Source organism: Flavobacterium sp. W21_SRS_FM3 (assembly GCF_052113625.1).
Taxonomy (GTDB): domain Bacteria; phylum Bacteroidota; class Bacteroidia; order Flavobacteriales; family Flavobacteriaceae; genus Flavobacterium.
Map to the genome: position 1 here is coordinate 230,686 of NZ_JBGQOD010000003.1, position 57,671 is coordinate 288,356.

General features: G+C 34.4%; 56 protein-coding genes (2 of these 56 only partly in view). 46 read left to right on the forward strand and 10 right to left on the reverse strand.

The features are described from left to right. The 24 genes from ACEN2K_RS07235 to ACEN2K_RS07350 form a co-directional block, all read left to right on the forward strand. Positions 1-278, forward strand: the final stretch of a protein-coding gene (locus ACEN2K_RS07235; RefSeq protein ID WP_441758658.1) for a hypothetical protein. 757 nt of this gene lie to the left of the window's left edge; the window shows 278 of its 1,035 coding nt (coding positions 758-1,035); its start codon lies beyond the left edge, outside the window; its stop codon occupies positions 276-278. A 163-nt stretch (positions 279-441) separates the two neighbouring features. Next, positions 442-1,503 carry a ligand-binding sensor domain-containing protein gene (locus tag ACEN2K_RS07240; protein WP_441758659.1) on the forward strand — a complete coding sequence of 354 codons (1,062 nt, stop codon included), beginning with the start codon at positions 442-444 and terminating at the stop codon, positions 1,501-1,503. Positions 1,504-1,808: 305 nt separating this feature from the next. Next, positions 1,809-2,891, forward strand: a complete 1,083-nt coding sequence (locus tag ACEN2K_RS07245) for a DNA alkylation repair protein (protein ID WP_441758660.1) — start codon at positions 1,809-1,811, stop codon at positions 2,889-2,891. 59 nt (positions 2,892-2,950) lie between these two features. Further along, positions 2,951-3,490 carry a GNAT family N-acetyltransferase gene (locus ACEN2K_RS07250; protein WP_441758661.1) on the forward strand — a complete coding sequence of 180 codons (540 nt, stop codon included), beginning with the start codon at positions 2,951-2,953 and terminating at the stop codon, positions 3,488-3,490. Between the two features lie 175 nt (positions 3,491-3,665). Then, a complete protein-coding gene (locus tag ACEN2K_RS07255; RefSeq protein ID WP_441758662.1) occupies positions 3,666-5,945 on the forward strand; it encodes a GH92 family glycosyl hydrolase in 2,280 nt (759 codons plus the stop codon). Between the two features lie 281 nt (positions 5,946-6,226). Continuing rightward, positions 6,227-6,682 carry a MarR family winged helix-turn-helix transcriptional regulator gene (locus tag ACEN2K_RS07260; protein ID WP_441758663.1) on the forward strand — a complete coding sequence of 152 codons (456 nt, stop codon included), beginning with the start codon at positions 6,227-6,229 and terminating at the stop codon, positions 6,680-6,682. Between the two features lie 9 nt (positions 6,683-6,691). Continuing rightward, positions 6,692-7,324: an NAD(P)H-dependent oxidoreductase gene (locus tag ACEN2K_RS07265; RefSeq protein WP_441758664.1), complete on the forward strand. Its 633-nt coding sequence runs from the start codon at positions 6,692-6,694 to the stop codon at positions 7,322-7,324. 39 nt (positions 7,325-7,363) lie between these two features. Then, entirely contained in the window at positions 7,364-7,930 is a 567-nt protein-coding gene (locus ACEN2K_RS07270; RefSeq protein WP_441758665.1) for a YceI family protein, read from the forward strand. Positions 7,931-8,183: 253 nt separating this feature from the next. After that, positions 8,184-8,750, forward strand: a complete 567-nt coding sequence (locus ACEN2K_RS07275; RefSeq protein ID WP_441758666.1) for a YceI family protein — start codon at positions 8,184-8,186, stop codon at positions 8,748-8,750. 271 nt (positions 8,751-9,021) lie between these two features. Then, positions 9,022-10,422, forward strand: coding sequence for an anthranilate synthase component I family protein (locus ACEN2K_RS07280; protein WP_441758667.1), 1,401 nt, complete (start codon positions 9,022-9,024; stop codon positions 10,420-10,422). Between the two features lie 90 nt (positions 10,423-10,512). Then, positions 10,513-11,076, forward strand: coding sequence for an anthranilate synthase component II (locus tag ACEN2K_RS07285; protein WP_441758668.1), 564 nt, complete (start codon positions 10,513-10,515; stop codon positions 11,074-11,076). Positions 11,077-11,132: 56 nt separating this feature from the next. Next, positions 11,133-12,125: an anthranilate phosphoribosyltransferase gene (gene trpD / locus ACEN2K_RS07290; protein ID WP_441758669.1), complete on the forward strand. Its 993-nt coding sequence runs from the start codon at positions 11,133-11,135 to the stop codon at positions 12,123-12,125. 85 nt (positions 12,126-12,210) lie between these two features. Continuing rightward, complete coding sequence (trpC, locus tag ACEN2K_RS07295; protein ID WP_441758670.1) at positions 12,211-12,996, forward strand: indole-3-glycerol phosphate synthase TrpC; 786 nt, start codon at positions 12,211-12,213, stop codon at positions 12,994-12,996. Between the two features lie 184 nt (positions 12,997-13,180). Then, on the forward strand, positions 13,181-13,795 hold the full coding sequence (locus ACEN2K_RS07300) for a phosphoribosylanthranilate isomerase (protein WP_441758671.1): 615 nt from the start codon (positions 13,181-13,183) through the stop codon (positions 13,793-13,795). Positions 13,796-13,800: 5 nt separating this feature from the next. Beyond that, complete coding sequence (gene trpB / locus ACEN2K_RS07305; protein WP_441758672.1) at positions 13,801-14,982, forward strand: tryptophan synthase subunit beta; 1,182 nt, start codon at positions 13,801-13,803, stop codon at positions 14,980-14,982. A gap of 185 nt (positions 14,983-15,167) precedes the next feature. Further along, on the forward strand, positions 15,168-15,488 hold the full coding sequence (locus tag ACEN2K_RS07310; protein ID WP_441758673.1) for a gamma-glutamylcyclotransferase family protein: 321 nt from the start codon (positions 15,168-15,170) through the stop codon (positions 15,486-15,488). 52 nt (positions 15,489-15,540) lie between these two features. Beyond that, entirely contained in the window at positions 15,541-16,302 is a 762-nt protein-coding gene (gene trpA, locus ACEN2K_RS07315) for a tryptophan synthase subunit alpha (RefSeq protein WP_441758674.1), read from the forward strand. A 216-nt stretch (positions 16,303-16,518) separates the two neighbouring features. Further along, positions 16,519-16,878 (forward strand): hypothetical protein, encoded by a 360-nt coding sequence (locus tag ACEN2K_RS07320; protein WP_441758675.1) that lies wholly within the window; start codon positions 16,519-16,521, stop codon positions 16,876-16,878. Positions 16,879-17,329: 451 nt separating this feature from the next. Beyond that, entirely contained in the window at positions 17,330-17,803 is a 474-nt protein-coding gene (locus tag ACEN2K_RS07325; RefSeq protein ID WP_441758676.1) for an SRPBCC family protein, read from the forward strand. A gap of 264 nt (positions 17,804-18,067) precedes the next feature. After that, positions 18,068-18,745, forward strand: a complete 678-nt coding sequence (locus tag ACEN2K_RS07330) for a response regulator transcription factor (RefSeq protein WP_441758677.1) — start codon at positions 18,068-18,070, stop codon at positions 18,743-18,745. Then, positions 18,738-20,003 carry a sensor histidine kinase gene (locus tag ACEN2K_RS07335; RefSeq protein ID WP_441758678.1) on the forward strand — a complete coding sequence of 422 codons (1,266 nt, stop codon included), beginning with the start codon at positions 18,738-18,740 and terminating at the stop codon, positions 20,001-20,003. The genes ACEN2K_RS07330 and ACEN2K_RS07335 overlap by 8 nt, the downstream gene beginning before the upstream one ends. Before the next feature lie 117 nt (positions 20,004-20,120). Next, positions 20,121-20,549 carry a PepSY-like domain-containing protein gene (locus ACEN2K_RS07340; RefSeq protein ID WP_441758679.1) on the forward strand — a complete coding sequence of 143 codons (429 nt, stop codon included), beginning with the start codon at positions 20,121-20,123 and terminating at the stop codon, positions 20,547-20,549. A gap of 15 nt (positions 20,550-20,564) precedes the next feature. Then, positions 20,565-22,976 (forward strand): outer membrane beta-barrel protein, encoded by a 2,412-nt coding sequence (locus ACEN2K_RS07345; RefSeq protein ID WP_441758680.1) that lies wholly within the window; start codon positions 20,565-20,567, stop codon positions 22,974-22,976. Between the two features lie 151 nt (positions 22,977-23,127). Further along, positions 23,128-23,643 (forward strand): GNAT family N-acetyltransferase, encoded by a 516-nt coding sequence (locus ACEN2K_RS07350; protein WP_441758681.1) that lies wholly within the window; start codon positions 23,128-23,130, stop codon positions 23,641-23,643. A 105-nt stretch (positions 23,644-23,748) separates the two neighbouring features. Here the strand turns inward: ACEN2K_RS07350 and ACEN2K_RS07355 are convergent, their stop codons facing one another. From ACEN2K_RS07355 to ACEN2K_RS07375, 5 genes are all read right to left on the reverse strand, one after another. Further along, positions 23,749-24,312 carry a DUF4494 domain-containing protein gene (locus ACEN2K_RS07355; RefSeq protein WP_441758682.1) on the reverse strand — a complete coding sequence of 188 codons (564 nt, stop codon included), beginning with the start codon at positions 24,310-24,312 and terminating at the stop codon, positions 23,749-23,751. Between the two features lie 156 nt (positions 24,313-24,468). Further along, positions 24,469-24,921, reverse strand: coding sequence for a hypothetical protein (locus tag ACEN2K_RS07360; RefSeq protein ID WP_441758683.1), 453 nt, complete (start codon positions 24,919-24,921; stop codon positions 24,469-24,471). Positions 24,922-25,062: 141 nt separating this feature from the next. Continuing rightward, the gene (locus ACEN2K_RS07365; RefSeq protein ID WP_441758684.1) at positions 25,063-25,623 is read right to left on the reverse strand and encodes a C40 family peptidase; all 561 of its coding nucleotides are present in this window, start codon (positions 25,621-25,623) and stop codon (positions 25,063-25,065) included. 417 nt (positions 25,624-26,040) lie between these two features. Continuing rightward, on the reverse strand, positions 26,041-26,673 hold the full coding sequence (locus tag ACEN2K_RS07370; RefSeq protein WP_441758685.1) for a nitroreductase family protein: 633 nt from the start codon (positions 26,671-26,673) through the stop codon (positions 26,041-26,043). A gap of 137 nt (positions 26,674-26,810) precedes the next feature. Beyond that, positions 26,811-27,392: a TetR/AcrR family transcriptional regulator gene (locus ACEN2K_RS07375; RefSeq protein ID WP_441758686.1), complete on the reverse strand. Its 582-nt coding sequence runs from the start codon at positions 27,390-27,392 to the stop codon at positions 26,811-26,813. A gap of 281 nt (positions 27,393-27,673) precedes the next feature. Between ACEN2K_RS07375 and ACEN2K_RS07380 the strand changes: the two genes are divergently transcribed. From ACEN2K_RS07380 to ACEN2K_RS07395, 4 genes are read left to right on the forward strand one after another with little or no spacing between them, the layout of a single operon-like run. Continuing rightward, complete coding sequence (locus tag ACEN2K_RS07380; RefSeq protein WP_441758687.1) at positions 27,674-28,306, forward strand: TetR/AcrR family transcriptional regulator; 633 nt, start codon at positions 27,674-27,676, stop codon at positions 28,304-28,306. Next, entirely contained in the window at positions 28,296-29,627 is a 1,332-nt protein-coding gene (locus ACEN2K_RS07385; protein ID WP_441758688.1) for a TolC family protein, read from the forward strand. The genes ACEN2K_RS07380 and ACEN2K_RS07385 overlap by 11 nt, the downstream gene beginning before the upstream one ends. A gap of 12 nt (positions 29,628-29,639) precedes the next feature. Continuing rightward, positions 29,640-30,719: an HlyD family secretion protein gene (locus ACEN2K_RS07390; protein ID WP_441758689.1), complete on the forward strand. Its 1,080-nt coding sequence runs from the start codon at positions 29,640-29,642 to the stop codon at positions 30,717-30,719. A 2-nt stretch (positions 30,720-30,721) separates the two neighbouring features. After that, positions 30,722-32,302: an MDR family MFS transporter gene (locus ACEN2K_RS07395; protein WP_441758690.1), complete on the forward strand. Its 1,581-nt coding sequence runs from the start codon at positions 30,722-30,724 to the stop codon at positions 32,300-32,302. A 39-nt stretch (positions 32,303-32,341) separates the two neighbouring features. Here the strand turns inward: ACEN2K_RS07395 and yaaA are convergent, their stop codons facing one another. After that, positions 32,342-33,100, reverse strand: coding sequence for a peroxide stress protein YaaA (gene yaaA / locus ACEN2K_RS07400; RefSeq protein WP_441758691.1), 759 nt, complete (start codon positions 33,098-33,100; stop codon positions 32,342-32,344). A gap of 311 nt (positions 33,101-33,411) precedes the next feature. Here yaaA and ACEN2K_RS07405 point away from each other — a divergent pair, with 311 nt between their 5' ends. The 5 genes from ACEN2K_RS07405 to ACEN2K_RS07425 all read left to right on the forward strand — a co-directional run bounded on the left by ACEN2K_RS07405 (position 33,412) and on the right by ACEN2K_RS07425 (position 38,106). Continuing rightward, positions 33,412-34,425: an LLM class flavin-dependent oxidoreductase gene (locus ACEN2K_RS07405; RefSeq protein ID WP_441758692.1), complete on the forward strand. Its 1,014-nt coding sequence runs from the start codon at positions 33,412-33,414 to the stop codon at positions 34,423-34,425. A 282-nt stretch (positions 34,426-34,707) separates the two neighbouring features. After that, positions 34,708-35,883 (forward strand): Na+/H+ antiporter NhaA, encoded by a 1,176-nt coding sequence (gene nhaA, locus ACEN2K_RS07410; protein WP_441758693.1) that lies wholly within the window; start codon positions 34,708-34,710, stop codon positions 35,881-35,883. Beyond that, a complete protein-coding gene (locus ACEN2K_RS07415) occupies positions 35,867-37,219 on the forward strand; it encodes a TIGR00341 family protein (protein ID WP_441758694.1) in 1,353 nt (450 codons plus the stop codon). Before nhaA ends, ACEN2K_RS07415 begins: the two co-directional genes overlap by 17 nt. A 117-nt stretch (positions 37,220-37,336) precedes the next feature. Continuing rightward, positions 37,337-37,771 carry a DUF6146 family protein gene (locus tag ACEN2K_RS07420; protein ID WP_441758695.1) on the forward strand — a complete coding sequence of 145 codons (435 nt, stop codon included), beginning with the start codon at positions 37,337-37,339 and terminating at the stop codon, positions 37,769-37,771. Between the two features lie 32 nt (positions 37,772-37,803). After that, complete coding sequence (locus ACEN2K_RS07425; RefSeq protein WP_441758696.1) at positions 37,804-38,106, forward strand: DUF6787 family protein; 303 nt, start codon at positions 37,804-37,806, stop codon at positions 38,104-38,106. 1 nt (position 38,107) lies between these two features. Here ACEN2K_RS07425 and ACEN2K_RS07430 read toward each other — a convergent pair whose 3' ends face one another. Beyond that, entirely contained in the window at positions 38,108-38,398 is a 291-nt protein-coding gene (locus ACEN2K_RS07430) for a hypothetical protein (protein ID WP_441758697.1), read from the reverse strand. Between the two features lie 32 nt (positions 38,399-38,430). Then, positions 38,431-38,979, reverse strand: a complete 549-nt coding sequence (gene msrA / locus ACEN2K_RS07435; RefSeq protein WP_441758698.1) for a peptide-methionine (S)-S-oxide reductase MsrA — start codon at positions 38,977-38,979, stop codon at positions 38,431-38,433. A 188-nt stretch (positions 38,980-39,167) separates the two neighbouring features. On the opposite strand from msrA, the gene ACEN2K_RS07440 reads away from it, so the two are divergent. The 8 genes from ACEN2K_RS07440 (at position 39,168) to ACEN2K_RS07475 (ending at position 49,138) form a co-directional block, all read left to right on the forward strand. Next, entirely contained in the window at positions 39,168-39,830 is a 663-nt protein-coding gene (locus tag ACEN2K_RS07440; RefSeq protein WP_441758699.1) for an ABC transporter ATP-binding protein, read from the forward strand. Positions 39,831-39,877: 47 nt separating this feature from the next. After that, a complete protein-coding gene (locus ACEN2K_RS07445) occupies positions 39,878-40,642 on the forward strand; it encodes a TIGR02757 family protein (protein ID WP_441758700.1) in 765 nt (254 codons plus the stop codon). A gap of 374 nt (positions 40,643-41,016) precedes the next feature. Continuing rightward, positions 41,017-41,385 (forward strand): response regulator transcription factor, encoded by a 369-nt coding sequence (locus tag ACEN2K_RS07450; RefSeq protein ID WP_441758701.1) that lies wholly within the window; start codon positions 41,017-41,019, stop codon positions 41,383-41,385. Positions 41,386-41,416: 31 nt separating this feature from the next. Continuing rightward, positions 41,417-42,520 (forward strand): hypothetical protein, encoded by a 1,104-nt coding sequence (locus ACEN2K_RS07455; RefSeq protein ID WP_441758702.1) that lies wholly within the window; start codon positions 41,417-41,419, stop codon positions 42,518-42,520. A 7-nt stretch (positions 42,521-42,527) separates the two neighbouring features. Then, entirely contained in the window at positions 42,528-43,952 is a 1,425-nt protein-coding gene (locus ACEN2K_RS07460) for a glycosyltransferase family 2 protein (RefSeq protein ID WP_441758703.1), read from the forward strand. A 16-nt stretch (positions 43,953-43,968) separates the two neighbouring features. Next, positions 43,969-46,416: a sulfatase-like hydrolase/transferase gene (locus ACEN2K_RS07465; RefSeq protein WP_441758704.1), complete on the forward strand. Its 2,448-nt coding sequence runs from the start codon at positions 43,969-43,971 to the stop codon at positions 46,414-46,416. Then, the gene (locus tag ACEN2K_RS07470; protein WP_441758705.1) at positions 46,413-47,678 is read left to right on the forward strand and encodes a YaiO family outer membrane beta-barrel protein; all 1,266 of its coding nucleotides are present in this window, start codon (positions 46,413-46,415) and stop codon (positions 47,676-47,678) included. Before ACEN2K_RS07465 ends, ACEN2K_RS07470 begins: the two co-directional genes overlap by 4 nt. A gap of 107 nt (positions 47,679-47,785) precedes the next feature. After that, positions 47,786-49,138 carry a DEAD/DEAH box helicase gene (locus ACEN2K_RS07475; protein ID WP_441758706.1) on the forward strand — a complete coding sequence of 451 codons (1,353 nt, stop codon included), beginning with the start codon at positions 47,786-47,788 and terminating at the stop codon, positions 49,136-49,138. A gap of 76 nt (positions 49,139-49,214) precedes the next feature. On the opposite strand, the gene ACEN2K_RS07480 is transcribed toward ACEN2K_RS07475, so the two are convergent. Continuing rightward, entirely contained in the window at positions 49,215-50,327 is a 1,113-nt protein-coding gene (locus tag ACEN2K_RS07480; protein WP_441758707.1) for a lactonase family protein, read from the reverse strand. 178 nt (positions 50,328-50,505) lie between these two features. Between ACEN2K_RS07480 and ACEN2K_RS07485 the strand changes: the two genes are divergently transcribed. The 4 genes from ACEN2K_RS07485 to ACEN2K_RS07500 are packed head-to-tail and all read left to right on the forward strand — an operon-like array spanning position 50,506 to position 54,709. Further along, a complete protein-coding gene (locus ACEN2K_RS07485; protein ID WP_441758708.1) occupies positions 50,506-52,434 on the forward strand; it encodes a BatA domain-containing protein in 1,929 nt (642 codons plus the stop codon). Positions 52,435-52,475: 41 nt separating this feature from the next. Next, complete coding sequence (locus ACEN2K_RS07490; RefSeq protein ID WP_441758709.1) at positions 52,476-53,729, forward strand: dihydroorotase; 1,254 nt, start codon at positions 52,476-52,478, stop codon at positions 53,727-53,729. Positions 53,730-53,733: 4 nt separating this feature from the next. After that, positions 53,734-54,060: a hypothetical protein gene (locus ACEN2K_RS07495; RefSeq protein WP_441758710.1), complete on the forward strand. Its 327-nt coding sequence runs from the start codon at positions 53,734-53,736 to the stop codon at positions 54,058-54,060. 4 nt (positions 54,061-54,064) lie between these two features. Then, a complete protein-coding gene (locus ACEN2K_RS07500; RefSeq protein WP_441758711.1) occupies positions 54,065-54,709 on the forward strand; it encodes an alpha/beta hydrolase in 645 nt (214 codons plus the stop codon). Between the two features lie 73 nt (positions 54,710-54,782). On the opposite strand, the gene ACEN2K_RS07505 is transcribed toward ACEN2K_RS07500, so the two are convergent. After that, a complete protein-coding gene (locus tag ACEN2K_RS07505) occupies positions 54,783-57,272 on the reverse strand; it encodes a zinc-dependent metalloprotease (protein ID WP_441758712.1) in 2,490 nt (829 codons plus the stop codon). A gap of 256 nt (positions 57,273-57,528) precedes the next feature. Here ACEN2K_RS07505 and ACEN2K_RS07510 point away from each other — a divergent pair, with 256 nt between their 5' ends. Beyond that, positions 57,529-57,671 carry the start of a bifunctional helix-turn-helix domain-containing protein/methylated-DNA--[protein]-cysteine S-methyltransferase gene (locus ACEN2K_RS07510; RefSeq protein WP_441758713.1) on the forward strand. Its footprint extends 691 nt past the window's final position, so only the first 143 of its 834 coding nucleotides appear in the window; its start codon is at positions 57,529-57,531; its stop codon lies beyond the right edge, outside the window.

A 57,671-nucleotide genomic window follows, 5' to 3' on the forward strand; every position in this document is an offset into this window, starting at 1 on the left:
AAAACTCAAGGTTAATTTATACATACAAAGATTCAATAAATTATTTATCTTATTATTTCAAAAATAAAAAAGAAATTAGAGACTACTACAAAACAATTACCACACAAGAAAATATAATTTCAAAATGGAAAAACGAAGGATACGGAAATAATGAAGAACGAACTGAAATAATCAGAATAAATGTCATTTACGACAAATTTAAAAATTGGATAAGAAAAACTTATTCTAAAGAAAATCAGATAACAAGAATAATTGAAAGAGAAATTGAATATTATTGAAAATAAAAAAAACATCTGCCAACCGCCATTTTGAGCCAGCTGGAATTTAGTCGAATCACTGTTTTTTATCGTATTTTCGTTAAACCGAGTATAATCGTTTTCATAACTTGCAAACGTCCAGAAGCACGAGAACATTATGCGTCATATTAAAAAACCGACCTGTATGGACAAATTATTTAGAATGATATATCTGCTTATTTTATTATCTCTGAACTTTTCTTGTGTTGAAAAGAAAGCTAGCGAAAAAGAAATTAGTAAATCTGAAATTGTAAGTGCTTCACAAAGCGACAGCTTAAAATTCACTTCTGGAATCCGTGCGATTTTTCAAGACAGTAAAGGCAATTATTGGTTTGGAAGTCATAATGAAGGAGTGAGCTATTATGATGGTAAAACATTTCAATATTTCAACAACACTAATGGTTTACTAGACAATCAAATCCGTTCCATAGAAGAAGACAAGAACGGAACTATCTGGCTTGGAACTGCAAACGGGGTGAATAGTTATGATGGGAAAAAGTTTACAACTTATAAAACTCTAACAAATAACCCAACACTAGAATGGAACAAAACCAGTGGCGATTTATGGTTCAATGCAGGCGATAAAGACGGACTAAATCGTTTTGACGGAAAAACGATGAACTACTTAATTTTTCCAAAACCCAAAAATAGTAATGTTAGTAATTTATTCGGTGTAACCGATTTATCTAAAGATAAAAAAGGTAAACTTTGGATAGCCACTTATGGCGCGTTGTTTAGTTATGATGGCAAAATCACAACTATTTTTGACCATGAAAAACTAAAACTTAAAGCCAATGAGAATTTACACATTAGAAGTGTATTAGTCGATTCAAAGGGGCGCATTTGGATAGGGAATAATGGTATCGGAGTTCTACTATTGGAGCATAATAAAACAATACATTTTTCAGAAATAAACGGACTCATTCAAAAGAATGGTAGTAAAAATGGAAATCCATCACCAACTGGGACAATGGAACACGTTTTTGCCATTGAAGAAGATTCTGAAGGTAATATTTGGTTTGGTGATAGAGATACAGGAGCTTGGAAATATGATGGCAAAAATGTAATACACTACACTATCAATAACAAACTTTCGACCCCAATGATTTGGTCAATATATAAAGACAACAGCAACAATTTACTTTTTGGAATGGCAAAAGGTGGAGTTTATAAATTTAACGGAAAATCTTTTGATAAAACCTTTTGATAAGGAATACACACGCACAACAGCCGTTTGACAAGATTTCGAATTTTGTAGTAATCTCACGTTTACAGTTCGAGAGAAATTTACTCTTTTTTCAAAATTACAGAACGCAAACGCTCCTCATTATCATCACCCCAATGACCCAAAACTGAAATTACAGGAATTAGTGTTGTTCCTAAATCAATGAAAAACGTATTCCTTCATTGAAAATAACGGTTTAATTATTTTCTTAACAAAACGAGATAGACCTTAAAATAAAGAAAATGCTACCTTTGTTGGTGGCATTTTCTAATTAGTAAAAAAAAAATATGGCAGCAGAATTGAAGGAGATGTTCAATAAAAAATTCTATGAGCGTTTAGCAACAGCATTTAATAATGCAGATGAAAATTTTAATACTACAAAATTCATTGATGAGGTAACCGTTGGCTTAGAAAACAGGTCGTTAAATGAACGATTGCGTTTTACATCCATCACACTTAAAAATCACCTGCCATTAGATTTTAAAGAAGCCATACAACTATTAAACAAGGTAATTCCAAACAGTCCAACGGGTTATACGGCACTTGTTTTTCCTGATTATGTGGGGCAATTTGGTATTCATGATTTTGAAACTTCCATGGAAGCACTGGCTTATTACACCCAGTTTGGCTCTTCGGAATTTGCCATTCGGGAATTTTTGAAACACGATTTTGATAAAACCATTGAAGTGATGAAAGTATGGGCAAATTCTCCCAATCATCACATACGACGACTGGCTTCCGAAGGTTGCAGACCTCGCCTACCTTGGGCTATGGCTATCCCTGAACTTAAAAAAAATCCTTCTCCTATTCTCCCCTTATTGACCCATCTCAAATCAGATATCTCAGAATATGTTAGACGAAGCGTAGCAAACAATCTTAACGACATTGCGAAAGACAATCCAAAAATCGTTATTGAAATTGCCAGCAAATGGAAAGGACACAGCAAGGAGACCGATGCCATTTTAAAACACGGTTGTAGAACCTTGTTAAAGCAAGGAAACATTGAAATTTTAAAACATTTTGGACTTGATAGTTCAAATGTAGCCATCGCCAATTTTGAAATAAGTACTCCTAAAGTTGCTATTGGAAACCATTTGGAGTTTTCGTTTTCTGTCCAAAATAATAATGAACAACAGCAAACGGTACGACTTGAATATGCGGTTTATTACCTTCGACAAAATGGCCAACTTTCAAAGAAAGTATTTAAAATAAGTGAACGTATTTTTGAACCCAATCAATCTTCTGATATTAATCGAAAGCAAAGTTTCAAACTCATTAGCACTCGAAAATTTTACATCGGACAACAAAAACTTTCGATTATCATCAACGGAGAAGAAAAAGATAGTGCTGCATTTGAACTGATAGAGTAACAATCATCTCCCATTACCCAAATAGTACGTATATTCGTTAGCATCAAAACAAAACCCAAATGAATTTTTCCTCTTTTCCAGAAATAAAAACAGACCGTCTATTATTGCGAAAAATCGAAGAATCAGATGCTCCAGTGGTATTGTATTTACGATCCGATGCAACCATTAATCAATTCATCGAAAGACCTGAGAATAGAAAAACAAAAACACTCGAACAAGCCACACAATTTATTAAAGACATCAATCAAGACTTCGAAAACAAGAAATCAGTGACTTGGGGAATCGTTTATAATAATCAACCACAAATTATAGGAACCATTTGTTTTTGGAATTTTTCGGACAACCATACCATTGCTGAAGTGGGTTATGGTTTAAGTCCTGAATTTCAAAATAAAGGAATCATGACCGAAGTATTAAAGCGTATTATCGATTTTGGTTTTAACGAACTAAAGCTTGCCAAAATAGAAGCTTTCACACATATCAAAAACGAAAATTCTAGAAAACTATTAGAAAAATGTGGTTTGCAATTCATACAAGATCGAAAAGATGATGATAATGGTTCGAATGTTATTTATGAGTTGCTAAATGGAAAGAGCTAACCAGTCCAGCTTTCTTAAAAAAACTAACTGACTTTACATCATAAAATGGCTTAGCATTAATTGGCTTAAATCCCCCTTTGCTATAGCCAATAGAAAGCCTCTTTTTCAAACTATTTTTGGAATATAAAATTCTTTATCTTTGAAACTAAACCCAATTTCAAGAAAACCACTTCCTATGTTAAAGAAATTTATTCTTCCTTTTTTACTACTCCCCATTTTTAGCTTTGCACAACAAATTGCTAAACCAACCGATTTAGTCGAATGGATCAACCCCTTAATGGGAACAGATAGCAGTTACGAATTAAGTAACGGAAACACCTATCCATCAATTGCTTTACCGTGGGGAATGAATGCTTGGACACCCCAAACAGGGAACAATGGTAATGGTTGGCAATATACCTATGATGCCAAAAAAATAAGAGGTTTTAAACAAACGCATCAGCCTTCGCCATGGATGAACGACTATGGACAATTTTCATTGATGCCCATTGTAGGTAAGGAAACAGTTGATGAAGAACAACGTGCGAGTTGGTTCAGTCATAAAGCCGAAATAGCAAAACCCTATTATTACAGTGTGTATCTGGCAGATTACGATGTTACAACAGAAATTAGTCCAACAGAACGTGCTGCAGCATTTCGATTTACTTTTCCAAAAACTGATGATGCTGCTATAGTCATTGATGCATATGATCGAGGGTCATACATTAAAATTATACCCGAAGAAAATAAAATTATTGGATACAGTTCGCGCTATGCTCGTGGAAAACTGACCAATTTTAAAAACTATTTTGTTATTGTTTTCGATACACAGTTTGACTTGAGTTCAATTTGGAGTGATAAAACCAAAATGGATGTCTTAGAACTTTCTGGTTCCCATATTTCTGGTTTAATCCATTTTAAAAATTTAAAAAAAGGAGATCAGGTTAATGCCAAAGTAGCTTCGTCATTTATAAGTTTCGAACAAGCGGAAGTGAATCTGAAGGAAATTGGTACAGATAACTTTGAAACCGTAAAACAAAAAGCAAAAGAGACTTGGAACAAAACTTTAAATACAATTCAAGTCGAAGGGGGATCAATAGATCAAGTTCGTACTTTTTATTCTACTTTATATCGCACTTTGTTTTTTCCAATGAAAATGTATGAGATAGACACAAACGGTAACATTGTACATTATAGCCCCTACTCTGGTAAAGTAATGCCTGGATATCGATTTGCAGGTACTGGTTTTTGGGATACTTTTCGGGCATTATATCCTTTTTTAAATTTAATGTATCCTTCTATCAATCGCGAAATGCAGGAAGGTTTATTGAATGATTACAAAGAAGGTGGCTGGTTGCCGGAATGGAGCAGTCCCTCCTATAGTGATATTATGATAGGAAATAACTCGGCTTCCGTTGTGGCAGACGCTTATTTAAAAGGAGTAAAAGTAAATGATATTTCAACTCTTTATGAAGGTTTATTACACGGTGCCAATAACGAAGGACCTCAAGCCACGGGTAGAAAAGGAGTGGAATATTATAACAAGCTCGGTTACGTTCCCTATGATGTTAATATCAATGAAAGTGCCGCCAGAACCTTAGAATATGCCTACGATGATTTTGCAATTTACAAACTAGCAAAGGCCTTGAATCGCCCGAAAGAGGAAATTGATTTGTATAAATCCAGAAGTTTGAACTATACACATCTTTTTGATCCGGAAACAAAATTGATGCGTGGTAAAAATAAAGATGGGAACTTTCAATCCCCGTTCAATCCATTAAAATGGGGCGATGCCTTTACTGAAGGCAATAGTTGGCATTACAGTTGGAGTGTTTTTCATGACATTGACGGTTTAACTCAATTAATGGGAGGTTATAAAAAATTTACAGCCAAACTTGATTCGGTATTTACCATGCCTCCAGATTTTGATGCTAGTTACTATGGAGAAACCATTCATGAAATTCGGGAGATGCAAATTACCAACATGGGACAATATGCACACGGAAATCAACCCATTCAGCACATGATTTATTTGTACAATTATGCAGGAGAACCTTGGAAAACCCAGTATTGGATAAGAGAAGTAATGGAAAAATTATACAAACCCACTCCAGATGGGTATTGTGGTGATGAAGACAACGGACAAACCTCGGCCTGGTATGTGTTTTCTGCTTTGGGTTTTTACCCAGTTTGTCCCGCTACAAATCAATATGTGTTAGGTACACCACTCTTTAAAAAAGTGACCTTAAACTTAGAAAACGGAAAACAATTTATCATCACCGCTCCAAAAAATAGCGCTGAAAATAAATACATACAACAACTGAAGTTGAATAAAAAGGGATATGATTTTAATTGGATTAGTCATGAAACCATTTTAAAGGGAGGTGCTATTGATTTTGAGATGTCTAAAACACCAAATAAAAAGCGTGGAATAACGAAAGAATCATTTCCTTTTTCACTTTCTACAACTCAATAAGAAGATCAATACGCCTTTTTTAACGATATAAAAGGATGAAATCGAACTCTTATCCTTCTTAGACTTAGCCCTAACTACCTCTTTTAAATAAATTTAGAAGAGGTTTGTTTGTTATTACAACTATTCACAAATTGCAAAACAATCTTGTAACTACTTAATTAACAACATACTAAACACTAAGCAGTAATAAATAAAATAATTTTAACAAAAAAATAAGCAAACACTTGTATATACAAATAAATAAAGTGTTACATTTGTACCAACAAATAAAGAAAGGTATTATGAAAATTGAAGATGAAATAAAAAGCACAATACCGTTAGATATTTCTAAGAAAATTATTTTAAATATTTTGTACACACAAAATATTACCAATGAAAAATTTAATGAAGTATTAAAACCGTATGATTTATCTGGAGAGCAATATAATGTTTTACGAATACTAAGAGGTCAAAAAGGAAATCCAGCGAATATGTGCGCCATACAAGAGCGTATGATTGCTAAAACCAGTAACACGACTCGTTTAGTAGATAAATTATTATTAAAAAATTTTGTGACCAGAAATGTCTGTCCTGAAAATAGAAGAAAAATTGAAGTGGCCATTACACAAAAAGGATTAGATGTTCTTAGCGAATTAGATCCGAAAGTAATAGAACATGAAAATTACTTCTCTAAGAATTTAACGTCACAAGAGCTTGAACAATTAAATACATTATTAGAAAAATACAGAAATCAATAAATAACAATTATGAGTACATTTTTAGATAATCAAAACTGGCGTTATGCCACAAAAAAATACGATAGCAGCAAGAAAGTATCAGAGGCTGACTTAGATTTCCTTAAAGAGGCGGTTCGTTTGAGTGCTTCGGCATTTGGATTACAACTGTATAAAGTGATCATTGTTGAAAATCCAGAAATCAAGGCACAGTTATTGCCCGCTGCTTATGGACAATCTCAAATTATGGATGCTTCGCATTTATTTGTTTTTGCTAATCAAACGAATGTGGGTGACGCTGAAATTGATGCTTACTTGAAAACCACAAGTGAAATCAGGGAATTACCTATAGAAGCTTTGAATGGTTATGGTGATTACATGAAAGGATATGTAAATCCAATTCCGGAAGATGCTAAGGATGTATGGACAGCAAAACAAACCTACATTGCGTTAGGAAACTTATTAAGTGCAGCAGCTGAGTTAAACATTGATGCTACGCCAATGGAAGGTTTCAATGCAGCCGAATTTAATGCTATTTTAGGTTTAGATAAACTAAATTTGAACGCTGCAGTAATTGCTCCAGTAGGATACCGTCATACTGAAGATGATACTCAGCATTATAAAAAAGTTAGAAAATCAAAAGATGACTTGTTCATCACACTATAATTATTAATCCATTTCAATTCAAACACAAAAATTAAACACATGAAAAATTTAAAATCAATTGCATTAGCATTAGTAGTAGTTTTATCTACAGTATCAGTATCTGCACAAACTAAAAAAGTAAATGTAGCAGCAAGTACAATCAACTGGGTTGGTAAAAAAGTAACAGGAGAACACAGCGGTACTGTAAATCTTAAAGACGGAGCACTTGTATTTAAAGGAGCAAAATTAGTAGGTGGAACATTCACTGTTGATATGACTTCTTTAACAGCTACAGATTTAACTGGAGAATACTTAGGAAAATTAAACGGTCACTTGAAATCAGAAGATTTTTTCGGAACTGAAAAATACCCAACTTCAGTATTGGTTTTCAAAAAAATTGGAGCTAAAGCAAAAAATCTTTACACAGTAGTTGCTGATTTAACGATCAAAGGAATTACAAAACCAGTAACTTTTGATATTGCTGTAAACGGAAACACAGCTACAACTAAATTCAATGTAGACAGAACAAAATACGATATCAAATACAACTCTGCAAGTATCTTTAGCAGCATTGGTGATAAAGCTATTTCTGACGAATTTGAATTAGCAGTTGCTTTGAAATTCTAAATAAATTAGGTTTACTAATTCATTATACCCCGTCAAAATTTAATTTTGGCGGGGTATTTTAGTTATATGAAAAATCAAATCAAAAACATTTTACTTTTATATTAAAGAAGAAAAACAAATCACAAACAATTGTAAATCAAATAGATAAACTAAATAGTAACAAAAATTTTGTAACTTTGGTATTAAGTTACCCTCCCCCACATCTGATAATTTAAAAAACCACTACAGACTATCAATTTTTAAATATATCAATATGAAAGATTTTAAACACTTGACATTGGCACTCCTAGTGCTCTTTACGTTTTCGAAAGCTACATCACAAACTAAAAAAATAGATGTATCAAAAAGTAAAATCACTTGGATAGGTCAAAAAATTACGGGAAAACACCAAGGAACAATAGACTTTAAGGACGGCTATTTACTATTTAAAGATAATGTACTTGCAGGAGGAAGTTTTGTAGCTGATATGACATCTTTGACAAATACCGATCAAACAGGAAAATCTAAAAATGATCTTGAAGGTCATTTAAAGTCCGATGATTTTTTTGGGGTTTACAATTTCAAAACAGCCAAATTAGATTTTATTACCGTCGCAAATAAAGGAAACAATACCTACAGCATCTCGGCTAACTTGACCTTAAAAGGTATTACAAATCCAGTGAAATTTGATTTACTAGTTAAAAACAATACTGCAACCGCTAACCTTTTCATTGACCGTACTAAATATGATATCAAGTATGGTTCAGGCAGTTACTTTAGTGATTTAGGAGATCGTACTATTTACAACGAATTTGAATTAATCGTTATGCTAAGCTTTTAATAAAATTTTATTTAACAAAAAATCTTCTTTTATACTGTTTTTTTTTGATAATTTTTGGTTGTTAAAACAAATTACATTTCTATCTTTGTCATATGAAAACAATTACAAACAATACTTGGTGGTGGAATAATTTACGTCAGTCGTCGTGAACTAAGCTCCTATGGTATTATTTGAATACAAATATAAAAGGCTTGTCATCACGACAAGCCTTTTTCTGTTTTTATACTTTTAGAAATAAAAATAAATTACAAATCATAAAAATTTATTACCCTTGAAATCATTTAAACTAAATACGAAATACAAACAAATACTCGCAGATACCATAACTCCGGTGAGCGTTTATTTAAAAATACGTGATAAGTTCCCGAATAGTTTACTACTAGAAAGTAGTGATTATCACGGGAGTGACAACAGTTTTTCGTACATCTGTTGTAATCCTATTGCTTCGATAAAAATCGAAAACGAAACAATTTTTAAAAACTATCCTGATGGAAGTTCAGAAAAGATTTTTATTAATGAACATACCGCTGTTCCTGAAATTATTCAAGAATTCTCGCAGCAATTTAAATCAGAGAAGAACGATTTCAAATTTATCAATAATGGATTGTTTGGGTACATTTCTTATGATGCTGTGCGTTATTTTGAAAAAGTAAATATTGCCAAAAAAGAAAACAGCAATACCATTCCTGATGTGTATTATGCCGTTTATCAAAATATTATTGCCATCAATCATTTTAAAAATCAAGCCTATCTATTTTGTCATAGTGTGGATGATAAAAACAATATTTCTGAGATAGAGCAACTGCTGCAATCTCGCAATATTGCTTCGTATAAATTTACCAAAGAAGGCGAAGGGTTTTCTAACTTGACTGATGCCGAATTCAAACACAATGTGGCTTTGGCCAAGAAGCACTGCTTTCGCGGGGATGTTTTTCAGTTAGTGTTGTCACGTCGTTTTACACAAGGTTTTAAAGGAGACGAATTTAATGTGTATAGAGCTTTAAGAAGCATCAACCCCTCTCCTTATCTGTTCTTTTTTGACTATGGGGATTTTAAAATTTTTGGTTCTTCGCCCGAAGCCCAAATAATTGTCAAAGACCGTAAGGCCGAAATTCATCCTATTGCAGGAACATTCAAGCGTACGGGTGATGATGAAAAAGATGCCATCTTAGCCAAACAATTATCAGAAGATAAAAAGGAAAATAGCGAACATGTAATGCTGGTTGACCTTGCACGAAACGATTTAAGTCGGAACGGTCATGATGTTAAAGTAGAAAAATACCGCGAAGTACAATTTTTCTCGCATGTAATTCATTTGGTTTCTAAAGTAACGGGACATTTACATGAGAAAGCGACAACGATGCAAGTAGTAGCCGACACATTCCCGGCAGGAACATTGAGTGGCGCACCAAAACACAGAGCCATGCAACTTATTGAAGATTATGAAAAAACCAACCGTAATTTTTACGGTGGTGCAATAGGGTTTATGGATTTTGAAGGTAACTTTAACCATGCCATTATGATTAGAACGTTCCTAAGTAAAAACCATCAATTGCACTCACAGGCCGGTGCCGGAATTGTAGCAAGCTCAGATGAAGAAAGCGAAATGCAAGAAGTGTATAACAAATTAAGAGCACTGAATACAGCGCTGGATCTAGCTGAAACAATTTAAAAAATAATTAAAAGATTTAATAATTTAAGCATTTAAAGATTAGTTAACACAATTTTTTCAATCTTTAAATCTTTCAATTTTCAATAAAAAATGAAAATACTAGTTATAGATAATTACGATAGCTTTACATACAACCTAGTGCATTACTTGGAGGATTTAGACTGCGAAGTAACGGTATATAGAAATGATGAGTTTGATATCGATGAAATTGCTCATTTTGATAAAATACTCCTTTCTCCTGGTCCTGGAATTCCGGATGAGGCAGGATTGCTAAAAGAAGTGATTCTAAAATACGGCCCATCCAAAAGCATTTTTGGTGTTTGTCTTGGTCAACAAGCCATTGGTGAAGTTTATGGCGGAACGCTTTCTAACTTGGACAAAGTCTATCACGGAATCGCTACTAACGTAAAAACGGTTGTTGACGATGAACTTTTATTTGAAGGATTAGGAAACGAATTTGAAGTAGGACGTTATCATTCATGGGTGGTAAACACTAATTTACCGGATGTTCTGGAAGCGACATCATTCGATGAAAATGGGCAAGTAATGTCTCTCCGTCATAGAACCTATGACGTACGTGGTGTACAATTTCACCCAGAGAGTGTGTTAACCCCAAACGGAAAGAAAATGTTAGAGAATTGGGTAAAATCATAGTATTCAGTTTGTAAAACCTGAAACTTTAAACCTAAAACTTTAAACAAAAAAATAAAATGAAAAACATATTAAATAGACTAATCAATCACGAAACCCTTTCAAAAGAAGAGGCCAAAAATGTATTGGTTAATATCTCAAACGGAAGTTATAACCCAAGTCAGATTGCGTCATTTGTGACTGTATATATGATGCGAAGCATTAGTATCGAAGAATTGGCTGGTTTTCGGGAAGCGCTTTTAGAGCTGTGTATCCGTGTGGATTTATCGGCTTATAATGCTATCGATTTATGTGGAACGGGCGGTGACGGAAAAGACACTTTCAATATCTCCACTCTCGCTTCCTTCATTACAGCAGGTGCTGGAGTGAAAGTGGCCAAACACGGGAACTACGGACTCTCTTCTATCTCGGGTTCTAGTAATGTGATGGAGAATCTAGGAATAAAATTCAGCAATGATGCCGACTTCCTAGAAAAATCGATAGACGAGGCGGGAATTTGTATTTTACACGCACCATTGTTCCATCCTGCTATGAAAAATGTGGGACCTATTCGAAAAGAACTAGCTGTAAAAACCTTTTTCAACATGTTAGGACCTATGGTGAATCCTTCGTTTCCAAAAAATCAATTGGTTGGGGTTTTTAATTTAGAGTTGGCCCGAATGTATGCCTACTTATATCAAAATACCGATGTGAATTTCACCATTTTGCATTCTTTAGACGGTTACGACGAAATTTCACTAACAAGTCCTACAAAAATCATCACCAGCAGTATGGAAGGCATGTTAACACATGAAACTTTCAACGTAGGTCTATTAGCGCAAAGCGAAATAGAAGGTGGAAAAACAGTAGACGAATCGGCACAAATGTTTACGAATATCCTTTCTGGTAAAGGAACTGAGGCTCAGAATAATGTGGTTTGCGCTAATGCTGGAATGGCAATCGCAACAGTAACAAAATGTTCTCCTTTAGATGGTTTTGCATTGGCCAAAGAAAGTTTACTTTCAGGAAAAGGATTAAAGGCGTTGAAAACATTGCAGGAGTTGAGCAAATAGAAAAAATAGTTTAAAGTTTAAGGTTGAAAGTTCTCAGTTTGAATAACCTTAAACCTTAAACATTTAAAACTTTAAACAAATTAGAATGAACATACTCGATAAAATAATAATGGATAAAAAAAGAGAAGTCATTCTCAAAAAATCTATTATTCCGGTTTCTCAGTTGGAAGCTTCCGTTTTCTTTGGGAAAGAGACGATTTCGCTAAGTCAAAATTTAAAGAATAGTGCTACCGGAATCATTGCAGAACACAAGCGCCGTTCGCCTTCAAAATCAGTGATTAATCATAGTTTTACGGTAGAAGAAGTAGTAAAAGGCTATGAAAAAGCAGGTGCTTGTGGAATATCAGTCTTGACTGATGGAAAATATTTTGGTGGTTCTTTAGACGATTTATTGTTGGCAAGAGCCTCAGTAATTATTCCGTTATTACGCAAAGAATTTATTGTAGATGAATACCAAATCCTAGAAGCCAAAGCCCATGGAGCCGACTTGATTCTATTAATCGCTGCGGTTCTAACGCGCGAAGAAATTAGATCATTGTCTCAGTTTGCTAAAAGCTTGGGATTAGAAGTACTCTTAGAAGTACACAATCAAGAAGAATTAGAAAAATCAATTATGCCTACTTTAGACATGATTGGCGTTAATAATAGAAATTTGAAAACCTTCGAAGTGAGTTTGGATTTTAGCAAGCAATTGGCATCACAAATTCCGGACGAATTTGTAAAAGTTTCTGAAAGCGGTATTAGCTCCATCGAAGCAATTAAAGAGCTCAAACCTTACGGTTACAGAGGATTTTTAATAGGTGAAAACTTTATGAAGACGGATAATGCTGGTAAGGCCGCAATGGAATTTATCAAGCAATTAGCCCCCTAGCCCCCGAAGGGGCAACTCCCCTTTTGTGGGAAAAATGCAAGAGTAAAAGTAAAGAGTGGTTCTTTAAAAACTTCGAGAGAAGTTTTTAAAGTTAAATAAATCATTAATGGAAAATTTAGACAAACATAACACAACGTCTCCCTCCCCTTCGGGGAGGGCCGGGCTGGGGATAAAAATCTGTGGTATGAAATACCCCGATAATATAATCAAGTTAGGAGCGCTCCTACCCGATTATATGGGATTTATATTTTGGGATAAATCAGCGCGTTATTTTGACGGAATTATTCCTGAATTGCCTAAATCCATTAAGAAAACAGGGGTTTTTGTGAATGAAACTGTAGCTAATATTGTGGATAAAGTACAACTACACAATTTACAAGCAGTACAGCTACACGGGAAGGAATCAGTGGCTTTTTGTGCCGAACTAAAAAAATCGTTGTTAAAGAATATTGAAATCATAAAAGTGTTTTCAATTTTGGATACCTTTGACTTTGCGACACTTGCACCATTTGAATCGGTTTGTGATTATTTTCTTTTTGACACCAAGGGAAAATTACCTGGCGGAAACGGAACCACATTCGACTGGAAAGTTTTAGAAAATTATCCTTCGTCTAAACCCTTTTTCCTCAGTGGCGGAATTGGTCTCGATGAATTGGATGCTGTGAATAGCATTTTAAAAACTAATTTGCCTGTTCACGCCATTGATGTAAACAGTAAGTTTGAAATAGAACCCGGATTAAAAAACATAGATTGGTGTAAAGAAGCAATTGATCGCCTCTCTACATCAAATAAAAAATAATAAAAATGTCATACAACGTAAACGAAAAAGGCTATTATGGTGAATTTGGAGGAGCCTACATTCCTGAAATGTTATATCCAAATGTGGAAGAGTTGCGTCAAAATTATCTAAAAATAACGGCAGATCCTGAGTTTCAAGCCGAATTTGATGCCTTACTTAAAGATTATGTAGGTCGCCCTACTCCGCTATATTTTGCTGAACGCTTATCAGCGCAGTACAATACTAAAGTCTATCTAAAAAGAGAAGATTTATGCCATACAGGTGCACACAAAGTGAACAATACGATAGGGCAAATTTTATTAGCCAAACGTTTGGGTAAAAAACGCATTATTGCCGAGACTGGTGCTGGTCAACATGGTGTGGCAACAGCCACCGTTTGTGCTTTAATGGGACTGGAATGCATCGTGTACATGGGTGAAATCGACATCAAACGTCAAGCACCAAACGTAGCGCGTATGAAAATGCTAGGGGCCGAAGTTCGTCCTGCACTCTCCGGTTCAAAAACCTTGAAAGATGCCACAAACGAAGCCATTCGCGACTGGATCAACAATCCAGTAGATACGTATTACATCATTGGTTCTGTCGTGGGTCCGCATCCGTATCCTGATATGGTGGCGCGTTTCCAGTCGGTGATTTCTAAGGAAATAAAAGAGCAGTTATTAGAAAAAGAAGGTCGTGAAAACCCTAATTATGTGATTGCCTGTGTAGGTGGCGGTAGTAACGCTGCTGGTGCTTATTACCACTTTCTAGACGAAAAAGATGTAAATATCATTGCCGTTGAAGCTGCTGGCTTAGGAGTCGATTCTGGTGAAAGTGCTGCCACATCAGCATTGGGAAAAATAGGTGTGATTCATGGTAGTAAAACATTGTTGATGCAAACGAATGATGGTCAAATCACCGAGCCTTATTCTATTTCGGCGGGATTGGATTACCCTGGCGTAGGGCCTATGCATGCGCATTTGTTCGCTTCAGGAAGAGCACAATTTATTTCGATTACTGATATGCAAGCGATGAACTGGGGATTAAAATTATCCAAATTAGAAGGATTAATTCCGGCTATCGAAAGCGCACATGCTTTTGCTGTTCTGGACGAAATGAAATTTAAAAAAGACGATATTGTAGTCATCAATCTCTCGGGACGTGGTGACAAGGATTTGAATACTTATATTGATTATTTCAAATTATAGTTGGGTTTACGCTTAATTTTTTGAGGGCGTTACCGCTTCCCCTGAAAAAGATCAGGGCAAGCGGTCGGGCTATTCGCTAAATCTTTTGTTACGCTACCGCTTCACAAAAGGATACCGCTACTATCCCTAACGCAAACAAAATAAGAACATTTAGTTTTCATAGCACAATTTCAAAAACAGAAAAAATGGAAAAATTATTCGCTTACGGATCCCTAAAAGAAAAAGAAATTCAAGAAACTATTTTTGGAAGAACGCTACATGGAGTTCCCGAAACTTTGATGGGATACGAGGTCAAAGAAATTCTAATAGAAGAAGAATTTGGAATGGAATCCTATCCTATTATTGCACCAACTCAAAACAATGAAGATACTATTGACGGAATCGTTTATGATTTGACATTACAGGAATTACAACTTTCTGATACTTATGAAGGCAGTCATTACAAACGGGTACAAGTACAACTGCAGTCAAAAGAAATTGCTTGGGCATATAGCGCCAAAGTTTAAACTGCAATAATTAAAATAAAAAAGCAGATTCACAATCTGAAAAAATATAACAATGAACAGAATAAATAAAAAACTACAAGAAGGCAAGAAAATACTTTCGATCTATTTCTCAGCTGGATATCCTAACGTAAACGACACCGTTCAAATCATTGAAGATTTAGAGAAAAACGGGATTGACATGATTGAAATTGGTTTGCCATTCAGCGATCCATTAGCTGATGGACCTACCATTCAGGCAAGTTCTACACAAGCCTTACACAACGGAATGACTACCCAACTTTTGTTTGACCAATTAAAAGACATTCGAAAAACAGTTTCGATACCATTAGTAATTATGGGCTATTTCAACCCGATGTTGCAATACGGAGTTGAGAATTTTTGCAAGAAATGCCAAGAAATAGGTATTGATGGCTTAATCATACCAGACCTTCCAGTAGATGTATATGCTGATGAATACAAAGCTACTTTTGAAAAATACGGCTTAATCAATGTGTTCTTGATTACCCCACAAACCTCAGATGAGCGTATTCGTTTTATCGATAGCGTTTCTGATGGTTTTATCTATATGGTCAGTTCGGCTAGTGTTACGGGTTCTCAATCTGGTTTTGGAAGCACGCAAGAAGATTATTTCAAGCGCATTGCTGGCATGAATTTAAAAAACCCACAAGTTATTGGCTTTGGAATCAACAATGCCGAAACTTTCAACCAAGCCACCCAGTTTGCACAAGGTGCCATTATAGGAAGTGCGTTCATCCAGCATCTTACTGAAAATGGAACAGGAAAAATTGCCGATTTTGTAAATGCGATTCGATAATAGTGCAACTATTTATATTTAAAACGGCATTTAAAAACAATTTAAATGCCGTTTTTTTATGTTGCTCTTAACGCACTACTAAGCTGATTTAAAGGTTTTATCCCTATATTAGCTATAGCAAAAAAAGGACGTCTATCAGACAAAGTCAGAGAAATTTGCAGTGGTAGGTGAGACTTGGCTGTAATTTGGCAAAACGAAATAAAGTTCAGAATTAAAATGAAAAAAATTATTTTATTTATAGTTATTGCATCATTTACATCTTGTAACTCTTTTTTGCAATTAAGTTCCGACAAAGAATTATCTGAAAAAATAAATTTAGAATATTTAAAAGAAAAAAAGCCAATTGAATTAACCAAAGTAACTAATTTTAAATGGGATAATTATATCGTCATGGGGCCTTATCAAATCCCAAACGAAGTTGGAAAAAAATATAATTTAGACCTGTCTAATATATCGGAATATGAAACAGCCGATGATTCAAAAACTACTTTAGTTTTTATAAAAAACAAGAAATCAATTAAAGTTTGTGATGTTCGTGCAAAATTTAGCACAAACAAATTATTGATAATTGAATAAATAAACAACCAAGCAGCTAACACCCTTATTGAGCTAGCATGAATTTACTAGATTTCCCATTTCACATTCAGTTTTCGTTAAACCGAAAACTAAAAGTTGAAAACTTTAGGAAGGAAACTGGAGAATAATTTCTGTATTTGGATTAATAAAAAATGTAAATAAAATGAGGGGAGAAAAAAATTTAGATATACTTATAAAAAAATAAAACCTCAGTTGAATTCGGGCGAATGTGTATTTTGCGAAGTCAATGATTTAGCGAAAATAAATCTGAATTAAATTATACTGAATTTTAGAGAAAAGAATAGCATCTGCTAGTACACACAATTGCAACTATTTTATGTTCCAACTTCCAGATAGAAAAGTAATAATAGTAAAATAGTTATCCCCATTTTTGTTTAACTTTAAACTAATTATAGTTACCAAAATCTTGTTTCTAATTAAAAAACAAATTATGAAAGCACAATTTAAGACAGCCAACTATCTGGATCCCATTCTACTACTGGAATATAAAATACATGCAAAACCCGATATTGTTTATGATGCTTGGACAAATTTGGAGGTATTTCAAAAATGGTTTTGCCCTACTGGGTTTTCAGTGGCAATAGCAGAAATGGATTTAAAAGTGGGTGGCTACTTTAGAATTCATATGAAATCTCCAGAAGACCAAATCTATCCCACCAAAGGAGAATACCTCGTACTTGAAAAACCAAATAGAATCGTATATAAAGATTCTTGGGATGACAATAGAGAAAATAACGAACCAACTGTTGCTGAGATAATTTTTGAAGCGGCAGCAGATCAAACGGTCATGAAATTGTATTATAGTTTTGCAACTAAAGAACAAAAAGAAACGATGCTAAGTTCAGGAATAGAACAGGGATGGAAAATGTTTCTTGACAATCTTAAGGAACTGTTGAAAAAATAAAAACAACTTGCATGCTGCATTTTGGGCAACTCAAAAAATATTTTTTATGAAGCTTGTTGTGGAGATTCTTCATTAGTAAGTAGTACACGGTTGTGGTAATACACATTCCTTAAAACATCAACACAAACTAAATTCAATAATAATAATAATAATAATAATAATAATAATAATAATAATAATAATGTGTGGTGAATGATTTTCTATAGTATAGAAATGAAAAGGTATTCTAAATTTCTTCTAAATTGAATGTTTACCTTTGCTGCTATGAAATTACTACTGATAGAAGACGAAAAAGAACTTGCCAACAGCATTCAAAGCTATTTGACAGGAAACGATTTTGTATGTGAGTGGGCAACTACTACCCAAGCCGCTATTACTAAAATTTCTAACTACGACTACGACTGTATTTTGTTAGATTTAATGCTGCCTGATGGCGACGGATTTGCCGTTTTACAAGAACTTAAGAAGCAACATAAAACCGAAGGTGTGATCATTATTTCGGCCAAAGAAAATTTAGAAACAAGGATTGAAGGTTTCAATCTTGGTGCCGACGATTACTTAACGAAACCTTTTCATTTATCGGAACTTTTGGTGCGCATACAAGCCTTGATTCGGCGTAAAAACTTTAACGGTAACAATCTAGTCACTTTCAACGAAATCGAAATTGATACACTTTCGAAAATGATAAAAGTAAACAACAAGAAAGTGGAGGTAACTAAAAAAGAAATCGACTTATTGTTGTATTTAATAGGCAACCTGAACAAGGTATTGTCCAAAAGTGCTATTGCCGAACACCTTTCAGGCGATATGGCAGACATGCTCGACAACCACGATTTTGTTTACGCACATATTAAAAATCTCAAAAACAAGCTCAAAGAGGCAGGTTGCGATGATTATATTAAAACAGTTTATGGACTCGGTTACAAATGGCAAAATGACTAAAAATCTACTCTACAAAACATCCAGAGCCTACCTACTTTTTTCGGTCGTACTCCTTTTGGTGGCTGCTCCCCTATTCTATTACAGTACTAAAAAATTGTACCTCGATGAAACGGATGATACGCTAATCCTGAATAAAAATGAGTTTCTACAATTCACTTTACCAAGTCTGAAAAGGGAAGAAATTACTAGCTGGAATAAATACAACAGGAATAGCAAGATTACTGATTTCAACAATACCAGCAAGGATACTTTATTTTACAAATCCTACCATGATGTTTTGGATAATGAAATTGAACCCTATCGCGAACTCAATACCATGATAACTATCGAGGGTCAACCGTATACCTATTCGGACCGAATTAGTTTGGTAGAAACCGAAGATTTAATGCAGAACATAGCGTTACTTTTTCTAATGATTATTTCAATCTTACTCCTTGGCTTATTTATTATTACAAAAAGATTGTCTGTTCGTCTATGGAAACCGTTTAATCAAACTTTGACACAAATCGAACAGTTTGAAATTGACAAATCCAAATTACCTCAATTTACTGCGACAGATATTGAAGAATTTAAGCGACTGAATACGAGTATTGAAAAACTAGTGGTTAAAAACACTACAATCTACCGCAGTCAAAGGGAATTTATTGAAAATGCAGCACACGAACTGCAAACTCCTTTGGCTGTTTTTCAAGCAAAAATTGATAGCTTTGTTCAAAGTGGTTCTTTCACCGAAAAGCAATACCAAGATTTGAGTTCGATTAACGATACTATTGGCCGTTTAACTCGCTTAAACAAAAATTTATTATTGCTTTCTAAAATAGAAAATGACAATTTCAGTGAAAAAGAAACCATAAGTCTAAAAGAAATCATCGAGAAAAATAGTGCTTTTTTCACAGAACAAGCGGCAGCTAAAAACCTTTCCGTTAAACTTGAATTACATGAGAATAACTTGGTACAATCTAATCCTGTACTGGCTGAAATTTTAATTAGTAATTTGTTCCTCAACGCAATTAAACACAATAAAACTGATGGTGATTTACAGGTAAAACTCGGGGATAACAGCCTTATTTTTTCAAACTCAGGGCAGTCTCAAGCTTTGACAACAGATAAACTATTTAATCGCTTCTCAAAATCAAACCCTTCTGATCACGGAAACGGTTTGGGCTTAGCCATTATCAAGAAAATTGCAGATGGCAATAATTGGACTATTTCCTACTCCTTTGAAAACGAACTGCACACGTTCAAAGTGCGATTCTAAAACGAAAAAGAAGCGTTTATTTCAAATTAATTTTTGCGAAAGCAACTAAATTCTAACTTTCTTCAAAATTGCATCCCAACTTTGTGCTACTATTTTAAAACCTTAAATAAAAACAAGATGAAAAATTTAGCAGTACTTAGCATTGCATTATTGGTTACTTCCTTAACCTTCGCACAAAAAACATCAGAAAAAGAGATTCCTCCTGTGGTAAAAGCAGCTTTTCAAAAACACTATCCTACCATTAAAAAAGCAAAATGGGATAAAGAACAGGATAAATTTGAAGCGAGTTTTGATTTAAACAAAACGGACAATTCGGTTTTATTTGACAAACAAGGAAATATTCTCGAAACCGAAGCGGAAATTAAGACTTCACAACTTCCAAAGACTGTCTTAGACTATGTAAAAATTCATTATAAGGATGCTTCCATTAAAGAGGCGGCCAAAATTACAAATCATAACGGTCAACTAACTTATGAAGTCGAAATAAAAAAAATGGATATCCTATTTGACCAAAACGGAAAATTTATCAAGGAAATTAAAAACTAGTTAGCAGCATTTAGAATGAAAACCAAATTATATTACAGCTTACTAATTATATGCCTTTTCTCGGCAAACTTATTTGCTCAAGGCAAAAGCGTCACTGTTTCTGGTTTAGTCAAAGAAAAAGCGGATAATGTCGCGCTGCCTTATGTGAATGTTGTCGTGAAAACCGAAAAAGACAGCGCTTTTATAAGCGGAACAGTAACAAATGACGAAGGACGATTTTCATTGTCTAAAATACCTTCTGGAAATTACATTTTGGAGGTTTCTTATATAGGTTACACCACAAAAAAGCAAACGCTATACATAGGGACACTATCAGAATTCTTAGACTTGAATACCATAGTAATTGAAGAAGAATCCACCGCACTTAAAGAGGTGGTTATAAGCACAAAAATAAATGAGATCAGCGATAAAATGGACAAAAAAACATTTTCGCTAACGGATAATATCAGTCAAAATGGAGGATCAGTGTTGCAGGCGATGCAAAATTTACCCAGTGTAACCACTCAAGATGGCAAAGTACAACTGCGCGGAAACGACAAAGTAACGGTGCTTATTGACGGAAAACAAACGGCCTTAACGGGTTTTGGAAATGCGGCTGGACTAGATAATATTCCGGCTTCAGCGATTGAACGCATTGAGATTATCAACAATCCTTCGGCTAAATATGATGCGAATGGAAATGCGGGAATTATCAATATCATTTACAAAAAGAATAAAAAAAATGGCTTCAATGGTAAACTGGGTTTATCTACAGGTTTGGGTTCGTTATGGGAACGAAAAGAGAACTTACCCACGATTAGGCCGCAATATACTTTTACGCCAAAAATTAACCCCAGTGTATCGCTTAATTATAGAAAAAATAAAATAAATGTATTTTTTCAAGGCGATTATTTATACACTGAAACGCTGAATAAAAACGAATTTGTCACCCGAACTTACGATAATGGAGAGCTTATTAATTCCCAATTAAAAAGAAATAGAGACACCCAGTTTACAACCTTAAAATCAGGGATAGATTATGCTATTGACGACCAAAACTCATTAACCATCTCTGGCCTTTTTGGAAGTGAGAAAATAATTGATCGTGGTGATCAACCATTTTTTAATAGGGATTACACAGAGCGTTTGCGTTTGTGGCAATTTCTAGAAGATGAATTAAAAACCACTGTAATGGCCACAACAAGTTACCAACACAAATTTAAAGAAGCGGGTCGTTTACTGAATGTTGGTTTCAATTATACCTTTCATAGAGAGGATGAAAAGTATTTTTATGATAATTATTTGCCTGCTTCCACTGGTACTGATGCCTTCAAATTATTATCTGATGAGCAGGTATATGATTTTAATTTGGACTACATTCGACCTTTAAAATATGGACGATTAGAAACAGGAATTAAACTTAGAAATCGCAATATCCCGACTAATATGTTGTTTATTCCAGGAGAAAATTCGGTCTTAGATACCAATGCTGGTGGATGGGCAACCTACAAAGAACTGATTCCGGCAGTGTACGGAAACTACATTTTTGAAAATAAAAAATGGGAAGCCGAGTTGGGTTTGCGACTGGAATATGTCAAAATTCAGTATGATGTGAATCCAGGGCATGTGGTGTATCAAAGTGACGGTTATCACTACACACAACCGTTTCCTAATATGCGCTTAGCCTATAAAATCAATGACAACGACAAAGTTTCTATTTTTTATAATAGACGTGTAGACAGACCCAATGAAGTAGATATTCGTATTTTTCCGAAGTACGATGATGCCGAGATTATTAAAGTGGGAAACCCAGCCTTGCGCCCACAGTTTACCAATTCGATTGAAATGGGCTACAAAACAAATTGGGAAAAAGGAAGTTTGTACACCGCCCTGTACCACCGATTTGCTAATGGAACCATTACCCGAATCTCTAGTACCGTTCCGCCAAGTAATATAATTTATGCCACCTTTCAAAATGTGAATAAAAGTTACAATACGGGACTGGAAATGGTTTTAGCGCAAGAGCTTTCTAGCTTGTATTCTCTCAATATTAACTTGAATGCATATCGCAACCAAATTGATGCTTTTACTGTGGAAAATAAATATCCTACGGCACATATCTTCTCCGCCGAGAAACAGGAATTAATCTCAGGGAATTTAAAATGGAATAATAGTTTTCATTTTTCGAACGGAATTAACGCGCAACTTACGGCTGTTTATCTAGCGCCAGATATCATTCCGCAAGGGAAAATACAGTCGCGATTCTCATTAGATTTAGGTTTAAAAAAGCCGATCCAGAAAGGAAAAGGGGAACTGTTTCTAAACGCAACCGACTTGCTGAATACCATGATTATCAAAAAACAAATTGACGGACAAGGTTTCCATTATACCAGTAATGACTATTATGAAACCCAAGTCGTTCGACTGGGATACAGTTATAAGTTTTAAAACAATTTCAATTGTTGATTCTAAATGCGTAAAGTCAGTGATTTTACGCATTTTTTATTTTTCGATGCATCTTCAATAAGTAGCATTGAATAAACTAAGAAATAAAACTTATTTTTGACATTACAATCGACCTCAACATTGAAAGACCATCATGAACTACATCTTTAGAAAAGCAGATATATCAGAACAAAATGCGATTTGGGAAATTTTACAACAAGCGATCATTCGCAGAAAAAAAGACGGTAGTGCGCAATGGCAAGATGGCTATCCTAATCCTGATGTGGTGCAAAATGACATTGAAAAAGGCCAGGGATTTGTATTACTTGAGGGAGAAAGCGTTATTGGCTATAGTGCCGTGATCATCAATGATGAGCCTGCTTATGCTGCTATTGAGGGGAAATGGCTGACAAATGAGGATTTTGTTGTCATTCACCGAGTTGCTATTTCAGAAAAATACTTGGGTAAAGGTTTAGCCAAAATGATTATTGGTTTTGTAGAAGATTTTGCACTACATAACAACATTTACAGTGTTAAAGCCGACACGAATTTTGACAATGTCCCGATGATGAAGGTTTTTGAAAACTTGGGATACACGCTTTGTGGCGAAGTATTCTTTAGAGGAAGTCCAAGAAAAGCTTATGAAAAAGTGTTAACTAAACAGCAGTAGTTCTCATCAACAAAAGTAATAAAAAACCGCAAATTCACAAATAGTACAATTCCTCGTAAGGCTACAATTTGTGAAGTTGCGGTAGTTATTTTTTTCAATAAAGAATTACACTGTAGCTTCTTCTTCTACCTCTTCTTCGGTAACAAATTCCATATGATCTTCGACTTCAGCAACCACTTCTGGTTTTGACGCTTTAAGTGCATTGAATCGTTCTAACTGTTCTAGTTCTCCCTCTTCACCAGAAAAATACGGGAAGACATCCATAATAGGAGATTCGGTTATAGCAGGAATACTATAATCTCCCATTGATCCTTTCATTACGGCAGTCGTATTATCAAAAGCTTCTTTTACATCATTAGCTTGCAATAATATGTACATATTAGTCTTGCGCTCTTTACCGCTTTCTTCATCATAAGCTACTAAAGACACTTTTGATTTAAACCAGCGATCACTATTCTCAAAAGGATGAATTTCAGAATAATTAGCCACTTTTATATTGGTGATTTTAAACTCCTCACTAATGTAAGCCGACATTTCTTCGTTGATTCTGCTCTCTGCTTCAGTGTAGGATAAGGCGTCTACTAAATACGGTTCGGTGGTAACCTTTTGTACTCCAGTATCATCCGTTTTTCTATATTTTACTTTGCATTCGTACCAAGTTGTGCTCATATAATTTTTTTTAAGGATGCCAAAGATAGATTTTAAAGAAAAAAAATCACACAATTCATAAAATAGATATTCACAAATTTGACGCTTACTGGTCATCACTTAGCTAACTCCTTCTATAACAACAAATCAACTTAATCTGAAGCTTTTTACTGGTTTTTAATACAAATCTTCGATAACGTAAGTCGTCTCATTGAACTGAAACGATTTTCCTTTTTCTAATCCTCTCATGCTTTCATAAATAGGTGCTCTTGTCGAAATCCCAACAATCGTAGCGCCATCTTTTTCCATTTTTTCACTAGAAATTGCGATAAAAAAAGTTAGTTTATCAGTAACGACAACGGCTCCCAATTCTACAATATCACTTGTTGCATCACCATCGATAGTTTCTAAAAAACTGAGTTCTTTTTGTGCAAAAGCGAGTTCATCACCAATCGCTTTTAAAAGTTCGTACTTTCCAGCGCTTCGATCTTCAGTCTGACTGGCAGAGTCATTTTTTTTGAAAGCGGCATCATTGATTTCGGCTTCACGATTTTTAAAGTTTTCGATTAGCTCTTTTTGATTTTCGACACAGGCCGTAATAATCCAATTTTTATCTACTTTATTTTTCATGTTTTCTTTTGTTTATAGAGGTAGTAAGATATACTATTTTTTCTACAAATTAGCTTCTATTCGCAAACAAAACTAAATTGAAACTTCTAAAAATGAGCGGAATTAACTGGGATTGTTTTTTCTACAGCAAAAGAAAATTTGTTATAGCACACGGATTGCTTTTACAAAACGGCGAGTGTAGGACTTGTGATCTAAATTTGAAATCATCACTTGCATTTGCTTTCCAGAAGAAGCGTGGATGAATTTACTTTGCATTCCATCAGGATTTGAAACAATACCAATATGCCCAATTACATTTCGAGTCGGAGTTAAAAAAAGTAGAATATCTCCTTTTTTAACTTCGTCAATTGCGATTTCTTTTCCAAAGTTTTTAAACTGCATGGAACTTCTAGGTACGCTGATATCGAAATTTTTAAAAACAAAATAGACAAAACCAGAACAATCTAAACCTTTTCTGCTGGTACCCCCATACACATAAGGTGTGCCCAGTAAACTTTTTCCAAAATTCAAAAGAGCAGTTCGCAAATCATCTTCGATTTCCTCTGCATTTTTGATTTTATCAGGAACCTTTTTATCAATAATCTTCGGTACGGCTGTAGTAACAATTGCTGCTTTTTTACATTCAGTGAAACTACTTAATAAAAATAGTGATAAACTAGATAGTATAACCGATTTGAAAAAAGATGAATTTGATGCAATCATAAGGAAAATTGAAGTTACTACTGAAATTGAACCCGCGGAAGTGAAAATAATGTTTCTCACCTCATTTTAAGGCTATTGGTTCACAAAAATAACTAAAAATAGCACAAAGCCATTATCTTGGCTTCTTATTTTTAAAGTGACTTTGTAGTTATCAATAAAAAAAGCGCTTCAAAATAAATTGAAACGCTTCTATATGTGGTGCTACTTTTAAAATATTCTAAAACATTAACAAGCCTCTGTCCTTTATTTTTTTCGTCAAAAAAAGCGGTCAAAAAGTACTATGCGAATGTTGTACTAAATTATTCGCACCGCCAAAACAGTGCAAGTTAATAATGAATCAGCAAAAAAATTCAAGATTTGAACTTTCATCTTAAGAACAAATCTTAAAAAGCATGAGAGCAGTTTTAATGCAGTTCCTTAGTCTATAACGGTAACCATGTCTTCTTTACTTTTTCTAACCTTAACGAGATTAGCTAACCAGTCATTGTCAGCATCTCTATATCCTAAAGGAAGAATCACACAACTTCTAAGGCCTTTTTCTCTTAGGTTTAGAATTTGATCTAAGGCATCTGGATCAAAACCTTCTATTGGCGTTGTATCAACACCTTCAAAAGCCGCTTGTGCAATTGCTTGTGAAAAAGCGATGTAAGCTTGTCGTGCAGCATGTTGAAAGTTAACTTCGGCATCCTTTTGAGGATAGCTGTTCAATAACATTTGACGGTAATTTTCAAAACCTTCATTTTTAAAACCACGAACTTCATTCGTCAGGTCAAACATCGTATTGATGCGATCAGCCGTATACGTATCCCAAGCTGCAAATACTAGTAAATGAGAACAATCAGTAATCACAGATTGGTTCCAACCTATCGCTCTAATTTGCTCTTTAATCTCCTGATTAGTAACAACCATAATTTCGAATGGCTGCAAACCACTTGATGTAGGTGCAAGAATTGCCGCTTCAAGGATGCGATCTACTTTGTCTTGAGACACTTTTTCACCATTCATTGCTTTTGCAGCATAACGCCATTTTAATTTATCTAATAATTCCATTTTATTTCTATTTAGTATTTTTATTATTTATTTATTTCTATTCTTTAATTATTTCTATTCTTTAATTATTTCTATTCTTTAATTATTTCTATTCTTTATTCCATTTACTCTTGCCTCTTTCCTCTTGATTCTTCCCTCTATTTCAAACTAATACTATCCCATGCAGCTTCAAAAGCTTTTGCTATCACCTTTTTATCAAGTGGACAAATACCTCTACATTCCATATTCATTAAAAAGGCTATAGGATAAATACTGTATGCAAACAGCAAATAAGGCGAAATATCTTTAATCAATCCTTCTTTTTGACCTTGCGTCCACAAATCAAAAAGCGGCTGTATTTGTTTTAATCCTTCTTGTCTAGTGGCTTCGTCAATCATGGGAGTATTGTCGCTTTGAGATAAAAAAGACGCTTCTTCTTTGTTAGTTAATTTATAAGTTGCCATTGCAAGCCAAATTTTCTCAAAATTAGTTTTGACTTCCGCTTTAGGACAATATTCTTTAAATGCAGACGCAGCAAAAGAGGTTTTCACATCTAAATAAAGTTGATTTACTAAATCCTGTTTACTGTCAAAATAAAGATAGATTGTCGCCGGCGAGACATTAGCCATCTTGGCAACCTTTGCCATCGAAGCGCTTTGCACTCCCCCACTATTCACTAAGCATAAAGTCGCTTTTAAAAGTGCTGTTCGTTTATCGATACTTTTTTGCAGTAATGCCATTCTTAGGATTTAATAGATTTTCTAATATTAATTATTATGAAGCAGCAAAGATAAAACAATAAAAGAATGAACGTTCATAAATTTATACTAAATATTAATTTTCAATTACACCAATAACAACAAGCGTCATAAACACAGTGAATTACGATTATACCAGTTCTAATCAAACATTTAAATACCTCAAAAAATTGAATACTTTTATTGTTAATTTTAAGTTAAATAAAAATTAAACAACTGTTTAAATTAAACGGTTGTTTAATTTTGCATTGTAAATTAATTGTATGTCTATTACTAGCGATTTTAACGATAAACAAATTCAGATTCTTCTTGTAGCAGAGACACTCTTTGCTGAAAAAGGCTTTGATGGTACCTCTATCAGAAATATTGCCAAGCTAGCCAAAATTAATATTGCGATGGTGTCGTATTATTTTGGTTCCAAAGAACGATTACTGGAATCGCTGGTCTTTTACAGAACAAAAGATTTAAAAATTAGGATTGATCAATTATTGACAGAGAGTTTAGAACCTATCGATAAAATCAACAAACTAATTGAGATATACATTCATAAAATCAGTTGCAATAAAGGAATATATCGAATTCTTCACTTCGAAATTGCGACTAAAAAAAGAGACATTAATATCAATGCTTTTCACGAATTAAGGAAAAGTAATTTGAGGTCTTTAGAATCTATTATTCATGAAGGTCAAGCCAAAAATGTTTTTAGAAAAGACATTTCGATTCCGCTATTGACTCCTACGATTTTAGGAACTTTTTTTCATTTTCATATGAATAAAGAATATTTCATGAACCTCTTAGATTTAACTACTGAAGAAGCATACAATAATTACATACAAACCACACTGACAAAACACATTCAACAAACAATAAAAGCACTTCTTATATATGAAAGTTAGTCAATTAATGCTTTTTGGGATATTCTTAATCGGATGTACCTCAATGGAAGCACAAGAGAAAATTAGTTTAACGCTCGATGAAGCTATACATATGGCTTGGGAAAAGAGCAATGAAGTTACTTTGGCGAATACTAAAGTAACGACAAAAAAACACGAATTGCAGTCGGTTAAAAATAGTCGCTACCCCGACTTAAAAGTTTCTGGTCAATACCAGCGCTTGACAGACGCTAAAATCGATTTAAAAATCAACAACAATAGCAGTTCAGGTTCTGAACCCATGCCAGTTGTAAATCAGCTGATGTTGGGACAAGTGAATGCTAGTCTTCCTATCTTTGCTGGTTTTAAAATTCAAAATACTATAAAAGCCTCTGATCATATGTATCAGGCTGAAACGGCAAATGCTTTGCAAACAAAAGAAGAGGTTGCGATGCAGGTAGTAAATTACTATGCTAGTCTTTACAAAGCACAAAAAACGGTAGAGCTTTTAAAAGAAAATCAAAAAAGTGCTAACCAGCGAGTAACGGACTTTTTAGAGTTGGAAAAAAACGGAATTATTCCTAGAAATGATCTTCTTAAATCCCAACTGCAAGTTTCTAAAGTACAGCTGTCATTAGACCGAGCTATTAGTGATTTGAACGTGGTTAATTTTGGATTGGTTACGCTTTTAAAGTTGGATCCAAAAACAAAATTAGAAATTAAAGAAAGTGACTTTGCTAACTTTCAAATGAATAACATTCCCACTTCTGACGAAGCGGCTTTTGCAAACAGAAAAGATTTAGAAGCCATCCGCCTGCAGGAAAAAGCTAGTTTAGATTACATCAAGGTAGCTAAAAGTGGTTATTACCCTTCCATTGCCATCGTTGGTGGTTACACGGCAATAGATTTAAAAAATGTAGTCACTGTTCAAAATGCAATGAATATCGGTGTAGGACTTTCCTATGATTTAAGCGGCATTCTAAAAAATGGAACGACAGTAAAAATTGCCGAAAGCAAGGCATTAGAACTGCAAAGCCATGAAGCGATGTTGACTGACCAAATCAAAACTCAAGTTCAAAAAGCAATTGAAGATTATGATCTTGCACTGAAACAAGATGTAGTATACAATCAAGCCGTAGAACAAGCTTCAGAAAATTATCGCATTATCAAAGACAAATATGACAATGGCCTTTCGGACACTAACGATCTTCTTGAAGCTGATGTGGAGCAACTGGGTTCTAACATCAACAAAACATTAGCTAAAGCAAATGTTATTCAAAAATATTACGAACTGCTTACTGTAAGCGGACAACTAAACCAAACCTTCAATCTTTCAAAAATATAATCAGTACCAAAAATGGAAAAGAAAAAAACAAACACAAAGTTCATCATTATAATAGTTTCTTTAGTTCTATTGGGTGTTACATATGGTTCTTACAAATACATTCATTCTCTTTCTCACGAAGGAACAGATGATGCACAGATTGAAAAAAACATGAACCCAATTATTCCTAGAGTATCGGGTTATGTAAGTAAAGTATATATCAAAGACAATGATTATGTAAAAAAAGGAGATACTTTATTTACTATTGATAAAAAAGATTACCAATTAAAAATTGATGAAGCTACAGCGGCTTTGGCTGCAGCCGAAGGAAACTTTGAAGTTTCAAAAGCAGATATTGGAAGTATTTTAGCCAGTATTTCTGTTTCTGATGCTAATGTAAAGTCAGCTAGTGGAAATATCGAAACAGCAAAAATTAGATTAGGTCGCGCGACTAGTGATTACAACCGTTACAATAACTTGTATAAAAGTCATACGATAACTAAACAACAATACGAGCAAGCTTTAGCAACTAAACAAGAAGCAGAAAGTCAGGTACGTATTTTACAACAACAAGAAAAAGCCAGTGCTTACCAAAAATCAGTTGTAGAAGCAAAATCTAAGGTTTCTGATAAGCAAACAGATGTGGCTGCTGCTAATATCAAAAGAGCCAAAGCATTACTAGAATCGGCTAAATTAAACCTTACTTATACAGCAGTTACCGCTTCAATTGATGGACAGGTTTCTAAAATTGATATTCAGCCGGGACAATTAGTACAACCAGGCCAATCTCTTTTTTATATCATCAACAATAACGAAGCGTGGGTAGTAGCTAATTTCAAAGAAACCCAATTGAATAAAATGGTTGCCGGACAAAAAGTAACTATCAAAGTAGATGCGTATCCTGACTATGAGTTTAATGGAACAGTAACTTCTTTTTCACCAGCCACGGGATCTCGTTTTTCAATTTTACCTCCTGACAATGCTACTGGAAACTTTGTAAAAACAATTCAACGTTTGCCTGTAAAAATTAGCATTGATGCTGATAATGATATTGAAAAAATAAAGTTATTACGTCCAGGTATGAATGTGGATGTTGACGTACATATTAAATAAAAATGGTACAAGGACAAGACGATTTAGTAGAATACGGCTTTAGACGAGTTATCATTACGATAACAGCAGTACTATGTGCGTTGCTGGAAATTGTAGATACTACTATTGTCAATGTTGCATTAACTAACATGCGCGGTAGCCTTGGTGCTACATTGACTGATGTTGCTTGGGTTATTACGGCTTATGCGATTGCAAATGTAATTGTAATCCCAATGACGAGCTGGCTTTCTCAGCAATTCGGTCGCCGAAATTATTTTGCGGTATCCATTATTATATTTACCGTTTCATCCTTTTTATGTGGAAATGCGACTAATATCTGGGAACTAGTAGCCTTCCGTTTTGTTCAAGGTTTAGGTGGTGGGGCTTTATTAGTTACTGCGCAAACCATTATTACAGAGAGTTATCCCATTGCAAAACGTGGAATGGCGCAGGCAATATATGGTATGGGCGTAATTGTAGGACCTACCTTAGGTCCGCCATTAGGAGGTTATTTAGTAGATCATTTTTCATGGCCATACATCTTCTACATCAACATCCCGTTAGGAATCATTGCTACATTGTTAACATTAAGCTTTGTTAGAAGTCCAAAATATGGAGAGAAACTAAAATCAAATCAAGTAGACTGGTACGGAATTATTTTGCTGGCCACCTTTATTGGATCGTTGCAATTTGTCCTGGAACATGGGCAACAAGATGACTGGTTTAATAACAACTTAATTGTGGTTTTGAGTGTCACTTCGTTATTTGGTTTAATATTATTTATTTGGAGGCAATTAACCTACAAATATCCGATAGTAAATTTGAGTGTATTAAAAGATGGAAATTTAAGAATAGGAACCTTAATGAGTTTTATCCTTGGATTTGGACTTTACGGTTCTACCTTAATTATCCCAATTTACACACAATCTATATTAGGATGGACTGCTACTGATGCTGGATTATTATTAATACCTGGATCTATCACCACGGCATTTATGATGCCTATCATTGGTAAATTAATTCAAAGAGGTGTTCCTCAAGGATATATGGTTAGTGCAGGATTTTTAGTGTTTTTTATCTTTACATTCATGATGCACAATGCGATGACTCCTGATACTGGAGTAGAACATTTGTACTGGTCATTAATTCTAAGAGGTATTGGTCTTGGCTTACTGTTTGTACCTATTACTACACTATCCCTTTCAACACTATCAGGTAAGAATATTGGTGAAGGTGCTGCCTTTACAGGAATGATGAGGCAATTAGGGGGTTCTTTTGGTATTGCGATTATCACGACTTTTATCACGAGATTTAGTCAAGAGCACCGTGTAAATTTGGTAGCCAACCTAAATGGAAGCAAATTACAAGTACAAGAACGTGTGCACTTATTGCAACAAGGCTTTATGTCTAAAGGATATACGGCAAATGAAGCATTAAAGAAAGCTTATCAGGCCATTGACTACTCGGTAATGAAGCAAAGTACGGTATTGTCTTATATGGATATATTTTACTACTTAGGAATTATGTTTTTACTGTGTATTCCTATTGTCTTTTTAATCAAAAAAGGGAAAAACAAGATTGACCCTGCCGATGCGATGCATTAATAAAAAAAACTCCGATTGAATCGGAGTTTTTTTTTGTTTTTATCTGGTGAACACTAAATGATTGCCTTTTGATAAATTGTCGTCATATTGATAGCCATCATAGTTGAAGCCTTTTAAATCATCAATAGTTTCGGCATTAGTATCGATAATATATCGTACCATCATCCCTCTGGCTTTTTTAGCAAAGAAGCTAATTATTTTTAATTTGCCATCTTTATAATCTTTAAAATCTGGAGTAATAACAGGAACTTTCAAGGCCTTAACGTCCACAGCTGAAAAGTATTCATTACTGGCCAAATTAATAAACAACTCCCCTTTCTCCAACTCTTTGTTCAGTTGCTTTGTTATCGTTGTTTTCCAAAATTCGTATAAATTATCAGCTTCGCCAATAGCTAATTTTGTTCCCATCTCTAAGCGATAAGCCTGCATTAAGTCCAATGGTCTCAGTAAACCATACAAACCAGACAGGATGCGCAATTTGTTTTGTAAAACAGGAATTTTTGCTTCTGGAATAGTATACGCATCTAAACCTGTATACACATCACCATCAAAAGTGTAAATAGCTGGTCGCGCGTTATCAATGGTAAAAGGAGTCTTCCAATCTTTGTTGCGCTGCCAGTTCAAGTCAGCTAACTTATCCGATATACTCATTAATTCTGAAAGATCTTTGGGGGATTTTTGTTTCAAAACTTTCTGGATTTGTCGAGACTCTTTTAAGAAGGCCGCTTCTGTATGGGTAGAAGTAGGTAATTCTTTTTCGAAATTTAAAGATTTAGCTGGTGATATTACAATTTTCATAAATATGCTCTTTCGGTTTCTTTTTTACTGATTCAAAAGTACAAATAGAAATTTAGAAAACGGGAAGCTTAAAATTGAATTGTTTAATAGTGTCATAAAGAAAGTAAATTGTTTCCCTATAATTATCTGAAAACCCATAGCTAGACTTTTTATTATTAACAAACAATTAAGTATCGTTATCCAACAATAAAAACAGGGTTGCTTATCTTTGTAATCCTACAGAAAAATCCCTTTTCGTAGTAGCAATCAAGTCTAAAAAAACAGTGTCTGGCTTCAGATGATAGTTAAGACACACTTAGAAAAAATACTTTATGAAAAATAATTTTGATACTATTCCCCTATCCATATTAGACCTAGCAGTCGTTTTAGCTGGTAAAACACCAGATCAATCATTTAAAAATAGTGTGAGTCTTGCTCAAAAAGCAGAAGCCTTAGGTTACCACCGATTTTGGTTAGCCGAACATCACAATATGGCACATATTGCTAGCTCAGCAACCTCAATTTTAATAGGACATATTGCTGGAAAGACAAATAAAATCCGTGTAGGATCTGGAGGCATTATGCTTCCCAATCATGCCCCTTTAATTATAGCAGAACAATTTGGAACACTAGCCAGCTTGTATCCTGACCGAATTGATTTAGGGATTGGAAGAGCTCCTGGTACCGACCAATTAACGGCCCGTGCATTACAACGAGACGACCAAGCCGCATTTGAATTTCCTAAAACGGTGAAAGAACTGCAAGAATACCTTGCGGCAGAAAATAGCGATTCTCCTGTACGTGCGATTCCTGGCGAGGGATTAGATATTCCCATTTGGATCTTAGGTTCTAGTACAGACAGTGCAAAATTAGCAGCCGCTTACGGACTGCCTTATGCTTTTGCGAGCCATTTTGCACCCCAACAATTACAACAGGCCTTATCCATTTACCGCAATAATTTCAAACCTTCGGCACAATTAAAAGAGCCTTACACAATTGCATGCGTGAATGTGACTGCCGCAGAAACTTCAGAAGAAGCACGTGCAATGGCAACATCCATGCAAAAAATATTTTTAGGTATTTTAACTAATAATCGTCAGCCACTACAAGCTGCTGATCCTAATTTTAGATTAAGTCCAGAAACGGAACAAGTGATGCAACAATTTTTAAAATATTCCTTTGTGGGTAATCCTGCTGAAATAAAAGCAGCCATTTCTCAATTTGTTGACGAAACTCAGGTAGATGAATTAATGGTTGTTTCTCATATTTACGATCATGAAGCGCGTTTAAAATCGTATCAAATATTAAAAGACTTGCAAAACGATGCTCCAAAACAACAAGTGTAAATCCTACTGTATTCATAATTAACTCATTACAACATCAAAAATAATATATACTTTTTTATCGCTTATTTTTAAATGTAAGAAAACTAAAAACAACTGCATTTAAAAAAACGTTATTTGAAATTTAATTGGCGCTTTTTGAATAATATTTATGGGTTTCTAAGAGTGGTTTACTAACATTTTCGCTATTTTTGTAAATCGAGTAATAATCCCATTAAAATTCTAATATACTATTGGTAATTACACCAATATCAGGGACAAAATATAGCATAGATGAGAAAAAAAATGAAGAAGACCATTAAGAAAATTTACAATGGCGATTTATTTAAAGAATTTTTTGATAATGAAAAAGCCAGTGGACTTATTTTAATAGCTTGTACATTGATTTCTTTAATCATGGCAAATTCCATTTTTGGTGCACAGTACCAACATACATGGCACATGAAATTTGCTGGACAAAGTGTGGAGTATTGGATTAACGATGGTTTAATGACCATCTTCTTTTTATTAATTGGGTTAGAGTTAGAAAGGGAAATTCACGACGGAGAATTATCCAATATCAAAGACGCCCTCTTACCCATCTTTGCTGCCTTAGGAGGGATGATTGTTCCTGCTGGACTCTATTTATTTCTTAATTATGGTACCATAGCGCATTCTGGTGCTGGTATCCCAATGGCAACTGATATTGCCTTTGCCTTAGGTATTCTATCCCTGCTGGGAAATCGCGTGCCGCTTTCTTTAAAAATATTTTTAACCGCTCTAGCGGTAATTGATGACTTAGGAGCTATTTTAGTTATTGCTATTTTCTATACTAAAACAATTGTATGGATGAACCTAGGAATTGCTTTAGGAGTGATGCTGGTGCTGTTTATCATGAACCGAATGAAAATACGTAATCTTGTTCCATACCTACTTGGTGGAGTGGTCATGTGGTGGTTCATGTTACATTCAGGAATTCATGCTACTGTAACTGGAGTATTGTTAGCCTTTGTTATCCCATTTGGAAAAGGAGAAAAAAAATCAGCTTCTTCTATTTTAGAGCGATTTTTACACAAGCCCGTTGGTTTCTTCATCTTGCCTCTGTTTGCTTTAGCGAATACAGCCATTGTAATTAGTTCGAATATTGGCGAAACATTAGCGCAACACTATAGTATCGGTATTGCATTGGGATTAATTGTTGGTAAACCTTTAGGTATCTTTCTTTTTAGTTTTATCGCCGTTTCGGCAGGACTTTGTAAACTACCAGCTGATTTAACTTGGAAAACAGTTGCCAGCGTTGGGTTTTTAGGAGGAATTGGATTTACGATGTCTATTTTTATCACATTACTTGCATTTGAAGATCAAACGATCATTAACAACGCTAAATTTATTATCTTGCTCTCTTCTCTAGTAGCAGGAGTCTTGGGATTCATGCTCTTGAAAAGAACTTTAAAAGAGAGTCCGAATGAAAACAATAGTTGATAAAGTGCTAGATTACATCAACCTGAGTAAAGGGGAAGATGAAAAGCACAAAGTACTGGACAATGTTAAGTCTAATATTTCTTTTAGAGGGTCTAATTTATGGATTCTGGCCTGCGCTATTGTTATTGCATCTATAGGATTAAATGTAAATTCTACCGCAGTAATTATAGGTGCCATGCTTATCTCTCCATTGATGGGACCCATAATTGGTGCTGGTTTTGGACTGGGAATATTTGATTTTAATTTATTAAAAAAGGCTCTAAAAAATTTACTAATTGCAACCCTTGTAGGATTAATTGTTTCGGCAATTTACTTCTATATTAGTCCGTTTAAGGAGACGCAACCCGAGCTTTTGTCTAGAACTGCACCGAATATCTATGATATTTTAATCGCTTTTTCTGGTGGTTTAGTAGGAGCTATTGCCATAACAAGAGTTGAGAAAGGAAATCCGATTCCTGGTGTCGCCATTGCTACAGCGCTTATGCCTCCGTTGTGTACTGCTGGATATGGACTGGCCATAGGAAGTATGAAGTTCTTTTTTGGGGCGATTTATTTATATTCGATCAACTGTGTATTCATTTGTATTTCTACTTTCTTTATTGTTACTTATCTTAAGTATCCAAAAAAGAAACAGCTTGATGACAAAAGTGAAAAGAAGGTCAAATATATTATTTCTAGTCTGATCACCATTTTGATTTTGCCTAGTATTTATTTTGCGTATCAGCTTTTTGAACAGAAAAATTACCAACATCAAATTGATGTTTTTATAGAAACCGAATTTTCTAATAAAGGCGTAGCCATACTGTATAAAAAAACTAAATACAATCAAAATCCTAAGAAATTAGAACTAGGCTTCTTATCTAAGAAATTTAATGACAATGAAATTAAATCGTATAATAAAAAGCTAATCAATTACGGCATAGACAATACGCAGTTAATCGTAATTCAAGATACTACTGACCTTAAAAGCGATATTCTAAACGAAATTAAATACAATAAATCAGTTTTAAGTGAAAAAGATGTAGCTATCTTGAAACTGCAGAAAGAGATTTCGTTAAGTAAATATGATAACAAAGCCTTATTAGCTGAAATTAAAGTGTTGTTTCCAGAAGTTCAGAACATTTCCATTTCTAACCATACTTTTAATGAAAATACAGACAGCACGAGTACTGTACCTGTTTTAATTTATAGCAGCGATACACCATTAAAAGACACATATAAAGAAAAGATGGCATTGTGGCTACAAAAGCGATTGGTTAAAGAAGAAGTCGAAGTGTATAGACAGCCTGTCAAGCCTGTCAAAAAAATAAAAGAAAAAGGCGTTATCAAAAAATAGCCATACTTCTGTACTATACGAATTACAAATCATCTTCTTCTGGAAGGTGATTTTTTTTTTGTTAAAAGCTATAGCTGTAGTGCGAATATTTTGTAATTTTAAGGTAAATCATTGATTATGAAAAATATTATCACCATAACCGCCCTTGTTTTAATAACGCTGGTAAGTTGTAACTCTACTAAAAACACAATTAACTCTAAAGACAATACAGCAGTAAGTCAAAGCGATACTGTGCGTATTGCTAATGATGATCTAGAATATGAAGTGATTATCATTGACCCTGGTTTTAACACTTGGTTAGTATCTCGAGCCTTTCCTAGAAATTATCATTCTCAAAATTATTTAGAAAATAAAAATCGCATTTGGATCAGCGAATGGAATAATCGTGCACGCCAACCTTTCAGATATAATCCCAACCTATATGAAATGGTGATCGCATATGATCCAAATATCGATTACGGATATGAAGTCAATTATTTAATTTATAATTATTTGGTTTATTTTCAAAATACCTACAAACAAAAACTTTTTGGTTATGTTCCTGCGAGATAATCTTACTATATTTGTAATCATTATAAATAAAGATGAGGAAATTAAAAGAGCGTTGGGGAATAACATCTAATATTCAACTAACAGTAATATTTATAGTTTTTGCAATTACGGGTTCGGCTTCTGCTTGGTTATCAAAGCCTGTTTGCATGTGGATGGGAATCACTGAAGCAGATTTAGGATTTTGGTTTACTCCAGTTCGGCTGCTGTTAATCTTCCCTATTTATCAAGTTTTATTAGTACTTATAGGGTTTCTTTTTGGCCAATTTAAATTTTTCTGGGCATTCGAAAAAAAGATGCTGAAAGGGCTCGGTTTAGGATTTTTATTCAAAAAATAAATTACAATTTTTTAAAAACGTAGGTATAAATCCATGTTAACGTAAATGTGGGAACCACATCTGTAAACGGAAAAATTTCTTCGAGAAAAGTAATAACGCCTCCCACCTTTCCTATTGTCCCTTTATACATTCTGGTCATGAGATATCCAGCAATTGGTGCCCAAACCACGTCCGAAAATTCGCCAATCATCGGTATCGTAAAAGACAACATACCTATGGCATCAAATAGGATCCCTAATAATAAATTGCGGGTCTTGATATTCTTATCGATTGTTACTGGAGTTCTTTCCATTGTAAAATAAATGACAGTTAAAAATAAGATTATTATTCCTTTAATTTATCCTGAAAATACTTTTTAAGTTTATCAATCTTTGGCGTGATTATAAATGAACAATAACCTTGCGTTTTATTTTCATTGTAATAATTAGTATGGTAATCTTCGGCTTCGTAAAAAGTCGTTGCTTCTGACAGTTTAGTGACTATTTTTTTATCAAAAACAGCTTCGTTCGCAAGCAGTTCCATATAATCCTGAGCAATTTCCTTTTGCGCCTCATTATGATAAAATATTTCACTTCTGTATTGTGTACCCACATCATTTCCTTGACGATTTAGTGTTGTGGGATCATGGGTAGCAAAGAATACTTCTAAGAGTTCTCCAAAAGAAATTACTGTAGGATTAAAGGTAATTTGAATGGCTTCCGCATGTCCAGTGTCTCCATTACATATCTCCTTATAAGTAGGATTAAGCGTTTGACCGCCAATGTATCCTGACTTGACGCTTTGTACTCCTTTTAGTTCTAAAAAAACCGCTTCTGTACACCAAAAACAACCTCCAGCTAATGTGGCAACTTCTATATTAGGATTTGAAATCATGAATTCTATTTTAAATTTAAATCAGTTTAGGGAAAATTATTTTCGAAAAAATCAATTCCCTACCATTATTCCAAATTTAGTATTTAATACGAATTTGCTCATTGGTATTAACTAAACTTTATTATTTGTTAGCTTAAAAAATTTAAATAATCATTAAAATCTTTGTTTCTTTGTCAAAACTCGTTACAATGATACACGCAAAAAATTTACATAAATACTACGATCAACTTCATGTTTTAAAAGGTGTTAATTTACATATACAAAAAGGGGAAATCGTGTCTATAGTGGGGGCTTCTGGTGCCGGGAAAACGACACTTTTACAAATCTTAGGTACACTTGACAAACCCACCGTTGAAAACCAAATAGAACTTCGCATTAATGACGAAGATATTTTAAAGATGAACGATAAAACTTTATCTAAATTTAGAAATTTAAATTTGGGCTTCATCTTTCAGTTTCACCAATTATTGCCTGAATTTACCGCCTTGGAAAATGTGTGCATACCTGCTTTTATCGCTAATAAATCTAAAAAAGAAACCGAGTTAGAAGCTGAAAAACTTTTAAACTATCTAGGCCTTTCTCATAGAATGCATCATAAACCGAATGAATTATCTGGTGGAGAACAACAGCGTGTTGCCGTGGCCAGAGCTTTAATTAACAAACCTGCTATCATATTTGCTGATGAACCTTCTGGAAATTTAGATACCAGCTCAGCCGAAAACCTACATCAATTATTCTTTAAATTAAGAGATGAATTAGGCCAAACATTTGTCATTGTAACGCACAACGAAGAATTAGCAAATATGGCAGATCGAAAATTAATAATGGTGGATGGATTAATTAGTAATTAAAAATAGAGGCACAGTAGTTAAAACTGCTTTAAACGAGTAAAAAAAGCATGAATCAATCAGAACTGAAAGATTTTTTAAACGAAAAAGTAATTCAATACAACACAACTGATTTTATTGACAGCGATCCTGTTCAAATCCCGCATTTGTTTTCCCAAAAAGAAGATGTTGAAATTGCCGGTTTTCTTAGTGCCACCATTGCCTGGGGAAACCGCACTATGATTATCAAAAATTCCCATCGCATGATGGAATTGATGGGGAATACCCCTTATGATTTTGTCATGTCCCATACAGCATCTGATTTAGAGCGTTTGCAAACTTTTGTGCATCGCACTTTTAACGGAGTCGATTTTACTCATTTTATCCAAAGCTTGCAGAATATCTATCAGCATCATGGTGGTTTAGAGTCGGTTTTTTCTAAAAACATACAGACCCTTTCGATGCAAGAAAGTATTTCAGAATTTAAAAAAATATTTTTTGAAATCCCCCATCAAAGCAGAACCCAAAAACACATTTCGGATCCTATGAATGGTTCGGCGGCAAAGCGAATCAATATGTACCTCAGATGGATGTGCCGTCAAGACAATAAAGGGGTTGACCTAGGTATATGGAAAAATATACCGCCTTCGATGCTTTCTTGCCCATTAGATGTTCATTCAGGAAATGTAGCGCGTAAACTGGGTTTGCTTTCGCGCAAGCAAAATGACGGAAAAGCACTAAATGAACTGGACTTAAAACTTCGAGAATTAGACCCTATTGATCCTGTAAAATATGATTTTGCACTATTTGGTTTAGGTGTATTTGAACGATTTTAAATGGAATTATTAAGGCAATCTTCTTACCTTATTATTATTTATTGTCACAACTAAATTCTCCTACTAGTCTGCTCCAATTGTATTTTGGTGAAAAAAAATTTAATTGCAATACAATTTGGACAAATAATTGTAGTTATCATCTTCAATTAGCTTAACATATTTGTACACTTAATAGAAACTAACTAGCCCTATTTTACGTATCTATAATAGAAGTAGCTTGTCCTATCAGTACTAATTCTATAATTGAAAGTTAAAGCAATTTACTATCAGTTACTTAGAAATAAACCGCAAAAAAATCAGGATGTTTAAAAGCTATTTCTTATCTTAGAAACAAATTAAGTCCCAAACTATCAATAATTTTAAACGTACTGCCCATGAGCGAAATGAAAAATATAGTTTTAGCAGAAGACAACTCTCTTCTCTCGCTATTACTTAAGCTCAGATTAGAAAAAGAAGGTTATAAACTGCTAATAGCTGAAGACGGTAAAAAAGCCGTTGAGTTAATAGAACAGCATCAACCTGAATTAATTTTGACCGATATAATGATGCCCTTTATAAGTGGGCTTGAATTAATAAGTCATGTAAGAAATAAACTAAATTCAAAAACTCCCATCATTGTATTTTCATCAGCTGGACAAGAAGAAATAGTATTAAAAGCATTCAATTTAGGAGCAACTGATTTCATGAGTAAACCTATTAGCCCAAATGAATTAGTTACTCGCATAAAAAGAATGTTGAAATAAAATTATAACTTCGCTGTTGAAAAGCAACAATATGAATGCATACCATTCCTTTCTTGACTATTTGGAAGAAACTCCAACCATTATTCAAGTGGTATGGTTTTCTAGCGTCTTATTTTTGCTTTTAATTCTTGTGCTTGTTTTATATCTTAAATATTTAAGAAGTCATTTGAGACAAAATGAAAGAATTGAAAGTGTTTACAATAAAAAATTTGAATCAGATTTAATTACTTACCTCTACAGTGGCAATGAAGATGAGGAAATTACAGCCGAACAATTACTTATTATAAATCGCCTGAAGAAAAGCACAGCGGATCCTTTTAAAAGAAAGGTACTCATCTCAACTTTACTAAAATTGAGAAATGAGATTTCGGGTGAGATGGCCCTTTCGATACAAAATCTTTACATTCAAACGGGACTTTTAAATTATGCCATCGCAAAACTTAAAAGTAAAAATTGGGAGTTAATTGCCAAAGGTATCAACGAGCTAACTCAGTTTCACATAAAAGAAGTTCATGATGAAATAATTCACTTTATCAACCATCCAAAAAATGAAGTTCGCAAAGAAGTGCAGTTGTATTCCGTTAATTTATTTAATTTTAAAGGATTAAGTTTTTTAAATATTATCGAAACAAAGCTATCAGAGTGGGATCAAATACAACTGTTAGAAGTACTTCAAAAGTTTGGTGAACAGCAAACATTTGATGTAAAACCTTGGTTACAATCCTCTAATGATTCCGTCATCTCTTTTGCATTGAAGCTCACGGAGATTTACAATCAGTTTGATGCCATTGAGGAGCTTATTGCATTATTGAATTATCCAGATGAGAAGATTAGAATTGAAGCTATCCAGGTGTTAAACTACTTTACCATTGTTGAAGCCAAAAGTATTTTGAAAGACAATTTCCACTCGGTAAGAGAAATTGAACAAATCGCTGTATTTAAAATGATGGAAAATGTGTATGAATTAGAAGACGAAGATTTTATACTTGAGAATATAGTCCATCCTAATTTCGAAATCAAATTAAGGGCATTAAAAATATTAAAAGACATCAATATTGAAAATTTCAATATTAATAAACAAATAGTAACCAATACTGAATTCCATAAAATTGTCAATTTTATAGAAACTAATTAAATACAATATGGATACAGTAGACATTATTCTCTTAATTCGGTATTTATTTTTCGCTTATGCTATTACCACCATCAGTACCTATCTGATTTTGGCGGTGATTTCGGTGGTGGAGACTATTGAATATATGAAGAGAAATAGTTTTGTCAATTACAAAGAAATTTTATCTTCAACAGTATCGCCATCAATTTCAATTATTGCTCCAGCGTATAATGAGAGTCTTAACATTATTGAGAATGTACGCTCTTTGCTTTCTAGCCATTATGCAAATTATGATGTAATCATTGTGAATGACGGTAGTAAAGATGATAGTTTAGAAAAACTGATAAAAGCATATGACTTAGTAAAAATTGATTATTTAATCAATCAACAAATCCCAACAAAACCGCTTAGAGGAGGAATCTTCAAATCAACAAATCCTGCCTTTGAGAAATTAATAGTTGTTGATAAAGAAAATGGAGGAAAAGCCGATGCTTTAAATACAGGGCTTAACATTAGTAACAATCGCTATGTTGCCTGCATCGATGTAGATTGTTTACTGCTCGAAGACGCACTTCAAAAAATGATTAAACCCTTTTTAGAAACTACAGATACTAACGTAATTGCAGCAGGTGGAGTGATTCGAATTGCTAATTCCTGCATTATCAGAGACGGGAAATTGATCGATGTTAACTTCCCTAAAAAGATGTTAGAGCAAGGGCAGATACTAGAATATATAAGAGCCTTTTTACTAGGAAGAATGGCTTGGAGCAGGTTAAATGGCTTACTGGTAATATCAGGCGCTTTTGGTTTATTTGATAAAAAAATTGCGATTGATGTAGGTGGATATGACACACATACAGTAGGTGAAGACATGGAAATCATCGTGAGGATGCGCAGGTACATGGAAGAAAAAAAATTAAGATATAAAGTAGCTTACATCCCAGACCCATTATGCTGGACTGAAGCTCCCGATAATTACAAGATTTTTATCTCACAAAGAAACCGTTGGACTAGAGGAACAATAGAGACCTTAAAAATGCATCGCAAAATCGCATTTAATCCTAATTACAGCTCCATGGGGCTTCTTAGTTATCCGTACTGGCTAATTTTTGAAAGGTTGGCGCCATTAATCGAAGTTTTTGGCTTGGTCTATTTTGGAATTTTAGTCTATTTTGGAGAGGTACGATGGGACTATACATTAGGTTTTATAACTTTAGCGTATCTATTTACTGTCTTTTTTTCTATTATTGCCATTATTTCAGAGGAACTTACTTACCATCAATATAAAAAGAAAGGAATCGGTTTTCAATTACTCATGATTGCCTTTTTAGAGCCATTTGTGGTACATCCATTTATCATCTACTCAGCGGTTAGAGGAAATATCGATTATTATTTCAACAAAAAGAAAAAATGGGGCGAAATGACCCGCAAAGGAATGAGCAGTACCCAATAAACAATTTGCATACACTATGGACAATACAGAGCAAAAAAAGAATGCCTTTACTTTTAAAAACGGATTTAGATACCTCTATTTAACGCTTTCATTAGTAGTCACTTTCTGGTTGATTACCTTATTTGAAATTTATTCAAAAACCACTAATGGCATTCAGATTCAAGATGTAGCCACCACCCTATCATATAAATTACTAAATGATTTCTGGACAGGATTAATTATCGGTTTACTCTTTTTACCGCTTTACCTAGCCTTTGTGTTTATTAAGAAACCTTTGGACGAATTAATTATAAAAATCATTTTTTGCTTAATTGTCATAGGCCAGTTTGCTTTAGTCAAATACAACATCACAACACTTATTAATTTAGGTGCTGATATTCTAGGGTATTCGATGGATGACATGTATACGACCGTTACCGCATCAGAGTCCTTATCTTATTTGTATTTCTTGCCTTTTATTCTTTTTCCTATGCTCTATTTAGGAATAAACAGTGCCTTTGTAAAATTCACTACTGAAAAAGGAATTTACATGACTGCTGGAGTTTTGGTTATTGTATTAGGAGGTTTAAAGTTGTTATTGCCACAAGTATCGGATTCAAATTATCAGAACAAAATGTATTTTTTTACAACGGATATCATTCGAGTTCAAAATGACAAAAGTTTAACGGACGTTGACAATTTATTTTACAAGAAAGAGTACCCTCTAGTCCAACCATTTAAATCTACTAAAGATGTCTTAGCACCTTTTTTTGAAATTCACGAGGAAAAACCGAATATCGTAATGATTATTGTGGAAGGTTTAGGAAGTGAATTTATAGGAAAAAATAGTTACCGTGGTTTCACGCCCTTCTTAGATTCCATGATTCCAAAATCCCTATACTGGGAAAATTTTGTTAGTAATGCAGGTAGAACTTTTGGAGTTGTTCCGTCATTATTAGGGTCTTTGCCTTATGGCGAAAAAGGTTTTTTAGAACTGAATCCGTTGCCTTCTCATACTTCATTAATTAGTATTTTAAAAGCCAACCAATACACTACCTCGTATTACAGTGGAGACGAATCTAGCTTTGACAGAAAAATAAACTTCCTAGAATACAACGGTATTGACAATGTTATAGACGTAAATAAATTTGGGTCTGGTTTTACCAAAACTAAGGAAAATTCAGGCGGCTTTTCTTGGGGTTATCCTGATGCTGAAATATTTAAAAAAACTTTATCTGTTTTAAGTGATAAAAAAGAGCCTAGGTTAGACATCATTATGACCTTAACTAATCATGAACCTTTTGATTTCCCTAATAAAAGTGTTTATCTAAAAAAGGTCGACAGTATCGCAAATGCGAACCCAAATTTGAGCATCAGCAAAAGCGAAATAAAAGCCTATAAGGATATTTTTGCCTGTTTGTTGTATACTGATAATTCGATTAAAAACTTTATGCAGTCTTATGCTAAAAGACCCGATTATAAGAACACGATATTTGTAATTACAGGGGATCACCGATTGATACCCGTAACTCAAAAAGACAAATTATGTAGGTTTCACGTGCCTTTGTACATCTACAGTCCTATGCTTAAAAAACCTACCACCTTCAAATCAGTGTCTTCTCACTGGGATGTTGCACCTAGTTTAATTTCGTTTTTGATGAATAATTACAAATTAAACAAAATGGACAAAACAACATGGATGGGACAAGGTCTAGATACTGCAAAACAGTTTAGAAACATCCATAAAATTCCGCTAATGCGTTACAAAGGAAGCATTAATGATTTTATTTATAAAGATTATTTATACTCTGATGGGGAACTGTATAAGATTAATGAAAATTTTGGTATTCAAAAAATTACTGACGCTGCTATGTTACAAACAATAGGTGATTCTTTGAAGGAAGCCAAGAAATTAAATGCATACTTGACAAAAAAGAATAAGATAATCTCTAATGCTTTAAACGTTTATACTCAGCCAGCTTTTGAATTCACTGCAGCAGAGATGGCTACTATTAAGAAATTAACCAAAGGGTTAACTTATGATGACATCTTCTTTCGAGCCAGAGATTTAGCTTTTAATAAAGAGCATCAAAAAGCCCGATTGTTGTGTAATTATATCCTAAACGAACTACCTAATTATGCGGATGTACGAACCTTAAAAGGCCGAACACTAGCCTGGGATGGTGACTATAAAAAAGCCGAAACTGAACTACTAAATGTGGTTAAAAGAACACCTTATTATGAGGATAGTTACTTAGCTTTAATGGATATTTACTGGTGGTCAGATCAAAATGACAAAGCCTTGAAAATAGCAAAGCTAGCTGCTAAAAATGAGGTTAAAAACCCTGAATTGAGTGTCAAATTAGCGCAGGCCTACAAGCGAATGAATGCGATTCCTAAAGCAGAGAAAATCATGGACAGCATCATTAGAAAATACCCGAAGAATAGTGAATACCCTAAAATCAAAAAAACCCTGAAAGAATGATCTCAAAAATAGCCAACAAACTGACTTTTATACTATTATTTTGTGCAGCTGTACAAATGCAGGCCCAAGAAAATAAGTACAATGGAAATCCAGATACCTCTTTTGAAACAGCACGCAAACTAGCTTTTAATGAGCAAAGAGCGCAGGCTCAAGATACTTTAAGAAATATTCTTACTAAATATCCAGATTATCATGATATTCGTACTTTTTTGGCGACAACGTACTCTTGGGATGGCGACTATAAGAAAGCGCGAAAAGAGTTTGCTTACGTTTTAGATAAAGATCCTAAGAACAAGCCAACTTGGATTGCAGCGATAAAAAACGAAAATTGGAGTGAGGCTCCTTTTACGGCTTTAGAAATGGCAAAAAAAGCGTTGAAAATTTTTCCAGCAGACCCTGAACTGGCTTATTTAAAAGCAACTGCAGAACAAAGTACTAACAATCCCATCGAGGCTTTAAATACAATTGACGCAATATTAGAGAAAAACCCCTACGATGAAAATGCCTTAAGCTTTAAAAGTAGTTTAGGACAAACACTTCGTAAAAATACCATTGGTGTTACCGCGGCAGTCGACTTATATTCGGAAGTGTTTGATCCGATGCAGTATTATACTTTGAATTACACCCGTCAAACGAAATACGGTAGCATTATCACCAAATTCAATTTTAATAGACGTTTTAATGAAAACGGAACTCAAATCGAGTTTGATTTATATCCAAAAATAACAGAAGGACTCTATGCTTATTTGAATTTTGGATTTGCCAATACCTTTTTGTTTCCCGATTTAAGATACGGTGCAGAGTTGTACAAAACTTTACCGCATAGTTTTGAAGCTTCCATAGGTTTTAGATCTTTGCAGTACAGCACTACTACTAATATCTATACGGGTTCTATAGGTTGGTATACCGGGAACAGCTATTTATCCTTTCGTCCCTACTTTACTACTGGTGACAATGGAACCAGCACTTCGGGAACTTTTACCTATCGAAAATATAGAAGCGATGCAGATAATTATTTTGGTGTCGCTTTTGGGATGGGATTTTCACCAGAAATCAATCAGTTTAACTTTGGTGCAAATGAAAATACCATTGTGGATCTAAAATCTCAAAAATTGAATTTAGGTTATTATTTTACCTCTGCCAATAAAAAAAATGCATGGGGAGCTCAGTTTGGAGTTACGCATCAGGAAATCACTTTTGATCAAGGTAATTATTTCTGGATTTATAATATCGCACTATCTTGGGATATTCGTTTTAAATAAATATTTGTTGGGTAAAAACACATCCTATTTGCAGAGAAGGTAATGAGAATAAATGCGATTAGCATCTTTAGCTGCAAAAAGCGTATCTTTGCACAAAATTTAAGCAAATGAGTACTTTCGAACAATTCAATCTCCCTAAATCTGTAACTAAAGCAATAGATGATTTAGGATTCACATCTCCAACTCCCATTCAGGAAAAAACTTTTTCTGTAATTATGTCGGGAAGGGATATGATGGGAATTGCTCAAACCGGTACTGGTAAAACATTTGCCTATTTACTACCATTATTAAAGCTATATAAATTTACTCCTGGACATACTCCTAAAATAGTGATACTGGTTCCTACACGTGAACTAGTGGTTCAGGTTGTAGAAGAGGTAGAGAAATTGACAAAATACATGTCAGTGCGAACTATTGGAATTTTTGGAGGAGTAAACATCAACACTCAAAAAACAGCTGTTTATACTGGTTGTGATATTCTAGTGGGAACGCCGGGTAGAATTATGGATTTAACATTAGATAATGTGATTCGTTTTGAAGAAATGCAAAAACTGGTTATCGATGAGTTTGACGAAATGTTGAACTTAGGGTTTCGTACGCAGTTGACTGCTATTTTGGCTATGATGCCAAAAAAACGCCAAAACATCCTTTTCTCAGCTACAATGACGGATGAAGTAGATGCTATTTTGAACGATTATTTTGACTACCCTGAAGAAGTTACACTTTCTGCTTCTGGAACTCCATTAGAGAATATCAAGCAAATCACTTATCAAGTTCCGAACTTTAATACGAAAGTTAATCTTTTAAAATACTTATTAGAGAACAATGAAGACATGAGTCGTGTTCTTGTATTTGTCAATAATAAAAAGATTTCTGACATGCTTCATGACAGAATTGAGGAAGATTTTGATGGTCAGTTTGGAGTGATTCACTCTAATAAATCTCAAAATTACCGTTTGACTACCATGGCTTCTTTCCAAGAAGGAAACTTACGTGGTTTGATTACCACAGATATTATGGCAAGGGGTTTAGATATTTCAAACATTACCCATGTTGTCAACTTTGAAATGCCCGAAATGCCGGAGCTATACATGCACCGTATTGGTAGAACAGGACGTGCAGATGCTACGGGAACAGCTATAAGTCTTATTGCTCCGCGTGAAGAAGAGTATAAGGTAGAAGTGGAAGTTTTAATGAATATGGAATTAGCCATTGAGCCTTTTCCAGAAACGGTAGAAGTTTCGTCTAAATTAATTGAACCTGAAAAAGACAGGCAACCTATTAAGTTTATGATGAAAAAAGTTAAACTTGAGGGTGATGGTGCTTTTCAAGAGAAAAGTAAAAAGAATAAAAAAGTCAACTTGGGAGGACCTGGTGTTACCAAGAAAAAGACGCATGGTTCTGTCAATAGAAACATGTTAAAAACCAGAGATAAGAAAAGAAAAGACAAGAAGAAATAGACAAGAAGAAATAAAATAAAAAAAAGCCTTAAAAGTGAAATTCATTTTTAAGGCTTTTTTCTTGAAGAGCGTGCTACTACTGCGGCGTAAACACCAAACAAACTGGAGCACATAGTTCCACTCTTTTTCCAGTATCCGTTAACGAACCTGTAACTAAATCTCTTTTAAAAATTACGATGTTGTTAGTATACTGATGTGCAACTAATAAATAATTCCCTGAAGGATCGATTACAAAGTTACGAGGCCCTTTACCCAAGGTACTTACTTCTCCTTTAGACTTTAACTTGCCATTTTTAGAAATTTCAAAGATAGAAAGGGTATTTGCCTCTCCTCTATTCGAAGCATATAAAAATTTTCCGTCAGGAGAAATATGAATATCGGCTGAACTAAAAGTACCTGTAAATCCTTTGGCCAAGATTGTTGTTTCCTGTATTTTTTTAAGCTTTCCTTCATCATAGCGAAAAACAGTTAAGCTACCATCCAATTCTTGTACTACGTACACATATTTCCCGTCATTACTAAACGTGAGATGTCTCGGTCCGCTACCTGCCTTCACTGAAATACTATCGGTTGCTTTTAAAACCTCATCAGTTGAGTCAGGCGAATAGGCATAAATATATATCTGATCATTCCCTAGATCATTAGACAGTACGTACTTCTTATCTGGTGAAAAATGCACCATATGAACATGAGGCGCTTCTTGTCTTTTAGTATTAGGTCCTTTCCCATAATGCTGAATAACCTGCTTTGCTTCAGCGATACTACCATCATTATTTTTACCAAAAACCGCTATGTTTCCTCCAGAATAATTTGCTACAATGACATTTTTATCATCATTTATAATATAGCAAGGATCAGCACCCATGGCTTTTTGAGAATTTAATTGCTCCACATTACCACTAGCAGCTTCATATTTAAAAGAGCTTACCTGACTGTCAGCACCAAATTCACTAACAGCGTAGATAAAGTTATTGTCAGCTGAAACAGTTAAATAACTAGGATTGACCACATTTTCGGAAGTGTTTTTAAAACTAAAATCCCCAGTATTAGAATCAAAGTTATAAACGTAAATTCCTTTACTCTCACATTTAGTAGTGTACGTTCCTACCAGTAAGTTGTGTTTACTATCTTGTGCTTGCACGCTCGAAAAGATTAAAATTAAAAAAAGGTTGAAATACTTATTTTTCATGAGTAAAAATTTTATTGAAAAGCTAAAATACGTAATAATCTTGTATTGAATAGTATTTATTAAGTAGATCGAAAAATTCTACGAACATCAATCAAAACTGTTTACAAATTTGTATTTTTGAGACCAATTTCAATGAAATGCATTGAAAACAACATCAGCATCGTAAACCAGTCTTTGAATGCAATTTAAAAATCCCGAAATTTTATACTTTCTATTCTTACTGATCGTACCTATTTTGGTTCATTTATTTCAATTGCGTCGTTTTAAAAAAGAATATTTTACCAATGTTCGCTTCCTTAAGGAAATTTCGATACAAACCCGTAAAAGCGCTAGTATAAAAAAGTGGCTACTTCTGGCATGTCGTTTACTATTGTTGACCTGCATTATAATAGCTTTTGCCCAACCTTATTTTTTAGCCGAAGATTCAAAAAATGTCAAAAATGAATTGTACATCATACTGGACAATTCGTTTAGTATGCAAGCCAAAGGCAAGAAAGGAGAACTGCTCAAACGTGCCGTTCAAGATATACTGGAAAACACACCCGAAGGTACTCCATTTACCTTACTCACAAATGACGCAGTTTATTGGAATACAGACAGCAAAGAGATTAAAAACGCGTTGTTAAATTTAAATTACAGTTCGCTTCCCTTTCAATTAGACACTCAAATTGCCAAAATAAGAGCACACAAATCTGCTTTTAATAAAGATATTGTGATTGTATCGGATGCTTTAGGGCTAGAACAAAACCAATTGAAGTCTATTGATAAAAAGGACCAACTCTTTTTTATAGTTCCCAAAGCAGAACAAAAAAACAACATTGCGGTAGACAGCGTGTATATCAAAAACAGTCTTGAAAATTTTTATGAAATAGATGTCGTATTAAGTAGGCATGGTAGCAATTCAAACGCCATACCGATTGCCGTTTACAATGAAAGTAAACTTATAGCAAAAACCATTGTCAATTTTGAAAGCAACAAAAAAACCGCTGCTTTTACAATTCCTAAAAAAGAATTCCACGGTTATGTAAGCATCACCGATAATGATTTGCCCTACGATAATCAGTATTATTTTACCATTTCAAAAAATAAGAAGCCTAAAGTACTGAGCATTGGGGCAATTGCAAAAAGTGATTTTTTAAGTCGCATCTATACGCCTACTGAATTTGATTTTCATACTGTACCTCTGACGTCGTTAGATTACAACCGCATAGATAGCCAAGATGTTATTGTTGTCAACGAACTCGAAATCATTCCTCAAGCCTTACAAACTACATTAAAGTCTTTTGTTTCGAATGGCGGTAATCTGATTTTTATACCGTCAACACTTACATCTATTGAAAATGCCAATCCTTTTTTAAAGCAATTTGGTTCCCTCCAATTCCAACAGAAGGATGATTTCGAAAAATTACTGACTGAAATTCATTTCAACCATCCGCTATTTAATGCCGTCTTTGAAAGTAAGGTTAAAAACTTTCAGTACCCCATTACTAAAAGCTCGTTTGTCATGACTAAGTCAGCAGCAGTAGCTTTAGAGAACGAGGATCAAACGGCTTTTTTAAGTTCGTTGCCACATCCGCTATCTACAGTTTATGTATTCTCGGCAGCGCTAAATACAGTAAATTCTAATTTTCAACAGTCGCCTTTAATTGTTCCTACCTTTTATAATATGGCGATGAACAGTCAAAATGCGGCCGTAACAGCATTATCAATTGGTAATCCGAATCCGTTTATCGTGGCAGCAACCCTTTCAAAAGATGCAGTATTAGAAGTAAAAAACAACAAAGAACAATTTATACCCATACAGCAAGTTGTAAATAATAAAGTAAAAATGGTTTTCAACGATTATCCAGAGCAGGCCGGCAACTTTGAAATTTACAATCAGAATAAAAAAGTCGAAAACATCAGCTTTAATTATAAAAGAACTGAAAGTGCCCAAGGAAGTGCTAATGAAAAACTATTAGCTGACTATACTGTTGTTGATTCAATTTCGACTGTATTTGACACACTGCAAAGCAGTAGAACAGACAATCAAATGTGGAAATGGTTTGCTATCTTTGCACTACTCTTTCTAGTTACTGAAACGGCCATTATACGATTCATGAAATAAGTGAATTAAATAGAAAAATAAGCATACAAAAAAACACACCTATGAGACTAATCATCAGAGAAGCAAAAATTATCGATTCTAAAAGTTCTTTTCATAACAAGACTGTAGATATTTTAATTGAAAATGGTGTTATAAAAAAGATAGGAACGGCAATTCCAAATAATGACAAGCTTGATGAAGTGAAACTAGATAATTTACACCTTTCACAAGGTTGGTTTGACAGCAGTGTTTCACTAGGCGAACCCGGTTTTGAAGACAGAGAAACGATTAGTAATGGATTAAATGTAGCAGCTAAAAGCGGTTTTACAAGTATTGCTTTGCAACCCAATTCTTTTCCCGTTATTGACAATCAATCACAGGTGTTATTCGTTAAAAACAAAGCGCTTCAACATGCTACAGACCTTTATCCTATAGGTGCATTGACTAAAGAAAGCCAAGGAAAAGACATGGCAGAGTTGTATGATATGAAAAATGTAGGAGCAGTAGCCTTTGGGGACTACAATAAAAGCCAAGACAATGCCAACTTGTTGAAAATTGCTTTACAGTACGTTCAAGATTTTGACGGACTTGTAATTGCCTATCCGCAAGATGAAAAAATAAAAGGAAACGGTGTTGCTAATGAAGGAATCGTTTCTACAAGATTAGGTTTAAAAGGGATTCCCAATCTAGCCGAAGAATTGCAAATAGCCCGCAACTTATTTCTATTAGAATATACAGGGGGAAAATTACATATCCCTACGGTCTCTACTGAAAAATCAGTACAACTGATCAAAGATGCCAAAGAAAAAGGGCTTCAAGTAAGTTGTAGCGTTACAGTGCACCACCTAGTGTACACCGATGAGAAACTGGAAAATTTTGATACCAGATCAAAAGTAACTCCGCCGCTTCGAACAGACCGAGATCGCAAAGCGTTGTTAGAAGGCATTCACAATGGGACAATAGACATGATTACATCAGACCATAATCCTATTGATATTGAACATAAAAAGATGGAATTTGATATGGCTAAAAATGGAACTATTGGTTTAGAAAGTGCATTTGGCGCTTTGATGACCGTGTTGCCTTTAGAAACCGTAATAGATAAATTAACTGCTGGTAAAACCACTTTTGGCATTCCAAACACGCCTATAGAAGAAGGTGCAGTTGCCTGTCTAAGCTTATTTAATCCTGAAGGAAAAAGCACTTTCACTAAAGCTTCTATTCTATCAAAATCAAAAAATTCTGTTTTCTTAGGAATGAAGATGAAAGGCAAAACTTATGGTATAATCAATAAAGGACAATTAATACTCGCATAACATTATGAACAATACGATCGAAAAGGGAAAAACAGCAGCAATTACAAGTTATATTTTAGGTATAGGCGTGTTTATTGCAATGTCTATGAATGCAGATGATAAAAATTCATTTGCCTCTTTTCATATAAGACAAGGTTTAGGATTAACCCTAACCTTCATTTCGCTAGGGCTTATTATTAGCAATTTTGACAGTTTAATGATCTCTGCTCCTATGTGGATCTTCATCTCTGTTTTATGGTCTTATGGCCTCTTTAGCGCGATCAAAGGAGAAACAAAACCTGTTCCTTTACTAGGAGCATTATATCAAAAATGGTTTATCAATATATCTTAATACAATGAATTTATCGCTTGAATTTCTCATTAGAGAACCAAAAATAATAAAAGAAAAAAATCCGCTTTTAATTTTACTTCACGGCTATGGCAGTAATGAAGAGGACTTATTTTCTTTTGCTTCTGAACTACCAGAAGAATACTATGTTATTTCAGCACGTGCTCCTTACAACATGCAGTACGGCAGTTATGCATGGTATGCCATCAACTTTGATGCTAATGAAAATAAGTTTTCGGATAACGAACAGGCAAAAGCCTCTAGAGATTTAATTCTAAAATTTATTGACGAATTAATCGCTACTTATCCTATTGATACTAATAATGTTATCCTAACTGGATTTAGTCAAGGTGCTATTTTAAGCTATGCTGTTGCCTTGTCTCATCCTGATAAAGTGCAAAAAGTAGTGGCTTTGAGTGGTTATGTGAACGAAGAGATTTTAGAGAATGGTTATGCCCATAATGATTTCTCAACGTTAAAAATATTTCACTCTCATGGAACTGTGGATCAAGTTATCCCTGTGGCTTGGGCTAGAAAAACAAGTCCGTTTTTAGCGCAATTAAACATCAATGCTACCTATAAAGAATACCCGATAGGACATGGAGTGTCTCCACAAAATTTCTATGATTTTAAAAACTGGTTATTGGAATAGTCCAATGATTTGAACAGTTTATTTCTATAAAAAAGTCCGCTCAAGAGCGGACTTTTTATTGACTATTGCTATTTTATTTTTTAGGATCTAAAATTAAAGCAATACGTTGTATACAGTCTTCATAATGGTATTTAGTCTCTGTATTAGTGGCTCTACTTTTGGCTATGCCTAATATCGTTTTTAACGTATTTAGTTCCCCTCTTACTAAAGCTCGCACATCAGACTGGCTTACATTATAGTAGCTTTCAGAGCGATTTGATTTCATTTCGTCCGTCATCAAGTACTCCATTCTTTCAATATAAGCACGTTGTAAGTTTCTACGGTAAATAGATACTGAAGATACCGCATTCGTTTCTTTCCAGATGCCTTTTCGCATATCGCGCAATAGATCCAATGCTTTGTAATTTGCTGTTCCTTGAATCTCAGCGTCCATCAATCGCCCAATGCGATCAAAACTCAAAATGCTATTCAAATGCCTTGCTTGTAAATTTCTAAAACGCTCTGTGTAGCCGGCAACATCCGTATTTTTTAAGGTCTTTATATTCACTAACCAGCTTGGTGAAGCAAAAGCATTTGCTTGCAACCATTCCATTGCTTCTTGTTGTTGGGCTTTAGGAACTACGGTATATACTGCTCCTTCTTGGTTTGGTTTTTTAAGGTTTTCATAAACCCCACCCACATTAGTTACCACATGTCCTACATAACGACTCCATACCGCTAACATTTCATCGTATAGCTCACTTAAATCATCATAATTGTTAGTCACATCACTAGTCCACTCTGATAAGTGTGCGGCCACATATTCTAAGTTTTTAAGTCCGTATGTACTCGCTTTCATTGAATTGTTTCCAATGTCTTCAGTTTGCGAACTTGGATCAAAACTACTGCTCTGTTTCCCAAATTTATAGATAGGATTTCCTGCTTTTTCTAAAATCCATTTGTCTAAAGTAGGCACCTCAGCTTCTGGCGAAACCGCATTTGGAATCACACGATAGCCCCAGTTGACAGCATAATGATCGTAAGGTCCCATCTGACGTATAAAACGAACGCCTTTGTCACCTGGTTGTGCAATATAATTAAAACGAGCGTAGTCCATTAAACTGGCTGCGATCCCGTTTTTTTGTGTAAAGTCACCATTTCTATAACTCTCTGTATCATAAGCACAACTAGCACCCATATTGTGTGGAAAACCCAGTGCATGTCCTACTTCATGTGCAATAACCATGCGCATCATGTCTCCCATTTCTTCATCGCTGGTATTCAATGTACGTGCAGATGGGTTAGCAGCACCCGTTTCTAATAAATAACGGTTGCGATACGAACGCAGGTGATTGTGGTACCAGATTACGTCACTCTCAATAATTTCGCCCGTTCTTGGATCAGAAACACTAGGTCCTACCGCATTACGAGTCGTACTTGCGACATAACGAATAACAGAATACCGAATGTCCTCAGGACTAAATTCGGGATCTTCTTCTTTAGTAGGAGGATCTTTGGCAATAATTGCATTTTTAAAACCAGCGGCTTCAAATGGTTTTTGCCATTCTTCAATTCCTAGTTTGATGTATTTACGCAATTTTTCAGGGGTAGCAGGATCGATATAATAAACGATTGGTTTAATCGGTTCTACTAGTTCGCCTTTGGCATAAGCCACAGGATCTTTGGGTTCTAATCGCCACCTGCGTATGTAGGTTTTATTATCTGATTTAAGTTCGTTACTTCCATAATCGTACTGACTCATTGTAAACCATCCCACTCGAGGATCGGCCAGACGAGGCTGCATCTTATCTTCGGGCAGTAAAATCATGGATTGGTTCATCTGGATACTGATGGTCTCTGTATCTGCTAGAACAGGAGGTTTTGATGCATTATACGTAAAGTCTTGAATCACTTCAATATTCATAGGAAAACTTTTCATTGTAGTAATAAAACTACGTGAATCATCCAGTCCTTTTACTTTATATTCTTCGCGCATAGCAGATGATAAACCACTAATCGACTTCACATCGCTGCCATAAAATTTAGTTACATCAATCACGGTATTCGCTGAGTCTTTGCTAAAAGCCACAATATCAAACGCAAACAAAGTAGGCTCATAATTGTTGTTTTTTACCGAAATACTGATCGGTAAACTGTCATTGGCTACAGCCTTGTACGATTTTAATTTGATAAGAATCTTATCCTGAAAACGCTGCCAAACGATTAATTGTTCGTTCGTTTCAGATCCCGCGTTCACATATCCTCCTCCTAAATTAGAAGGAAGCTTAGACAGTCTGCTCACTAAAAGCATGTCCTTGTCTAATAATGTATTGGGGATTTCAAAATAATATTTTTTATCCACCTTATGTACGGTAAACAAACCATCATCAGAGATAGCGTCTTTAGTAATAACCTTATTGTAATCCTTAATAACCGTTTCGGGTTTCTTTTCGGGAGCGGGTGGAACAGCAGTTTCTTTTTTATTTTTTGATTTTCGTTCTGTCTGCCATTTTTTTTGAGCAGAAAGTGTACTTGGCGCAAATAGCAAAGTCGCCATAGTGGTCAAAATGAATAGTTTCTTCATTTAGTGGTGGTTTAATGATTAATCTGCACCAAAAATAATTGGAAGCCCAGCTATAATCCTTTTTATGATTATATTTAACTAATAATTAACAATTGTAAAAGACTGTAATGCCTTCAAAAGAAGCGCGATATATCTGAAAAATATAATTACAATTGGTACTTAGACTAAAAAAAACAGCAATGTAAATCAGAGTAGCAAGTTTCAGATTTTCTACTACTCCATTACAGTCGATATTTGTACTATAAAAGTAAAGGCAATGAATGCACAACAGGCTATCAACTATAATCGTATTGCAACGGCAATAGCGTACATACAGCTTAATTTTAAAGACCAACCTAATCTGGATGAAGTGGCCGCCCAAGTTAATCTGAGTCCGTTTCATTTTCAGCGTTTGTTCAC

Bases quoted from the DNA above. Each gene is read 5' to 3' on its own strand.
- ACEN2K_RS07240 (WP_441758659.1), top strand. From the start codon at position 442: ATGGACAAATTATTTAGAATGATATATCTGCTTATTTTATTATCTCTG.
- ACEN2K_RS07245 (WP_441758660.1), top strand. From the start codon at position 1,809: ATGGCAGCAGAATTGAAGGAGATGTTCAATAAAAAATTCTATGAGCGT.
- ACEN2K_RS07250 (WP_441758661.1), top strand. From the start codon at position 2,951: ATGAATTTTTCCTCTTTTCCAGAAATAAAAACAGACCGTCTATTATTG.
- ACEN2K_RS07255 (WP_441758662.1), top strand. From the start codon at position 3,666: ATGTTAAAGAAATTTATTCTTCCTTTTTTACTACTCCCCATTTTTAGC.
- ACEN2K_RS07260 (WP_441758663.1), top strand. From the start codon at position 6,227: ATGAAAATTGAAGATGAAATAAAAAGCACAATACCGTTAGATATTTCT.
- ACEN2K_RS07265 (WP_441758664.1), top strand. From the start codon at position 6,692: ATGAGTACATTTTTAGATAATCAAAACTGGCGTTATGCCACAAAAAAA.
- ACEN2K_RS07270 (WP_441758665.1), top strand. From the start codon at position 7,364: ATGAAAAATTTAAAATCAATTGCATTAGCATTAGTAGTAGTTTTATCT.
- ACEN2K_RS07275 (WP_441758666.1), top strand. From the start codon at position 8,184: ATGAAAGATTTTAAACACTTGACATTGGCACTCCTAGTGCTCTTTACG.
- ACEN2K_RS07285 (WP_441758668.1), top strand. From the start codon at position 10,513: ATGAAAATACTAGTTATAGATAATTACGATAGCTTTACATACAACCTA.
- trpD (WP_441758669.1), top strand. From the start codon at position 11,133: ATGAAAAACATATTAAATAGACTAATCAATCACGAAACCCTTTCAAAA.
- trpC (WP_441758670.1), top strand. From the start codon at position 12,211: ATGAACATACTCGATAAAATAATAATGGATAAAAAAAGAGAAGTCATT.
- ACEN2K_RS07300 (WP_441758671.1), top strand. From the start codon at position 13,181: ATGAAATACCCCGATAATATAATCAAGTTAGGAGCGCTCCTACCCGAT.
- trpB (WP_441758672.1), top strand. From the start codon at position 13,801: ATGTCATACAACGTAAACGAAAAAGGCTATTATGGTGAATTTGGAGGA.
- ACEN2K_RS07310 (WP_441758673.1), top strand. From the start codon at position 15,168: ATGGAAAAATTATTCGCTTACGGATCCCTAAAAGAAAAAGAAATTCAA.
- trpA (WP_441758674.1), top strand. From the start codon at position 15,541: ATGAACAGAATAAATAAAAAACTACAAGAAGGCAAGAAAATACTTTCG.
- ACEN2K_RS07320 (WP_441758675.1), top strand. From the start codon at position 16,519: ATGAAAAAAATTATTTTATTTATAGTTATTGCATCATTTACATCTTGT.
- ACEN2K_RS07325 (WP_441758676.1), top strand. From the start codon at position 17,330: ATGAAAGCACAATTTAAGACAGCCAACTATCTGGATCCCATTCTACTA.
- ACEN2K_RS07330 (WP_441758677.1), top strand. From the start codon at position 18,068: ATGAAATTACTACTGATAGAAGACGAAAAAGAACTTGCCAACAGCATT.
- ACEN2K_RS07335 (WP_441758678.1), top strand. From the start codon at position 18,738: ATGACTAAAAATCTACTCTACAAAACATCCAGAGCCTACCTACTTTTT.
- ACEN2K_RS07340 (WP_441758679.1), top strand. From the start codon at position 20,121: ATGAAAAATTTAGCAGTACTTAGCATTGCATTATTGGTTACTTCCTTA.
- ACEN2K_RS07345 (WP_441758680.1), top strand. From the start codon at position 20,565: ATGAAAACCAAATTATATTACAGCTTACTAATTATATGCCTTTTCTCG.
- ACEN2K_RS07350 (WP_441758681.1), top strand. From the start codon at position 23,128: ATGAACTACATCTTTAGAAAAGCAGATATATCAGAACAAAATGCGATT.
- ACEN2K_RS07355 (WP_441758682.1), bottom strand. From the start codon at position 24,312: ATGAGCACAACTTGGTACGAATGCAAAGTAAAATATAGAAAAACGGAT.
- ACEN2K_RS07360 (WP_441758683.1), bottom strand. From the start codon at position 24,921: ATGAAAAATAAAGTAGATAAAAATTGGATTATTACGGCCTGTGTCGAA.
- ACEN2K_RS07365 (WP_441758684.1), bottom strand. From the start codon at position 25,623: ATGATTGCATCAAATTCATCTTTTTTCAAATCGGTTATACTATCTAGT.
- ACEN2K_RS07370 (WP_441758685.1), bottom strand. From the start codon at position 26,673: ATGGAATTATTAGATAAATTAAAATGGCGTTATGCTGCAAAAGCAATG.
- ACEN2K_RS07375 (WP_441758686.1), bottom strand. From the start codon at position 27,392: ATGGCATTACTGCAAAAAAGTATCGATAAACGAACAGCACTTTTAAAA.
- ACEN2K_RS07380 (WP_441758687.1), top strand. From the start codon at position 27,674: ATGTCTATTACTAGCGATTTTAACGATAAACAAATTCAGATTCTTCTT.
- ACEN2K_RS07385 (WP_441758688.1), top strand. From the start codon at position 28,296: ATGAAAGTTAGTCAATTAATGCTTTTTGGGATATTCTTAATCGGATGT.
- ACEN2K_RS07390 (WP_441758689.1), top strand. From the start codon at position 29,640: ATGGAAAAGAAAAAAACAAACACAAAGTTCATCATTATAATAGTTTCT.
- ACEN2K_RS07395 (WP_441758690.1), top strand. From the start codon at position 30,722: ATGGTACAAGGACAAGACGATTTAGTAGAATACGGCTTTAGACGAGTT.
- yaaA (WP_441758691.1), bottom strand. From the start codon at position 33,100: ATGAAAATTGTAATATCACCAGCTAAATCTTTAAATTTCGAAAAAGAA.
- ACEN2K_RS07405 (WP_441758692.1), top strand. From the start codon at position 33,412: ATGAAAAATAATTTTGATACTATTCCCCTATCCATATTAGACCTAGCA.
- nhaA (WP_441758693.1), top strand. From the start codon at position 34,708: ATGAAGAAGACCATTAAGAAAATTTACAATGGCGATTTATTTAAAGAA.
- ACEN2K_RS07415 (WP_441758694.1), top strand. From the start codon at position 35,867: ATGAAAACAATAGTTGATAAAGTGCTAGATTACATCAACCTGAGTAAA.
- ACEN2K_RS07420 (WP_441758695.1), top strand. From the start codon at position 37,337: ATGAAAAATATTATCACCATAACCGCCCTTGTTTTAATAACGCTGGTA.
- ACEN2K_RS07425 (WP_441758696.1), top strand. From the start codon at position 37,804: ATGAGGAAATTAAAAGAGCGTTGGGGAATAACATCTAATATTCAACTA.
- ACEN2K_RS07430 (WP_441758697.1), bottom strand. From the start codon at position 38,398: ATGGAAAGAACTCCAGTAACAATCGATAAGAATATCAAGACCCGCAAT.
- msrA (WP_441758698.1), bottom strand. From the start codon at position 38,979: ATGATTTCAAATCCTAATATAGAAGTTGCCACATTAGCTGGAGGTTGT.
- ACEN2K_RS07440 (WP_441758699.1), top strand. From the start codon at position 39,168: ATGATACACGCAAAAAATTTACATAAATACTACGATCAACTTCATGTT.
- ACEN2K_RS07445 (WP_441758700.1), top strand. From the start codon at position 39,878: ATGAATCAATCAGAACTGAAAGATTTTTTAAACGAAAAAGTAATTCAA.
- ACEN2K_RS07450 (WP_441758701.1), top strand. From the start codon at position 41,017: ATGAGCGAAATGAAAAATATAGTTTTAGCAGAAGACAACTCTCTTCTC.
- ACEN2K_RS07455 (WP_441758702.1), top strand. From the start codon at position 41,417: ATGAATGCATACCATTCCTTTCTTGACTATTTGGAAGAAACTCCAACC.
- ACEN2K_RS07460 (WP_441758703.1), top strand. From the start codon at position 42,528: ATGGATACAGTAGACATTATTCTCTTAATTCGGTATTTATTTTTCGCT.
- ACEN2K_RS07465 (WP_441758704.1), top strand. From the start codon at position 43,969: ATGGACAATACAGAGCAAAAAAAGAATGCCTTTACTTTTAAAAACGGA.
- ACEN2K_RS07470 (WP_441758705.1), top strand. From the start codon at position 46,413: ATGATCTCAAAAATAGCCAACAAACTGACTTTTATACTATTATTTTGT.
- ACEN2K_RS07475 (WP_441758706.1), top strand. From the start codon at position 47,786: ATGAGTACTTTCGAACAATTCAATCTCCCTAAATCTGTAACTAAAGCA.
- ACEN2K_RS07480 (WP_441758707.1), bottom strand. From the start codon at position 50,327: ATGAAAAATAAGTATTTCAACCTTTTTTTAATTTTAATCTTTTCGAGC.
- ACEN2K_RS07485 (WP_441758708.1), top strand. From the start codon at position 50,506: ATGCAATTTAAAAATCCCGAAATTTTATACTTTCTATTCTTACTGATC.
- ACEN2K_RS07490 (WP_441758709.1), top strand. From the start codon at position 52,476: ATGAGACTAATCATCAGAGAAGCAAAAATTATCGATTCTAAAAGTTCT.
- ACEN2K_RS07495 (WP_441758710.1), top strand. From the start codon at position 53,734: ATGAACAATACGATCGAAAAGGGAAAAACAGCAGCAATTACAAGTTAT.
- ACEN2K_RS07500 (WP_441758711.1), top strand. From the start codon at position 54,065: ATGAATTTATCGCTTGAATTTCTCATTAGAGAACCAAAAATAATAAAA.
- ACEN2K_RS07505 (WP_441758712.1), bottom strand. From the start codon at position 57,272: ATGAAGAAACTATTCATTTTGACCACTATGGCGACTTTGCTATTTGCG.